At 37.4% G+C, this 44,463-nt stretch carries 38 protein-coding genes and 1 pseudogene (1 of these 39 running past the window's edge); 23 read left to right on the plus strand and 16 right to left on the minus strand.

The features are described 5' to 3' along the window. The 8 genes from IPL24_13420 to IPL24_13455 form a co-directional block, all read left to right on the plus strand. Window positions 1-2,225, plus strand: the 3' portion of a protein-coding gene (locus tag IPL24_13420) for a hypothetical protein (GenBank protein ID MBK8364611.1). 1,096 nt of this gene lie to the left of the window's left edge; only the last 2,225 of its 3,321 coding nucleotides appear in the window; the start codon falls outside the window, past its left edge; the stop codon is at window positions 2,223-2,225. A gap of 28 nt (window positions 2,226-2,253) precedes the next feature. After that, entirely contained in the window at window positions 2,254-2,631 is a 378-nt protein-coding gene (locus IPL24_13425) for a response regulator (protein ID MBK8364612.1), read from the plus strand. An 11-nt stretch (window positions 2,632-2,642) separates the two neighbouring features. Continuing rightward, window positions 2,643-4,250 (plus strand): response regulator, encoded by a 1,608-nt coding sequence (locus IPL24_13430; GenBank protein MBK8364613.1) that lies wholly within the window; start codon window positions 2,643-2,645, stop codon window positions 4,248-4,250. 24 nt (window positions 4,251-4,274) lie between these two features. Further along, window positions 4,275-4,616, plus strand: a complete 342-nt coding sequence (locus IPL24_13435; GenBank protein ID MBK8364614.1) for an Hpt domain-containing protein — start codon at window positions 4,275-4,277, stop codon at window positions 4,614-4,616. Between the two features lie 155 nt (window positions 4,617-4,771). Further along, a complete protein-coding gene (locus IPL24_13440) occupies window positions 4,772-4,987 on the plus strand; it encodes a response regulator (protein ID MBK8364615.1) in 216 nt (71 codons plus the stop codon). Beyond that, window positions 4,966-5,289, plus strand: coding sequence for a response regulator (locus tag IPL24_13445; protein ID MBK8364616.1), 324 nt, complete (start codon window positions 4,966-4,968; stop codon window positions 5,287-5,289). Before IPL24_13440 ends, IPL24_13445 begins: the two co-directional genes overlap by 22 nt. Before the next feature lie 160 nt (window positions 5,290-5,449). Next, a complete protein-coding gene (locus IPL24_13450) occupies window positions 5,450-6,637 on the plus strand; it encodes a methionine aminotransferase (protein ID MBK8364617.1) in 1,188 nt (395 codons plus the stop codon). Window positions 6,638-6,653: 16 nt separating this feature from the next. Then, window positions 6,654-7,427, plus strand: a complete 774-nt coding sequence (locus IPL24_13455) for an amidohydrolase (GenBank protein MBK8364618.1) — start codon at window positions 6,654-6,656, stop codon at window positions 7,425-7,427. 122 nt (window positions 7,428-7,549) lie between these two features. Here the strand turns inward: IPL24_13455 and IPL24_13460 are convergent, their stop codons facing one another. The 11 genes from IPL24_13460 to IPL24_13510 form a co-directional block, all read right to left on the minus strand. Then, the gene (locus IPL24_13460) at window positions 7,550-8,665 is read right to left on the minus strand and encodes a serine hydrolase (protein MBK8364619.1); all 1,116 of its coding nucleotides are present in this window, start codon (window positions 8,663-8,665) and stop codon (window positions 7,550-7,552) included. 11 nt (window positions 8,666-8,676) lie between these two features. Next, window positions 8,677-10,290 (minus strand): Ig-like domain-containing protein, encoded by a 1,614-nt coding sequence (locus IPL24_13465; protein MBK8364620.1) that lies wholly within the window; start codon window positions 10,288-10,290, stop codon window positions 8,677-8,679. After that, entirely contained in the window at window positions 10,287-10,781 is a 495-nt protein-coding gene (locus IPL24_13470) for a GAF domain-containing protein (protein MBK8364621.1), read from the minus strand. The genes IPL24_13465 and IPL24_13470 overlap by 4 nt, the downstream gene beginning before the upstream one ends. A 643-nt stretch (window positions 10,782-11,424) precedes the next feature. After that, complete coding sequence (locus tag IPL24_13475) at window positions 11,425-12,120, minus strand: ComF family protein (GenBank protein ID MBK8364622.1); 696 nt, start codon at window positions 12,118-12,120, stop codon at window positions 11,425-11,427. 64 nt (window positions 12,121-12,184) lie between these two features. Further along, complete coding sequence (locus IPL24_13480; protein ID MBK8364623.1) at window positions 12,185-12,856, minus strand: methyltransferase domain-containing protein; 672 nt, start codon at window positions 12,854-12,856, stop codon at window positions 12,185-12,187. Window positions 12,857-12,862: 6 nt separating this feature from the next. Next, window positions 12,863-14,323 (minus strand): T9SS type A sorting domain-containing protein, encoded by a 1,461-nt coding sequence (locus IPL24_13485; GenBank protein MBK8364624.1) that lies wholly within the window; start codon window positions 14,321-14,323, stop codon window positions 12,863-12,865. Window positions 14,324-14,379: 56 nt separating this feature from the next. Further along, window positions 14,380-15,075, minus strand: coding sequence for a VCBS repeat-containing protein (locus IPL24_13490; protein MBK8364625.1), 696 nt, complete (start codon window positions 15,073-15,075; stop codon window positions 14,380-14,382). A 116-nt stretch (window positions 15,076-15,191) separates the two neighbouring features. Continuing rightward, window positions 15,192-15,551, minus strand: coding sequence for a hypothetical protein (locus tag IPL24_13495; protein ID MBK8364626.1), 360 nt, complete (start codon window positions 15,549-15,551; stop codon window positions 15,192-15,194). Between the two features lie 123 nt (window positions 15,552-15,674). Next, the gene (locus IPL24_13500; GenBank protein MBK8364627.1) at window positions 15,675-17,690 is read right to left on the minus strand and encodes a T9SS type A sorting domain-containing protein; all 2,016 of its coding nucleotides are present in this window, start codon (window positions 17,688-17,690) and stop codon (window positions 15,675-15,677) included. Between the two features lie 286 nt (window positions 17,691-17,976). Beyond that, complete coding sequence (locus IPL24_13505; GenBank protein ID MBK8364628.1) at window positions 17,977-20,214, minus strand: T9SS type A sorting domain-containing protein; 2,238 nt, start codon at window positions 20,212-20,214, stop codon at window positions 17,977-17,979. Continuing rightward, window positions 20,159-20,929, minus strand: a complete 771-nt coding sequence (locus tag IPL24_13510) for a hypothetical protein (GenBank protein ID MBK8364629.1) — start codon at window positions 20,927-20,929, stop codon at window positions 20,159-20,161. Before IPL24_13510 ends, IPL24_13505 begins: the two co-directional genes overlap by 56 nt. Before the next feature lie 241 nt (window positions 20,930-21,170). Between IPL24_13510 and xseA the strand changes: the two genes are divergently transcribed. Genes xseA through IPL24_13530 form a run of 4 tightly spaced genes read left to right on the plus strand, consistent with a single transcriptional unit; the run spans window position 21,171 to window position 25,546 of the window. Beyond that, the gene (gene xseA, locus IPL24_13515; GenBank protein MBK8364630.1) at window positions 21,171-22,643 is read left to right on the plus strand and encodes an exodeoxyribonuclease VII large subunit; all 1,473 of its coding nucleotides are present in this window, start codon (window positions 21,171-21,173) and stop codon (window positions 22,641-22,643) included. Further along, the gene (xseB, locus tag IPL24_13520; GenBank protein ID MBK8364631.1) at window positions 22,643-22,837 is read left to right on the plus strand and encodes an exodeoxyribonuclease VII small subunit; all 195 of its coding nucleotides are present in this window, start codon (window positions 22,643-22,645) and stop codon (window positions 22,835-22,837) included. Before xseA ends, xseB begins: the two co-directional genes overlap by 1 nt. A gap of 29 nt (window positions 22,838-22,866) precedes the next feature. Then, entirely contained in the window at window positions 22,867-23,355 is a 489-nt protein-coding gene (locus tag IPL24_13525) for a hypothetical protein (GenBank protein ID MBK8364632.1), read from the plus strand. Next, window positions 23,348-25,546 carry a SpoIIE family protein phosphatase gene (locus IPL24_13530; GenBank protein ID MBK8364633.1) on the plus strand — a complete coding sequence of 733 codons (2,199 nt, stop codon included), beginning with the start codon at window positions 23,348-23,350 and terminating at the stop codon, window positions 25,544-25,546. Before IPL24_13525 ends, IPL24_13530 begins: the two co-directional genes overlap by 8 nt. A 1,007-nt stretch (window positions 25,547-26,553) precedes the next feature. On the opposite strand, the gene IPL24_13535 is transcribed toward IPL24_13530, so the two are convergent. Further along, on the minus strand, window positions 26,554-27,489 hold the full coding sequence (locus IPL24_13535; GenBank protein MBK8364634.1) for an SPFH domain-containing protein: 936 nt from the start codon (window positions 27,487-27,489) through the stop codon (window positions 26,554-26,556). A 215-nt stretch (window positions 27,490-27,704) separates the two neighbouring features. Here IPL24_13535 and IPL24_13540 point away from each other — a divergent pair, with 215 nt between their 5' ends. Further along, the gene (locus tag IPL24_13540) at window positions 27,705-28,766 is read left to right on the plus strand and encodes a hypothetical protein (GenBank protein ID MBK8364635.1); all 1,062 of its coding nucleotides are present in this window, start codon (window positions 27,705-27,707) and stop codon (window positions 28,764-28,766) included. A gap of 260 nt (window positions 28,767-29,026) precedes the next feature. Here the strand turns inward: IPL24_13540 and IPL24_13545 are convergent, their stop codons facing one another. After that, window positions 29,027-32,020 carry a right-handed parallel beta-helix repeat-containing protein gene (locus tag IPL24_13545; GenBank protein MBK8364636.1) on the minus strand — a complete coding sequence of 998 codons (2,994 nt, stop codon included), beginning with the start codon at window positions 32,018-32,020 and terminating at the stop codon, window positions 29,027-29,029. Window positions 32,021-32,182: 162 nt separating this feature from the next. On the opposite strand from IPL24_13545, the gene IPL24_13550 reads away from it, so the two are divergent. Continuing rightward, window positions 32,183-34,717, plus strand: coding sequence for a CotH kinase family protein (locus IPL24_13550; GenBank protein MBK8364637.1), 2,535 nt, complete (start codon window positions 32,183-32,185; stop codon window positions 34,715-34,717). A 95-nt stretch (window positions 34,718-34,812) separates the two neighbouring features. Here IPL24_13550 and IPL24_13555 read toward each other — a convergent pair whose 3' ends face one another. The 3 genes and pseudogenes from IPL24_13555 to IPL24_13565 all read right to left on the minus strand — a co-directional run bounded on the left by IPL24_13555 (window position 34,813) and on the right by IPL24_13565 (window position 37,868). Beyond that, on the minus strand, window positions 34,813-35,064 hold the full coding sequence (locus IPL24_13555; protein MBK8364638.1) for a hypothetical protein: 252 nt from the start codon (window positions 35,062-35,064) through the stop codon (window positions 34,813-34,815). Window positions 35,065-35,308: 244 nt separating this feature from the next. Next, a complete protein-coding gene (locus IPL24_13560; protein ID MBK8364639.1) occupies window positions 35,309-36,370 on the minus strand; it encodes a DUF4421 family protein in 1,062 nt (353 codons plus the stop codon). Window positions 36,371-36,453: 83 nt separating this feature from the next. Beyond that, a pseudogene (locus IPL24_13565) lies at window positions 36,454-37,868 on the minus strand (MBL fold metallo-hydrolase). 368 nt (window positions 37,869-38,236) lie between these two features. Between IPL24_13565 and IPL24_13570 the strand changes: the two are divergent. From IPL24_13570 to IPL24_13610, 9 genes are all read left to right on the plus strand, one after another. Further along, window positions 38,237-40,525, plus strand: coding sequence for a hypothetical protein (locus tag IPL24_13570; protein ID MBK8364640.1), 2,289 nt, complete (start codon window positions 38,237-38,239; stop codon window positions 40,523-40,525). 22 nt (window positions 40,526-40,547) lie between these two features. Next, complete coding sequence (locus IPL24_13575; protein ID MBK8364641.1) at window positions 40,548-41,114, plus strand: hypothetical protein; 567 nt, start codon at window positions 40,548-40,550, stop codon at window positions 41,112-41,114. Between the two features lie 401 nt (window positions 41,115-41,515). Then, window positions 41,516-41,683, plus strand: coding sequence for a hypothetical protein (locus tag IPL24_13580; GenBank protein ID MBK8364642.1), 168 nt, complete (start codon window positions 41,516-41,518; stop codon window positions 41,681-41,683). A 153-nt stretch (window positions 41,684-41,836) separates the two neighbouring features. Further along, complete coding sequence (locus tag IPL24_13585) at window positions 41,837-42,010, plus strand: hypothetical protein (GenBank protein MBK8364643.1); 174 nt, start codon at window positions 41,837-41,839, stop codon at window positions 42,008-42,010. After that, window positions 42,003-42,281, plus strand: coding sequence for a hypothetical protein (locus IPL24_13590; GenBank protein ID MBK8364644.1), 279 nt, complete (start codon window positions 42,003-42,005; stop codon window positions 42,279-42,281). The genes IPL24_13585 and IPL24_13590 overlap by 8 nt, the downstream gene beginning before the upstream one ends. Further along, entirely contained in the window at window positions 42,281-42,493 is a 213-nt protein-coding gene (locus IPL24_13595; protein MBK8364645.1) for a hypothetical protein, read from the plus strand. The genes IPL24_13590 and IPL24_13595 overlap by 1 nt, the downstream gene beginning before the upstream one ends. Before the next feature lie 56 nt (window positions 42,494-42,549). Then, on the plus strand, window positions 42,550-43,341 hold the full coding sequence (locus IPL24_13600; GenBank protein MBK8364646.1) for a hypothetical protein: 792 nt from the start codon (window positions 42,550-42,552) through the stop codon (window positions 43,339-43,341). 135 nt (window positions 43,342-43,476) lie between these two features. Beyond that, window positions 43,477-43,665 carry a hypothetical protein gene (locus IPL24_13605; protein MBK8364647.1) on the plus strand — a complete coding sequence of 63 codons (189 nt, stop codon included), beginning with the start codon at window positions 43,477-43,479 and terminating at the stop codon, window positions 43,663-43,665. 82 nt (window positions 43,666-43,747) lie between these two features. Next, window positions 43,748-43,912: a hypothetical protein gene (locus IPL24_13610; protein ID MBK8364648.1), complete on the plus strand. Its 165-nt coding sequence runs from the start codon at window positions 43,748-43,750 to the stop codon at window positions 43,910-43,912. The last annotated feature ends 551 nt before the right edge of the window (window positions 43,913-44,463 follow it).

The following is a 44,463-nucleotide window of genomic DNA, read 5'->3' on the forward strand; positions in this document are numbered from 1 at the left end:
CTATTTGTGAAGATCGTTCAGGAAATATCTGGACAGGAACTCTTGGTAGCGGTCTCAATGTTTTCAGCAGAACAGAAAACCGTTTTGTGAATGAACGATTTCCGGGATTAAGTAATCCGGCATTGCGTTTCTGTAACGTCTTCGCTCTGACAGAAGATAAAGCCGGTGTGCTTTGGGTTGGAACTTCTGACGGACTTATTTCTTTCTCAAAATCTACCGGCCAGGTCAGGGAATACAAAGCATCGTCAGGGGCGATCAGCAATAATTACATCCGTTGTATTTTTGAAGACAAGGCAGGAGTTTTGTGGATTGGAACACATGGCGGTGGACTAAATGCTTTCGATCGCATTTCAGGAAAATCAAAAGTTTATCGTTCGAAAAGTGGCGACGCAACATCGTTAAGCAGCGATGTTGTGATGAATATATTCGAAGACTCTAAAGGCAAATTGTGGATCGCTACTTATGGTGGTGGATTATGTAATTTCGACAGGTCTGCGGAAAAATTCACAGCTTTCAAAAATGATCCTTTAGACAGTAAAACTATTTCCAGCAATTTTATTCATTCTGTTTTTGAAGACAACACAGGAAAACTCTGGATCGGAACTTATGGTGGCGGACTGAATATTTATGACGGGAATGATTCATTCAAGCATTATACTGAACGTGATGGACTGCCCAACAATATTATCAACGGGGTTTTATCAGATGCAAAAAATAATATCTGGCTAAGTACTAACAATGGTGTCTGTAAACTTAACATTGTAAACGGCCAGACTTCGCTGACAGCTAACAGCAGAACTTATAATATTCAGGACGGCTTACAAAACAAGTTTAACGAGAATGCATGTTACAGAGGGCAAAGTGGCTGGCTGTATTTTGGCGGTAATAATGGGTTGAATGCTTTTCACCCAGACAGTATCAACGACAATACGGTTGTTCCTCCGGTTGTCATCACACGATTCTATTTATTTGAGAAACCTGCGCGGATGGATACTTTGATTACGGACGAACATACACTGAATTTAAATTACCGTCAGAATTTCTTTTCATTTGAATTCTCTGCATTGAATTATCTTTTCCCTGATAAAAACAGATATGCATATATGATGGAAAACCTGAATGAAGACTGGACATATTCAGGAAACCGACGTTATGCTACTTATACTAATATTGATCCGGGTGAATATACTTTCAGAGTAAAAGCATGCAATAACGATGGAGTCTGGAATGATACCGGTATTGCTATCAAAATCACCATCACTCCTCCGATCTGGAAGACAAAATGGTTTACTGCACTTTTTGCTTTAACTGTTGCAGGACTTATTTTTGTCTATATCCGATTCAGAACAAATTCACTTGTCAAACAAAATGTTTTGCTTGAAGATAAAGTCAATTTACGTACATCTGAATTGAAAGAAAAAAACAATGAGCTGACTCAAACGATGGAGAATCTGAAGTCTACTCAGACACAACTTATACAATCTGAGAAGATGGCTTCACTCGGACAGTTGACTGCGGGAATTGCCCATGAGATCCAGAATCCATTGAACTTCGTGAATAATTTTTCTGAATTATCAGTTGAACTGATCACAGAACTCGAGGAAGGTGTTAGTCCGGAAGAACAGAAAGATATTACCGACGACCTTAAGCAGAATCTTGAAAAAATAAACTTCCACGGTAAGCGTGCTGATAGTATTGTAAAAGGAATGTTACAGCACAGCAGATCGTCAGTTGCTGAAAAACAACCGACAGATATAAATAAAATGGTGGAGGAATTCTTTAATCTTGCCTATCATGGTATGCGCGCAAAAGATCCGGGATTCAATTGTACGATGGAGAAGAATCTGGCGAAAGATATTCCGCAGATCAAAATAATTTCTCAGGACATCAGTCGTGTGATCCTGAATATTTTCAATAATGCATTCTATGCAGTTGACGAAAGAAGTAAGTCTAATGGTAAAGATTATCAACCGAAAGTCTCCATAACAACTTCTTTTGACAATGGAAAAGTCTTCATCAGCATTCGCGATAATGGCAAAGGAATTCCTGATGATATAAAAGACAAGATCTTCAATCCATTCTTTACTACAAAACCAACCGGACAAGGTACAGGACTTGGACTTTCGATAAGCTATGATATTATTGTGAAAGGCCATAACGGCGGATTAGTAGTAAATTCAAAAGCCGGAGAGTACACAGAATTCCTGATTACATTGCCAGTCTGAATAAAATAATTTTAGAATAATAATTATGATCAAAATATTAATTGTCGACGACGAGCAAGATGTTGAAATGTTGTTCACTCAGCGGTTTCGTAAAGAGGTTAAGAACAATGAAGTTATTATCAACTTTGCTTTCAGCGGAGAAGATGCCCTTAGCTTTCTGAAAAAATTAGACCCATTCGATGTCGTTTTAGTATTGAGTGATATCAACATGCCGGGAATGACAGGACTTGAATTATTAAAATCGATCAAGAAAGATTTTCCTACCTTAAAAGTTATGATGGTCACTGCCTATGGCGACGACAACAATTATAAGAATGCAATGGATTTTGGTGCCGATGATTTCGTGACGAAACCTGTCGACTTTAATATCCTCAAAGAAAAAATCCTAACTTTAGCTAAAAGATAACTCTGTTTAAAATGGAAAGACCTGCCAAAATACTTGTGGTAGACGATGAGCCGGATCTGGAGTTGTTGATCAAACAGCGATTCCGTCATCGGATCAAAAATAATGAAGTGACTTTTGAATTCGCTGCGAATGGAAGAATTGCGCTCGAAAAACTTGGCGAAACCGGCAATGGATTCGACATGATCCTTACAGACATCAACATGCCTGAAATGGATGGGTTAACTCTTCTTAATAATATCAAAGAACGTTTCCGTCATTATAAAGCTGTTGTTGTGAGTGCATATGGCGATATGGAAAATATCCGTACCGCAATGAACCGGGGCGCGTTTGACTTTATTACCAAGCCGATAGATTTTACCGACCTGGATACTACGATCAATAAGACTGTAGAAGAAATGCGATATATCCGTGCCGGACAGGAAGCACAGGAAAAACTGGTTGATACAATTCGTGATAAAGAAAAAGCTGTTCAGAGTGAAAAGTTCAAGCAGCAGTTTCTTGCGAATATGAGTCATGAGATCCGCACGCCGATGAATTCAATTATCGGTCTGACGAATCTTCTGATCAAAACAAATCTTGATGAACATCAGCATAAATATCTGAACGTAATTAAAAGGTCTTCGGAAAATTTACTTGTTATCATCAACGACATTCTTGATCTTTCCAAGATAGAGGTCGGAAAAATGGATTTTGAAAAGATTCCATTTGCTCTCGAAGAAGCTGTTGAAACCGTTTATCATGCAATGCTTTTTAAGGCTGATGAAAAAGGTCTTTCTTTCAAAATAAATATAGAACCGAATGTTCCTGCTGTAATTGTAGGGGATCCGACGCGATTGAATCAGATCCTGATCAATCTTGCCGGAAATGCAATCAAGTTCACTGAAAAAGGTAGCGTAACTGTCGACATCAGAGAAATCAATAAACAAGGCAATGGAAGTATCATTCAGTTTTCGGTAATTGATACAGGAATTGGTATTTCAGAAGAAAGTATCAATAAGATCTTCGACAGTTTTTCGCAGGCAAGCAGCGACACGACGCGAAAATTCGGAGGAACCGGACTTGGACTGACCATATCGAAGCAGTTGGTAGAGTTGCAAGGCGGAACGATCGGTGTGAAATCCGAACCCGGAAAAGGAACATCTTTTATATTCACAATTCCTTATACGATCGGCGATAAAGCTATCGGCCGTCAGCGTAGCACTGAAGAAGATATCAATGGCGCAGACTTAAAAGGTATCCGGATTTTACTTGTTGAAGACAATCCATTCAATCAAATGGTTGCTATCGATACATTAAACGATCTTATTCCTGAACTGGTGATAGATGTTGCAGAAAACGGATTGATCGCTATTGAAAAGATCACTGCTGCAAATTACGATGTTCTGTTAATGGATATTCAAATGCCGGAAATGGACGGCTTTGAAGCAACAAAACGGATCCGCGAAATGAATACCGAAAAACGCGCAACACCAATCATGGCGATGACTGCAAATGTAACGCCGGAGGAAGTCAGCAAATGTTTTGAATCCGGTATGGATGCGTATATTTCTAAACCATTCGAAACACAAGACCTTTTGAATAAACTTGGCAAGCTTACAATACTTAAATCAAAAATCTGAACTCAAACACACTAAATAATTATTATGGAACGCACAACTGACATGACCTTTCTGAAATCATTCACCGGAGGAAATCCTGACAAGATGAAAAAATACATCTCTATGTTCTTGTCGTATTGCCCAAGTCAATTGCAAACTATGAAAGATCAACTTGAATCACAAAATTACGATGGACTTCGGGGAACAGCCCATGCTTTAAAGCCACAGATCACCTATATGGGAATCAAAGGTGGTGAAGACCTTATCAAAGGAATCGAAAATCTGGCTGGAACAAAATCGAATGTCGAGAAACTTCCTGAAATGCTGGGAAACTTTCAAACGATCTGCACTTCGGCGATGGAAGAACTTAAGCAGGAAATTGCTTAATTCCTGTTTTCTAAGAAAAAGGCCTTAAAACTTCGAAATATCAATCTTTTTAAAGGTATTACTCACATCCCAATTGTTAGAAATCCTTATTTTGTTTTGAAATCTCCACTTCAATCCAATTTAATTTTTCTATTTTTGGGCACCCAAGAAATATTATGAAACAAGTTAAGAATATATTTATTGTCGATGATGATCCCATGCAAGCAATGATGCTTCAGGATTATCTGAGTAAATATTCCACTTTCATTATCTCCGTTTTTAACAGCGGCGAGGAATGTCTGAAAAACCTGAATAAGGAACCACATATCGTTTTCCTGGATTACAATTTCGACAAGGCAGGAAAAATGCTATGGATGGAATTGAAATTCTGAAAGAAATTAAAGCTGCCAGACCTGAAACGGAAGTGGTAATGATCAGTGGTCAGGATAAAATCGAAGTCGCTGTCAATACGATTAAGTATGGCGCTTTCGATTACATCGTAAAAAGCGAAAGTGCTTTTCACCGTTCTGAAAATGTAATCTTTAATATTATCAAACGACTTAAACTTCAGGGTGAAGCTCGTTTATACAAAAAACTGACATTGCTATTTGCAGTCTGTCTCGCAACCTTCATCATCGTTGTCATTGTACTCTATAAAATGGGATATATTGCCAAAAGTCCGGGATGGATGTAAGATCTCTGTTCAACAAATAAACACCAGCCTCATAATTTTTATGAGGCTTTTTTTTGTTACAAACTTTTTTGAATTTTTAAGTTAAAGAAATTCACAAGAGAAAGAGATGTAAAAGTTTTTCATACCTTCACATTAACCCATAAGAAGCAGCTTTTAAATTATGCCTCACTATCCCAATCACATCAAATCAAAATTACCCAAAGCAGGGACAACCATTTTTTCAGTTATGTCTGCTCTGGCAAATGAACATAAAGCCATAAACCTTTCGCAAGGGTTTCCAAACTTTGATGTATCCGAAGAATTAATTTCTCTGGTGAATCATTACATGAAAAAAGGGATGAACCAGTATGCGCCCAGTCAGGGAATCATTTCACTGAGAGAACGGATTGCAGAAAAAGTTCAGGACCTTTATGGTGCAACCTATAATCCTGAATCGGAGATAAACATTACAAGCGGCGGAACGCAGGCGATATACACGGCCATAACAGCAATGATCCGGGAAGGTGACGAAGTTCTCATCTTCGAACCGGCTTATGATTCTTACGCGCCTGCTATACTTCTTGCAGGAGGAATTCCCGTTTATATGCAACTCATCGCTCCGGATTATTCAATCGACTGGACAAAGGTTAAAAAACTCATTACGCAGAAGACGAAAATGATCATCATCAACACTCCGCATAATCCTGCGGGGACAATTCTTACGTCGAAAGACATGAAAGAGTTGGAGAAGATCACATCAAATTCTGATATCACAATTATCAGTGATGAAGTGTATGAACATATTTTATTCGACGGCCTGAAACATGAAAGTGTTATGCGCTATCCGAAATTAGCTGAACGAAGTTTTGTGGTTTTTTCTTTTGGAAAAACATATCATAACACCGGATGGAAGATGGGATATTGCCTGGCTCCGGAGAATTTAATGGTTGAATTCAGACGAGTTCATCAATTCGTTGTATTCTCCAGCAATACACCTGTACAATATGCCTTCGCGGATTTTATGAAAAATAAAAATTATCTCGAACTGGCTTCTTTCTATCAGCAAAAGCGCGACTACTTTTTGAAACTTATAGCCGGATCCAAGTTTAAATTTATTCCTGCAAAAGGTTCCTACTTTCAGTGTCTGGACTATAGTGAACTTACAAATGAAAAAGATCTGGATTTCGCTATTCGCCTTACAAAAGAAAATGGAATCGCTTCTGTTCCTGTATCTGCATTTTATAATAAAAAGAATGATTACAAAATGCTCAGGTTCTGTTTTGCAAAAACAAATGAAACACTTGAACAAGCTGCAGAAAAGATCTGCTCAATTAAATCCGTAAAATCTCCCGGCAAAATTACTGTTTAACAATCTGCATCAAATTATGAAAGTTACTATCATACAAACAAATTTGATCTGGGAAAAGAAGAATGAGAATCTCGCCAAATTAAAAGAAACAATTTCCGGAATTGCTGAAGATACTGATGTAATTATTCTTCCTGAAATGTTCACTACAGGTTTTACGATGAATGCCAAACCGATGGCAGAACCAATGACAGGGAACTCCATTCAGTGGCTTAAAAAAATTGCAGCAGAAAAAAATTGTGCAATTACAGGAAGTGTGATCATAGAAGAGGACGGAAACTATTTCAACCGACTGATCTGGGTAACACCTGATGAAATCAAATCATACGACAAACGACATCTTTTCTCTTACGCTAAAGAAGATGAAACGTATACAGCAGGAAATTCTAAACTGATCGTTAATTTCAAAGACTGGAAAATTTGTCTCATGGTATGTTATGATCTGCGCTTTCCCGTGTGGAGCCGACGTACAAAGTCTGAAGATTATGATCTGCTCGTTTATGTAGCCAACTGGCCGGAGCGCCGGATCTTTGCATGGAAAAATTTACTTCCGGCAAGAGCAATCGAAAATCAATCTTACGTTGTTGGTGTGAATAGAATCGGAAACGATGGAAACGATGTGTACCATTCAGGCGATAGTGCTGTATATGGTTTTACAGGAGAAATCATTTCAAAAACTCAGGCGCATGTAGAATCTGTTGAAACCATTGAACTCAATCCGGAAGAATTGAAAGAATATCGAAAGCATTTTGCTTTTTTTCAGGATGGGGATGGGTTTGAAATAAAATTTTAAGTTTAAATTTCAACACTAAGTTCACTAAAATTTATCACAAGAGCACTTATAAAGGCATCACTTGTGTTCTTGTGCTAAGAACTTAGTGATCTTAGTGTTGAAATTTTTCTTACAATACAAGATTACATCTGCCTGGCAACCTGTCTCAAAATATCGATCCACTCCTCCTTCGCTCTGCTTGTTCCTAAGCGAACTATTATCAGATTTTTTTCGGGGAGAACATAAATGTATTGACCAAGGTGTCCGATAGCTGCGAAATCATTTTCCTTAGGCCCTACCCACCACTGACGATTGTAATATTCTGCTCCACCCTTTTCTGTATTTGGAGCAATACATTTTTTCACCCATTCATTAGGAACGATCGTCTGACCATTCCAGTTGCCGCCATTCAGATATAACCTTCCAAACTTTGCAAAATCTCTTGCCCTTGCATTGATGCAACAAAATGCTTTCTCCAAACCATTGTTCTTTTTATCGATGCTCCAGCTGGCATCGTATTCCATTTGCAAAGGGCGCCAGATCTTTTCATCTAAATATTCTGTGATCGGTTTTCCGGTCGCTCTTTCAAGAATTAACCCAAGAATTTCTGTATTCACACTCTTGTAATCGAATCCTTCCATCGGTCCTTTTTCAGTCTTCAGTTTTGTAAGACTTTTTCTCAAAGTCTTACCGTAGTAAAACGAAGCTGCCCCGCTGAATGGCGAATTATATCCTTCCGAAAATTTAACCCCTGATGCCATATGCAATACATGATGGATCGTTACATTATTCCAGTTGTACTTATCTTTTAATTCAGGAATATAATTTACAATCGGATCATCTTCACTTTTGATCTTTCCTTCTCCAATTGCAATTCCTATCAATGCAGAAACATATGACTTTGCAACAGAAAACGAAGCCACGACGGAAGCAGTGTCATAATCATCCTGATACTTTTCATATATCAAACTATCATTTCTAATGATAAGAAATGCGACTGTAGGCGATTTTTCAATGAACGTCTTGAAATCTGTTGTAACGCCTGCGTGATCTTTAATTTTTAAGTTGTTATCGACAGCCATATTATTTTGTGCATCGATAAACTTAAATGGTTGCGCCGACCCATGTAGCGGCCGTGAAGGGAAAATTTTATGATCCGTAATGTTTGAAAAATTATACCAGAAATACCGGCCAACTTTACAGCCACCAAATAAAAAAACTATTACAGATAATGTTAGCAGGAATATTCCTTTTCTCATAGCACTAAATTTTATTTTTCTGTTTCAGGTTTAATTGTAAAATCCCACTTAACATCAACATCCCAGTTACTTCTTACCGTAATTTTTTCCGGATAGTATTTTGTTGATTCAGGCTGAATTTTTTTCATCAAATTTCCTGAATCCCACATGTTATTTCCGTTTGCATCATCAATGAGCTTCACCCTGTATAGTTTCGGATCGAGGTATGAATATTGAATTGCAGTATCTCCTTTTACATACGATTGCCGGACTACAAAATCATTGTCATCCAAAAGCTGAACTATTACATTCGCCTTGATTGCTGACAATTTTAACATCATAGTACCGTAATAAGTTTCAGGGCGGACTGTCCATTCCAAAATGGTGGTATCATTCTTCAATCCATAAATATCAGTTGCTGTCCCGGGAGGAATGAATAATTCATATTCAGATTTTTCTACCCATTTAGCATCGATTAGAAAAGACGATTTTATACTATCGGTAAAAAAGGTTTTGTAATCAGAAACTACAACAGTATCCCTCTTCAAAACAAATGCACTTTCATTTAAGCTCACCAATGGATGATTGCTCATCACTTTATAAGGTAAGTAAAAATGATGTTCTGATGTTTTATCAGCAGGCTCGAACAAAAGAGCAAATTTACCTCTTCCTGTTACCTGAGAATTTTGCTTGAATAACCGGACATCGACAGTATCCATCTTCTTTCCGCCAAAATAATAAAAACTCAAAGAATCTACTTCTGTGTTTTTATAGAGTATCGTTAAAGAATCTTTCTGATCAGAAAATTCTTTTGAAAATATCTCCAACTTAGTAGTATCACTCAAAAAGTTAAGTTTAACTGTATCTGCTGCTGCTGAGAATACAAGTAAAACTTTTCCGGGGGATAAAGAAACGGACTTATTTAAACGCAGAGGCGGAGGTTCTTTGAATAATCTCATCTGAACTTTTTCATCACCGGCCTCAATCCTTGAATCAGCAAAGCCTATATGTTCTTCTCCATTTGTATAAAGGTAATTTCCGTCTTTGTCTTCCAGTGCGATGAGCTTGTAATTACCGGGTGCAATATTGTTTATTGTAAACTCACCATTATCATTCGTTTTTGCAAAATAATTCGGACGTTGTTTGAATGGTAACGAATCATCGTTTCCTTTATAGATCATTGCAAGAAGATTCTTTTCTTTTTTATGATCAAAAGCGTATTCAATCTTTCCACTTATTTTCAGTGAATCAACAACTGCTCCTGTTGAAAAAACAAACTGATAATTTTCCAGTGGATTACCTTCATTGTTATCGGTTATTGAATTTCCAAAATTCAGAGTGTAAGTTGTATTCTCTTCCAATGTATCCTGAAAATGAATATAAACAGATTTCTTTTTGATCTTTGACTCAGGAGGATATTTCAGTAAAGGAGAAACAACAAGCTGGGTAGAGATGTCTTTCAGCTGTACAAATTCATCAAATGTCAAAACAATATCTGTAGGCTTTGTATTGATCGAATAATTTTCAGGAACAGTCTTCAGAACTTTTGGAGGAAGAATATCTTTCTCCCCACCTGATGGATCAACGCGGATCGCACATGATGTGAGAAGTACAAGCAGAAAATATATGGAAGCCTTTTTTATCATACAAAGGCAGCGATCATTTTACATACTTCTTCAAGATACTTTCCATCAGTCTCATCAAAGTGCGAAACAAACTCACTGTCGACATCCAAAACTGCAACAACCATGTTGCCTTTAATAATTGGTACGACAATTTCCGATCTTGATAACGAACTGCAGGCAATATGTCCGGGAAAAAGATCAACATCAGGAACTATGATCGTTTCTGAATTCTCCCATGAAGTACCACAAACACCTTTCCCTTTCTGAATTCTCGTGCAAGCAACAGGTCCCTGAAACGGCCCTAAAACAAGTTCTTCACCTTTGGGAGATGGTTTAACAAAATATAACCCAATCCAGAAAAAAGAGAATGTATCTTTTAGTCCGGCGATGATGTTTCCAATATTTGCTAAACTATCCGGCTCTCCTTCTGTAAGTGCTTTCAATTGAGGTAAAAGTGCACTGTACTTTTCCGCCTTGCTCAGATGAGTTTCGATGTGAATATTCTCAGACATAATGTGCTGCAAAGATGGGAAATTTTACGGTTATTTTATCGGGAAATTAAAGGTCACAAAAAATTGCCTTTATCCTCGCTTTTCCCTGTCTTAAAATTCAATTCCGCGACTTGATGTACCGTTATTAAAATCGCTACGAATTCATGTTCGACTCCTCCGGAGTCGGAGGCCGCTGCCCTATTCCATAGCTACCAATGTGTGACCACTACGTGGTCCTGCAATTAATAATGGCTTATAAAACATTTGAGACATTTTTTTCGTGATCAGATTTGAATACATTTTTGAAATCCAAATTGTACAATTCACACAATTCAGATTCGACTACTCTAGAGTCAGGGCCGCTTCATTAATTCATTTTCTACACATGCGACCTTTTCGAGTCATGGCAATCAATAGAAGTTCAAGAAACATTAGACAGAGAAAAGGTCGCCATCAAGAACTAAAGCCCAACGTAGAATGATTAATTTGTCTTGACCACGTTAGTGGTCACACATTTGTAGAAAAAAAACAAACCATGAACCGAAACGACTCCGGAGGAGTCGCACGTGGTCAATCGATATCTTTGAATTGAAAAAAATAATTAAGCGGCATGATTAATTAAATTCTAAATTAAAAAGATTGATTTAAAACGTCCAACCATATATCATGCACAAGCAATCGAGGCAATCGACAATTTAGTCCCGGGAATTTCAAGTAAGGCTTCCGCACATGAAATCAAAGTGGACCCTGTGGTGATCACATCATCTATCAACAAAATATTCTTATCTGCCGGAGCTAATTCTTTATTGACGCTAAATACATTGTCCATATTTAAATAGCGCTCAAACCGGTGTTTTCTTGTCTGCGTCTCTGTTTCTTTATTCCGATAGATCATTTGTGGTTCAAAGACGGCATTCATACTTTTTGCAAAACCTTCTGCAATGAAATCACTTTGATTATAACCCCGGATCTTCAGTTTTTTCTCATGCAAAGGAACAGGAACAACGATATCAGGCACAGGAAATGGCGACCCTTTGATATCAGAACCCATCAGCTGTCCGATATACATTCCAACATCTTTGCGGTCTTTGTATTTCAATTTATGAATTAACCTTTGCACCTTCTCCCCTTTGCTGAAATAATAGTACCCGGTTGCTGCTTGTATAGGAACTTTTCCCCAGAAATGCTTGGCAACAGGATTAATAGTTTGCAAGTGAAAGTTAGTACGCGGTAAATAAAATTTACAGAATGTACATAAACATTCTTCGCCCATTAGCAATGGCCGATCACATGCGGCACAAAGCGTCGGATAAAAAATCCATAGCAGATCGTCTGACATTTTTTTGATTCGGTTTTTCATTTTTGATTTCAAAAATCGTCAACAAAAACCGGAATCGTAACCGCATAAAATAAGAGAAGTGGTATTACTTTCTTTTGGTTCCTCTGTAAACTGAAATAATATAATCTATGCTATCCAAAGTTACATTGATGTCTGTCTTTTTCAGATCAAAATCTTTTTTTAAAAGCATTATAAATGGCGAGGCAAATTTTCTGTTAGGTTCGCTTAAGAGCAAGACACCATCAGGTTTCAAAATATTTTCTATGGCATTTTTCAAAGGCTCAAACGACCGGCTTTCATAGGCAACATCAGAAGCAATTATGACATCTGTTTTCGCTATTGGACTCACATGACGCCAATCCAATAATTGTCCGGCAAACTTTGCCGACAAATTTTTCTTCCAGTTACTCTCTGCGAAATCAAGTGCCTCCTGAAGGTAATCTGTCATGGTGACCATTCCACCACACAAAGCTGCAACAATACCGGGCAATCCTAATCCGCAGCCTATTTCAAGAACATGTTTATCCTTTACAATTTCAGTATGCGATTCGATATATTCTGAAATTCCGATCGCTGATGGCCAGAGATCGGCCCAGTATGGCATTCTTTCATCGACAATATTCAGATCCGATGGAGCTTTCGAAAGTAATTGATTGAAAAGTTTATCAATGTCTCTGATCCGTGATACTTTTACCAAATGATCTTTAAGCTGCAGATCAAAGTCGATCGCAAATTCAGAATAGTTCAAATCAGACATTCAATTCTAATTTGATTGAGTGATAACAACTTTTCTCACTACATCAGATTCTCCTGTACGGATATGAATGAAATAAATTCCGGATGCCAGTTTTGAAGTATTGAAAACGGTGTAACCATCAATCAGCAATTTCTCGTCGACTTTTCTGCCATGTAAATCATACATCAGACATTTTGTATTCAAGGATCCTGATCTCAATTTCACGATCAGATTTTCAGTTGCCGGATTTGGATAAACACTTATCTCTTTGTCAGAAGAAGATTCAAATGTGGAATTGACAATATCCTGATAAAATACCTGCACTCCGCCTCCGTATAATCCAACAATTATATCATCCTTCTGATCATTGTTCAGATCACCTCCGCAAATTGAAGTATGAGGACCATAACGGTTTCCAAGATATTTTGAAACTACAGTATCAAGGACAGTAAACGTACCGGACAGATTTCCATCAATATTACCAAGCAAATAAATGTCACCACTCATAGTAGTCACCAGCATTTTTGTATCATTATTTTGCCGGAATATATATGTTGTAGAATAAGAATCAGTTGATGGAGCAACATTAAAACTAAATCCACTAAACAAACTAATAGTCGGCGTAACAGTAAAGAATGGAATCGTTGCCGAGCCTACATTCTCGAAATAACTTAAAGACCCATTTTTTTCACCTGTTAAAAGATCCAGTTTCCCGTCCTGATTCACATCAAATATCTGCACAGAAGCACCATTACCTACATCAATTGACATATACATAGCAGTAATAAAAACAAAACTTCCACCATCATTCCGGTAGTAGATCAATTCTCCTGAATCAATTCCTATCAGAAGATCTTTGTCTCCATCAGCATCCAAATCACCAAAAGCAGGAGAAAGTTTACCCATATAATTTTGTGAAATCAGATTCAAATAGTCATCCGTTACAAATTCAAATGACGGTATCGTTGCTGTACCGGTATTCCTGTACAATGCCAATCCGGTGGAATAAGTGGATGGAGTAATCGTCTTTTTCTTATTTGCAATTACCAGATCAAGCAATCCGTCATTATCATAATCAAAGAGTGCAGGAGCAGCAGCTTCACCAACATCAATCATCTGATCTGCAAGAAAATTTCTTTTTATATAATCAAATATCGGTTGACTATCCGTTCCTGTATTATGGTAATAGATCGTTCCATTATTATTTTCATATTCATAATTTGAAACTACAAGATCGCGGATCTGATCATTGTCGACATCAACATATGAATGCATGGCGAATGATTGAATATTAACCGGCACATTATAAGAAGGAAATGCTGTGTCCTGTGATACCATAAAATCTGTTCCACTTGCAGGAGCATTTACAACAAGTAAACTGTTTTTTGTTTGCGAATCACCTATCAATGCATCCATATCTCCATCGCCATCGATATCGATCGTAGCGATGTTAGCATAAGTATCGTCCATAGGTGCAGCAACAGACATATCATAATTATCATTGGGATTTGAAAAACAGTTGATGTTAAAAACCTACAGTTACATCAGCATACGCACCTGAACGCAGAGCAAATTTTCCCCATGCATATGTTTCTGATTACATAATCATTCAGTGTATCACACACTCCATGATGCTCCATTGACATATTCTTATAATAAGCAAAAGCTCCAACACATTGAAACTGTTGTCCGATGATATCCATATCGCCATCACCATCGATGTCATTAAAGTTCGGCATTAACAATGCACTGGCAAAAATATTGGCAGGACCACCGGCACCGCCATCTACAAGCATTGTTGAATCAATAAGTGTAAAATGTAATCCACCCGGAGGAGAATCATTGATGTATTGAGAGATACTGTTGTTTCTGAATCCTACGGTAAATAGATCCGGCTTTTCATCACAATTGTAATCGTATAAAAATGCCCATCCGGTCATTTTCGGAAAAATATTTTCATACTCCGGTGCATAACGCCAGCAATTTGATCCGGAAGTTCCAGTGTTAATATATGTTGTAACGCGATTATCACTTCTGTCAAAAGCGAAAAGATCGATCAGTCCGTCATCATTCAAATCGATATTGGAGAAAAGAGGATAATTTAATCCGCCTGCCCAGGGCATTTGAAGTTGTGATCCATTTACAACAGGGATATTCATCGTCCTGTTAAAATACATTTGGGCATGGGAAATACCTGCCAATAACAGTAAACTGAAGAGTACTACTAATTTCTTATTCATATGTAAATATACCCGATTTTCAGTCATGAAAAGTCACAACAAATAAAAAATAACCAATAGGTGAAAGTGGATAACGTCCTTCGAAAAACGAATCCCGAATTATATACTACAAAAAATCAATTTTTGTGCTGCGAAATAAACATAGCATAATCCAGCTTACTTAGAAGCGAAGGAATATGAGTAGAATGTTCGGATAATGACTCTGTATTGAAATCAAGCGCATCTCTGAAATTTACCAGAAGATCTGCATGAATATGAAAAAGGGAGTCGGGTTTATGATTGATGTCCATATACTGACGGACAACCTGCGTGATCATTTCTTTTAACTCAGGTTCTGAAACCTGATGTTCTTTTAATTTATCATCAATATCAAATTCTCTTTGTCCACTTAAGATTCTTTCAAATGAATCCAGTTGCAGCTCGCAAACACGCTTCATCAGCTGCTCTTCATGATGAGTAAGATTTAGTTTTACCATATTTATCTTTCCGTCTTGAGGCAAAGATAAAAGCACATTTCAATTCCACAAGTGATTTTTTTCATGTCGAAAAAATAATTGTGAACTGATTGCCGGAAAAACTTTCTGAAAATTGCGGTGAATTTATTGCTTCACAATAATCGAAGAACCTTCGCCGAGTGAAGTTTTCACTCTCAAAAGATATGATCCTGAAGGAAATTCATCTCCAAGAACAACCTGATCAATGATCTTCTCTCTGTTAAAAATTAACTTTCCTGTAAGATCATAAACCTGAACATCAAAAAGAGAATTCATTCTGACTACAAAATTCCCTGCGAATGGATTGGGATATGTTTCAAAACTGATTTTAGAATTCTCATCAATTCCATTACACGCATCAATAGTCACAAAAATCGTATCCCTGTTAGCACAGGCAAACGTGTTTGTCGCAATTAAAATAAAACGGAATGAGCCTAATCCTCTGCCTGAACTATCTACAGTAATTGAAGGAGTGTTTGCACCTGTCGACCAGGCATAAGTACTAAAACTTCCACCATTGAGAACGATAGAAGAATTTGAACAAATTGTAGTATCTGCTCCAAGATTAACAGTCGGAATCGGATTTACAACTATGCTTTGTCCGGCAGAATTTGAGCAACTGTTTGCATCGGTATAAGTGTATGTCAGATTATGCGTTCCAGCACCTGCAATACCTGTAAAGAAAGTTGATCCGCCAACACCGGGACCGCTATATGTTCCGCCTGCGGGACTTCCCTGAGATAAGGCAACAGGTCCAGTATTCTGACATACATTTGGTAATGCAGAAAACGAAACTGCAGGAATACCATTCACAAGAATTGACTCTGAAGATTCGTCAGAACAGCCATTGATGTCAGTATAGGTGTAGGTAATATTAAAAGTTCCTTCACCTGCTGTTGAAGGACTGAATTGATTACTCGTTACAGCAGTTCCGGTATATGTACCACCGACAGGACTACCGCCAGTCAAAGTAAATGCAGCTGTGTTGACGCATGTCGATTGCAAATTAGAAAATGAAACAGTTGGCAATGGATTTACTGATAGTGTATTTGTTGCTGTATCAGAACAACCCTGTGCAGTTGCAATGTATGTTATAGTATGCGCTCCGTCTCCGGCAGTTGCCGGATTGAAAATATCATTTCCATTTACTCCTGTTCCTGAGTAGTCTCCTCCTGCAGGCGAACCACCACTCATTGCAAATGGAGATGCATCAATACAAACATCTGCCAGTGTACTTAAAGTTACAACCGGTGCACTTTTAATATTTATATTTCTGGTGGCTGTATCAATACATCCGTGAATATCAGTATAGGTATATCCGATCTGATTGTTTCCGGGACCTGGTATTGTCGGATCTAATTCACTTGCAGTAACTCCTGTTCCAAAATAAGTTCCTCCGGCCGGATTTCCACCTGAGAGCTCAACAATACCTTCATTTATACAAATGGATTGAAATGAACTTAAGGTTACCAATGGTAATTGATTCACAATTACTGTCAAAGTTTTTGAATCCTGACAACCACCAACATCAGTCCCAGTAACTGTATATGTTGTTGTAGAAACAGGAATTGCAGTAACGATTGGATCAGAATTACTGGACAAAGTTCCTGAAGGTGTCCATGAATAAGTCAATGCACCACTTGCTTGCAGTTGAACACTGTCACCTATACAAATATCTCCTGAAGAAGAAAGTACAGTAAGCGAAATTCCCGGCGCGATCTCATTTGACTCCGGATAACCTGTAAGCAGATAATTCGTTCCGCCACCGTTTCCATTGAATTCAAAACTTGCGAAAAAGTATTCTGTTCCGCCATCTAATCCACTGATAGTTGTACTTGATCCACTACCGTTGTAAACAACAAAGTTTCCATTCCCCAGATTTGATCCGGTTCCATAAATCGATCCGCCATTATAGCCTGTTCCATCTACCGGAAATTCCGATACCGGAGAACCTGCATTTGCTATGATCAATCTGCGGTTTCCATCTCCTGGAAAAAAATTCAGATTGATCTCGTTACAAGAACCTGCAGTAGCCGATAATGTCAAGGTTGGAATAATGGGTTGCTGGGCAAACGCACTTCCATAAGAAGATGTAAATAAAAGAAAAAAGCAAAAGATCATTTTTAGCGGTGTGTGGAAGTTCAGTTTCATTTTTTTTACTCTTTATTATTTGCTCTGATGATTCAATTCAGCAGATTTACATTTAAACAACGGTTTCAAAACAATGTTACCGAACCATGAATTTATGTTCGGCTTTTCATTTGCATTGCTTTAAGTGTTCAAGTTAATAAAAAGCAGGCGTTCGGCAAAAAAATCATTCGAAAATGCTATAAAAAATTTATGCCAACAGGGTTAAAATAATGCCTATTTCAGATTGATAGTCAACTATTTTTGAAAATAACAGGGCTTAGTTACCGCGGATTATCAGTTTCTTATTGAAAATCTCTTCATTTATCAAAAGACTTATCGTGTAAACTCCGTCTCTTAAATCAGGTGATAATTTTAACTGTTCGGTTGTAATATTGTCTTTTGTAAAAACAACTTGTCCTACAGAATTTGAAATTGAGATACTATACCCTTCGGAACTAAATTCCTTTACAGAAACAATAAAACTACCTGACGCCGGATTCGGATAAATTAAGAAAAGTTCATCTTTCTTATTTGATCGCAAAGCTATGATGTGGGAATTGGTTGAATTGTTATCAAAATCAGTTTGCTTCAAACGATAATAATTAATTCCTTCAGGAGCCCATACATCAAGAAAGCTATAACTGTTTTCCTGAGTACTATTACCTGCACCTTTGACCTGGCCTATTGCTTTAAAATTTTTGCCGTCTGCACTTCTTTCAACTGAAAAATAATTGTTGTTCGTTTCAGAAGCTGTATTCCACTGCAGCAGATTTCCTTTCGATGTAACTTCGCCTGTAAAAGATAATAATTCTATTGGCAATGGTGTTACGATCTTTGTATACCAGATCGGCGACGTCCAGGCTTTTTGTCCGTCTGCTTGTGTTATTTCCGCATAATAATAATACGTTCCGGAAGCGAATGTATGCGTATAGACAAGCGAAGAACCGGCTACGGTTGTTAATACAGTCGGAGCCGCATTACTTCCGGGTACACCATAAAAAATTCTGATCTGAGTTATCGTTTCACCATTTCCATCGGAGGTCGTAACATTAATTGTTGGATCAACTGTTTGAGTAACGATACTTCCTAATGGAAAAATTCCATTTATATTATATGTCAATCCTAAATTATAATCTTCTGTTGCATAGAAACGCATATTCAGCATGGCTTCCATTACATTATTCACACTCATGGAAGGTGCAAGAATAGCAGTACGGGCTTGACTTGATTTTCCCATAGTAACTGAATTGTGATTGTCCAGATCCATAGTTGGACCGAGGTGATATCCTTTTCCTAAAAGAGAATTCCAGTAAGTAATATTTGTACTCGTTGCCGGATCAGAATAAGTCACATTCGATGAATTGTATGGTCCGTTCTTAATTGCTACTCCAACGATAGCATTATCATAAGCAGCGTTATAGGCCGATCCAAGTAAATTACCATAGTCCGTATTATTCGGATGACAAAGCGTTGCAAATGCTCCCGATGTATTGTTGATCACATTGAATAAACCATTGTAGTCACCCTTTGCTACGAAAATATTATAGTTTCCGGAATTCCATCCAATCAATTGATTCACTCCATAAATTGCAACGTGACCACCGGTAGAGATCGTTCCCCACTCCATTCCATACAATGCAGCAAAGCCGGGATTCACTGATGAATACGTTGAAGCTTCAGAAACACCACTTGAATATAAAGCCGGTGTCATGATCGGACCTTCATTATGATTGTGATCACTGATGCCCATGAAATCAAAATAACTGGCAGTGTTTCCAATTGTATAACAACAGTCAGGACTTCCCGCACCGTTGCATACATTGTCCATGTCGCCATCAGAATAATCTGAATGCGAATGCAGATTTCCAAAGTAAGTTGTGTACGCTACAACAGGATTTGTTGTACTTGTTGTAGTATTAAGCGTGATCAGATAATTTGTATTGCAACCTGTTCCGTTCATTTCGTAAACAGAAAAGAAATATGCAGTACCCGGCATCAGACCAAGAACATTTACATTCGTTCCTGTTCCTGAATAGACAATATAATCGCCGGGAGAAGTTGTACTTCCAAGTCCGTAAGTAGCATTTGAAGTATATGCTGTCCCATCGACAGGCGCTGAAGTCACTGCACTTCCGCCTCTGCAAACTACAATACAATAAGCACCGTTCCCGCGTGTCCATGTTACATTCATGCTATTCGACATAGTAGAAGAAACTGAAAGTCCGCTTGGGGCAACGGTTGGCTGACTTGCAAGTACACAACCAATCGTAGTTGCATTACCTGTTGCCGGGCCGGTGAGAAAATTGGATGTACATCCGTTTCCATTGAATTCAAAAATGGAAAAATAATAAGTTGTAGTAGCATTCAAACCGGAAATTGAAATTGTGTTTGCACTTCCGCTATACACTACATATTCACCTGCTGAAATTTGAGTACCACTTCCAAACGTAGTATTCGCGCTATGTTGGAATTCTGATATTATCAAAAACTCCTGACTCTGTAGCACCGGTTGCATGATTCCATAAACAACCGAGATACATCAGATCAAGTGATGTATAGGTTGAACTACTTGCTGATCCAATTGTGTTAAAGGTTGCAAGTGCAGGATCGACAAAATTTGCAGTGACTGTTCCGAGATAAAGTGTCCAGACATTTCCGACCGGATTGTATGTAACTTTTACGGTCAGATAATCTGATCCAAAATCATTCGCCGGATTTATGACGGCAGAAAGACCAAGGTTAGTTGCTACTCCACTTGCAAAACTTACTAAACGAAGATTATCACCTGAACCGGAATTTCCGAGAACAACTGCATAACCACTTGCTGTCAGAAAATTATTTGTTGTTGCACCTAAAACAAAAGCAATTCCATAATTCCCGGCATCGAATCCGGAAGGATCTGCGCGCGATTGTCGCATGTTAAATGCCCATTCAAGCAAACCTGTATTTGATGAAAGAACTGTATTGTACATTGCTGAAACATCGTAAGTCACATAATCGCGACCTGCTGTTCCACTACTCATTCTTAAAACGTTTGTGTTGACAGTTGCTGAAGTTGGAGAAACAGTTTGCGTTTCAACCCAACTTAATCCGACAGTATTGTTATCAGGGCGATTGAAATCATCCAATAAAACTGACTGACTCCAACTATTGAAAGAAAATAAAAGAAATAGTATCGATGAAAAAAAAACGACAGAACTCTTTACTTTTTGACCGCTTGAAAACCGCATTAATTTGACTTGATTATTAAGAACTTACAAATATACGGCGATGCTGTTTAAAAGATGCTGTTTAATATATGAAAATTGCTCAAAATATTGTAAAAAGCATGTTTTTGGAGGTAAAAAAAACGAAACTACAGATTTATGGTCCTTTCGTTCAATCAATTGAACTTCCTTTGAATCAGACTAGAATAATAAATGCCTCTTTTTTTGCATCTTGTGACTGCCTAAACTCCCATTTTACTTTTCTATGAACGAACAAAATTCCGATCTCGTCCAAAAATCATATTCTTTGCTGGAAGTGATGAATTCGGTTCAATCGGTCGTGAAAAAAAATTACGAGTCGAGAAAATTCTGGGTGAAATGCGAATTGGTAAAATTGAACTTTCATCAGGCGAGCGGACATTGTTATCTTGAACTGGTCGACAGAAATGAATCGACAATGGTAGCTCAATGCAAAGGAATTATCTGGTCAGATTTCTATCAGATCATTCAGAAAAAATTCAGGTCAACTATCAATGCAGAACTTGGCTCTGGAATGAAAGTTCTTTTTCAGTGTAATGTTACTTTCCATCCTATCCATGGATTTTCATTGTACGTGACAGATGCAGAACCTGCTTTTACGTTGGGTGAAATGGCCAAAATGAAAAATGAAGCTATTCTTAAACTCAAACAGGAAAATGTTTTTGATCTGAATAAGAAAAAAGTACTTCCGATTTTACCAAAAAGAATTGCTGTAATATCTGTTGAAACCAGCAGAGGATATCAGGATTTCATCAGTACGATCAATAATTATCACAAAAAGTTTGTGCTCGAGCTTTCACTTTTTGAAGCTACTCTTCAAGGTGATAATGCAGTAACAACTATCATCAGAGCATTACAAAAAATTGCTTCACGTATCAGTGATTTTGACGTTGTCACTATCATCAGAGGTGGTGCAGGCGATACCGGACTTGCCTGTTATGATGAATATGTTCTTGCAAAAGAAGTAGCAAGTTTCCCGCTGCCGATAGTTACGGGAATCGGTCATGCAACAAATGAAACGGTAACTGAAATGGTTGCTTTTAAGAACTGCATCACTCCTACTGCTGCTGCAGATTTCTTTCTGGAAAAATTCTCTGCTCAGGATGTCCTTATCAGACAGCTGACAGAAAACCTGATCGGATTTACATCAGAATTTTTATCTGAGTCCAAAGAAACGCTTCATGATACAATAAAAGATTTTCAGGTCTTGTGTAATACATCAATGGAAAAAAATCATGCACTGATCAATAAAACAACAGAATTACTCGTTAAATTCAGCCTTCGATATACACTGGATGAACGGACATATTTACAGAATAACATCAATGTGATTAAAAATATTCCCGGACGTCAACTTATTCCACAACAGAAAAACCTGATCAGCATACTATCACGGCAGTTATATAGCAATGCAAACGGCAGAATACAGATTGACAAAAGTCTGATCAATGAAAATGCCAAGTCGCTTAAGCAAGTTTCACATCAGTTCAAAGATCTGAAGCAAAATCTGAATCTGATAGAGTCAAAAGTGAAATTGCTTGACCCGATCAATACTCTGGCCCGCGGGTATTCGATCACACGAAAGAAAGGGAAAGCCATCACTTCTACAGATGAAATTGTTTCCGGAGAAGTAATTGAAACAATACTGGCATCAGGAAGTTTTACAGGAACAGTAATAGAAATCAAAAAAACAAAATAATGAAATACGAAGAAGCATATAATGAATTGCAGGAGATTGTGAATGAAATTGAGAATGGAAGTATCAGCGTCGACGAACTGAGCGAAAAAGTAAAACGGGCATCGGTTTTAATTCAACTCTGCAGAAAAAAACTTGACGGAACAGAAAAGGAAGTAAATGAACTATTGAAAGGAATAGAAAAATCAGCATCTTGAAAATCGTACGACTCATATTAATTTTTACAATGCTTGTTCTTTTAAATAAAGAATCAAAGGCCCAATGGTCTTATATAAACTCTATTGAGACATCTTTAGATAAAAATTTCTCCAATTATGAAAGCTGGCTGAAAAATAACGATTATCATGAAACGTCCAAATATGATAACATAGCCGGACGAAAAGCAGCTACAATGGCAAGCATCTATAGTGTTCCGCTTGTAGCTAAAGTATATGATTCAAAATCGCAGCCTACGAAGATCCATTGTTACATTGATTCAAAGCAGAATCTGAGAAGTATAGATGTCTTTCTGGTCAATCCGAAACCCGGAGAATTTGAGAATATCCAACTTGTGCTTTTGAAATCAGGCTTTCTTCTGATCAGCGAAAGCAAGAATGATAATGACAAAACTACCAGAACTTACTTTCAAAAGAAAAATATTCGATTAAATTTGTCAGTTCCCGACGACAAGAGTTATTTGACGATCTCAGCCGGAACATTGAATAATTATGAATAGCAAACTATCTTTTCTATTATCATTTTTACTTTTGTTTGTTCTTTCCGGAACGAATAACAATCATTTGTTTGCAGCAGCTGAATATGGAAATCTGGTCACTCCGCAAAATTTAAAGAAAGAAATTGATCTCGATACCATTTATCGTTACAAGATCGGCGACAATCCTGAATGGTCGAAATTTGATTTCGATGACACTGACTGGAGGCCTACCATTGCTGACTCTACCGACAACGACACTTTACTGGAAAAACATGATGGTATCGTCTGGTTCAGGGGAAAATTCAAAGTCGATTCCACTTTAACAAGCAGAGCATTTGCTATTGAAATACTTTGCCATGGTGCATGTGAAGTTTATTTTGACGGAATGCTTGTGAAGAAAATTGGCGTCGTCGCTTCTACCTTTGAAAATTACACCTCCGGATACACATTCCGTACTTCCATGATCCCGGTTTCGTTGAATCAGAAAACTGAACATGTTATTGCCGTAAGAGTTGCAAAATTCAGAGAAGAGAAAAAATCAGAAATTGTTTTTAATAGTGGCAATAAAGAAAAAGCTTTTGGCTCCAGTTTCTATGATGCAGAAATAGCGATTGAAGAAGAATCTGATTTCCACCAGCAAGCGATCATGTTGATCTTTGCAACGATCTTCGGCGTTTTGGGAATATTCCATCTGATCCTCTTCATCTACTATCATAAAAACAGAGCGAACTTATATTACAGTCTGTTTACATTTATGCTCTTCTGTATTTTCTTTGGCATGTATACCTTGTTTGCCGGACAAGATATGCGTACAACACAAAGAATTCTTCAGCTTGAATCAATTGCTTCCTATACCGTACCATTATTCTTCATAAGCATTCTTTATCAGATATTTTATAAAAGGTTGCTGAAGTTCTTTTGGGTATTAGCCGGACTGATAATAATTTCCTCTTTGTGTCTTTTTGTCTTCAATCAGAGAGAAATCGGAATGATCACAATGGTTATTTTCTTCCTGGCAGGACTAGTTGAAACGATAAGAGTCTTCATAAAAGGTATTGTAAACAAACGGGATGGGGCGCGGATATTTTTGTTCGGATTATTCTTTCCGATAATAGGAGTTATTGTTTTATCACTCTTATCATCCTTTCTTGAAAGCACAGGCTTTACAAAATGGAGTGAACAAATTGATGACCATACCGGAGAATTTTTCGGATATTCATTTTTGTTAAGCGTCTCACTCTCCATGACCATCTACCTTGCTCGTGATTTTGCACGAATGAATAATAAATTGCAGGCACAGATCAATGAGATTAAACAGTTATTTGATAAAACTGTAGAACAAGACAATGAAAGAAAACGCATTCTTGAAAATCAGAATGAGAAACTGGAACAAATGGTTACTGTGCGAACTAATGAGGTGAACAGGCAGAAAACAGAAATCGAGCTGAAGAATCGCGACATTCTTGATAATCTTCAATATGCAAAACGAATTCAGGAAGCGATCTTACCGGAGATAAAACTTATTTATCAGACATTGAATGATTCATTCATCATATATCTGCCGAAAGATATTGTAAGCGGCGACTTTTATTCCTTTTCACAAAAGAATGATAAAGTTATTATTGCAGCAGCAGATTGTACAGGCCATGGAGTTACAGGGGCCTTCATGAGTATGATAGGAACTTCTGTACTGAATCAGATCATCAATGAAAATGGAGTTACAGAACCTGCTCAGATCCTGAAAAATCTGAATGCAGGAATTATTGATGCTTTGAAACAAAGTGAAGGTGAAAAAGAAATTCACGACGGAATGGATATAGCCCTTTGTTCGTTAGATCTGAAAAATTCTACCCTCAAATATGCAGGGGCCAATCGCCCGCTTTGGATCTTTAAAAATGGTGAAATGACAATGATCAAACCGGCCAAATCTGCAATTGGCGGCTATCAGTCTGCTAGAAAAGAAGAATTCTCTCAACACGAAATACCTGTGTCAAAAGGAGACACTATCTACCTATTCACTGATGGCTATGCCGATCAATTCGGCGGTCCGGAAGGAAAGAAATTTTTAAGTAAACGTTTCCGGGAAATTTTAAAAGAGATTCAACCTCTTTCCATGATTGAGCAACAGAAATATTTGCTAAAAGCCTTTCACGACTGGAAAGGAAATGTTGGGCAGGTTGATGATGTGTTGGTGATTGGGGTGAGGTTTTGATTTTTTAATTAAATCTTAAACATAAACAGAGTTAGTTTTGGTTCAAGAAATAAGTAATCAATAACCGATAAAACATTTTCAATGTAAGGACAATGAGTCCTGATTCATTTTTTTTTGTTGCATATAGCCGTCAACTTAATAATATTTATTTGTATCGAAATTAAGTGTACCGTCACCTACTTTATTGTCTTAGCTTTATATGAATGTCATTAATTTAAACTCAAGAATTCATAATAAGTATATGTTTTTAGAGCAGCCTTAGGCCAAACTTTTGTAACACTAAATAACACGAGAAAGTCAACCCTTTAGCGAGGATTTATTCCTAGTGAGAACACAACACATTTTGGAAAGGAAGCTTTAATGTCCCAATGGGAACGGACACAAAACATTTCCAAAATTAAGAACCAAATTGCTATAAAATGGCTGACGCGCAAGGAACCCACTGACTCCTGATTTGATGCAAGAAATAAAAGCTGACGAGTAAGTGAAATAAATGAGAAATAGGGTGGATAGGAGCCTTTCCGATTTGAGAAGTGATTAAATTAAACCAGAACATCAAAGATCTCTTTCACTGAAGAGTACCGAAAATTGCTTCAACACTTTGAAATTGATTTTGATGAACGATATATTTTTAAACAACCGATTTCAATTTTAGGTGACAAATTTTCGGAGTTTTTTTTTGAAAAGCTTGTTTAGGCCAAGGCCTAAATTATAAATAAAGAAAACTCGCCCAACCAAATGATTGTGTTTGACGGCAATAAAGGCTATTTGCTAAAAATATTTTTAAAATAATTGTGTCACAACGAATAACTACATTATTTTTTTAAGTTGAGCCTATGCGCTAGCTGTGGTGTGGGGAGACGAAAAAGGCCCGCACAAGAATTAATAAATAAATTTTAGCTGTATCAATTCCCTCAAAAAGTAAATTAAAGTAAGATTCTAAATAATTTTTTGAGAAATATTTTTTAACTTGACTGTTGCGAGTAATAATAAAATAAGTAAAGAGATTACCTTCCACTTTCAGGATTATCGCTCATCAACTTATTCATCCCCATCATCTGCTTCATTGTCTTTTGCATTCCATCAACGGAACCATCCAGGAAGATCATATTTCCTTGTCCGTGTTCTGCAAAATTCTTTACCGACTCCATCCACATACTGAATAGAATCACTGAAGTGTCAAGGTTAGCTTGTTGCATTTCACGCGCAGCTTCAGTCATACCTTTTGCAACTTCCTGACGGAAGAGGGCAACGCCTTGTCCACGTAACTGTGCTGCTTCTTTTTCTGCTCCGGCTGAGATCTTGATCGCATTTCCATCCGCTTCGGCAGCTTTAGTTTTTGTGATCAACAATGCCTGGCCTTCATTCTCAGCTGCAGCTTTTAAATTGTTCGACGCAACAACCTGACTCATTGACTTCATGATCACATCGTCGAAAGTAATATCATTCAACTGAAGATCCTGCAAATGATATCCCCATTCTTCCAGTCCGATATCGATCTGTTCTTTTACGTGTTCTGTAATGTCTTTTCTTAATCCGAGTACATCTGCTTGTTTTTTTGTCGCAACAAAACCACGTATTGAACCTTCTATCGTTCGGATCAATGCCTGCATGAAATTCCTGTCATCGACAAATTTGAAAGCAACACTCATGATATTCTTTTCTTCAGTGTTGATTACAGAGTAAAGTAACATGGCTTTGAAATAGACATTGGCCTGGTCAATAGTTATGGCCTGAAATTCCAATTCGACTGAGCGATTTTGCACGGAAATCTTTTTAAAGATCTGCTCAATTAAAGGAATCCGGAAATTTAATCCGGGATGCATTAACCGGCGATACTTTCCGAAAATAGTAATGACTGCAACAGTTCCCTGCTGTACCGTTACAAAACAGAAAAACAACAATGCTACTATTACAATTGTTGCAATTAAGGAAGAACTCATGTGGATGTGGTTTTGAGAAATTTAAAGCAATGTAGGAATTTTTGAAGATGAGATTTAGGGAAAGTTAAAAATAAGATTAACACTAAGGTCACTAAGTTTTCAGCACAAGAACACAAGTGAAGCATTTTTAATTAGTGCCCTTGTGACAAATTTTAGTGACCTTAGTGTTCTATTCTTTCACAAAACAAGAAATATTATTATTTAATTTGCAGCAAATGTTTTTTAAACGACTCTTACTTTTTCTTACATGCCTGGTTTCTGCAAAAGGAGTATCTCTTCTTGTTGACAAAGGCAAGATCATGACTCCGGAAATTACAGTTCCTTATTTTTCGGGAGCTGCACTTTCTGGCAATGATAACTGGGTTTTCAATCTGAATGAGGTTGATACGCTGAAAAAGCTGAACTTAATTGAAAACATTCATGAAAAAAGAAAAGCGATCGACAATTACCGGTTCTCTTCAGAAGAAGATTCAACTCATCAGTATCAACTTAATCAGCCCGGATTAATTTATGCGATCAGACTGGCAAAAATCATGTTTTTCTTTCAAGGCGATATCGGTGCACTGAAATCATTTCAACTTTTGATTCACTGTTTCTTTTGCTTTCTGATCATGTTGAGTTTTAAAACAACATTAAAACGACTTCTGTTTTTTCTTCTTTACTTTATAAATCCTGCAATTCTTTATCTGACCATTTTTCCATTCTATTATTTCTGGCAGGTAATAGGATCATACATCATCGTACTCATTCTGTTGAATCCAAAAAAGCAAACATTTTTGCTTCTACTCCTTTCTTCAATAACTCTTGCATGCATCTATCATATCCGTATCTCGACGCTGCCTCTTAGTATATTTATAATCATTTTCGGATTTTATCACATCGCGCCTTTAAGAAGGGTAATCGCCTTAGGTGTTTTCATTGTTTCAGTTTTTATAATGCAACCCGGATATCTCGCAAAGCACCCGGGACATGTAATGTACAGTTCACTGGGAGCCTATCCCGGATCACCTGTAAAAGGATTTTCCGACAACATCTCTTTTGCAGACTATTCAAAGGCAACCGGAAAAAATTATTCTTATGAATCTACTCCTTCAATGTATGATGCCGAAGTGATCATGGGTGAATCGAAATGGGGAATGGAAAAGTTTACTGAATTTGCAAAAGAAAATCCTTTTATCATCTTAAGAAATGCAACTCTGAATGTCTTTGAATCTTTTCATTTGGATATCAGACTTCGTCATTGTGGCTTACATACTTTTCAGCTTTTAGCGGACTGATCTTTTTAATTATTCTGTTTTTCAGAAAAAAATATTCATTAATCATACTCATATTGGCTTCTACCTGTTCTTATATTCTCTATCTCGCTCCAGTTCCGATTTATTTGTATGGGACGTTTGTGATTTCTGTATATGCGTTACTTGAAATAATTCCCGAAAAAAAAGTTAAATAAACACTGAGGGCACAAAGAATAATGTTGGGGTGTAGTCTGCAGACTACACCCCAACATTATTCTTTGTGCCCTCAGTGTTAAAATAATTTACTTCACTACACTCAGCCTCTCCACCCGCATTCCTTTATCCGTAATTACCTGTACGAAATAAATTCCTGCTTCGAAAAATTTCAAGTCAATGATGTATGTGCGGTTGCTTTCAGGAGTCATAATAAGATCTGAAACCATTCCTCCGCGTGAATCAAACATTCTGATCTGCGCCTTATCAAGGTCAAGCATTCCGCTCTTAATTCTTAGTTTTTCATTTGCAGGATTTGGATAGAACGACAATACATCCTTTGACAATTGTCCGTTCACACCTACTGCAATTCCCACAACAATTGTATCAGTGATCGTACAGCCATTCGCACCAGATACTGTTACCCAATATGTATCTGCTGAAGTTACAACGATCGTATCTGTCGTTGCACCAGTCGACCAAAGATAACTAGTGTAGCCTTGTCCGGGACTAAGCGGAATATTGAAAGGAAGTTCTGCTGCTGTATCGGCACCAAGACTTGCAGTTACTCCGGGAATCAGATGCACATCAATTGCAAATCTTGGACTTGCACACGCACCAACGCCACAAGAAATAAAGCTTGTTGACAATAATGGATTCTGTGTTCCTTTTGAAGATACATCACATGACCAGTCTGCTGCTGAATTGTTATCCTCGTTACCAATTCTGTTTGGAGTTTGTCCCGGTGTTGCACAGGTTGATAGCGTACCATCGCCAGTCCATTCAGAACCTAAAGTAACTGTATTTCCATCTACATCAATTGACAAGGTTTGTAATGTTACGCTATCCCATTCTAAAGCAGCAAAATCAACAACATTTCCTAATGGATCAACTATCATTACCCAACCAGGGAAACCTGGCTCTAACAATAAATTCGATCCGAAATAATTATCACTTGCATCATCAGTTCTGAATTGAATTTCTCCCGGAGCAAATAAACCAAGGTCCCACGTTACTGCATTTACCAGATTGATATCCGAGTAATCATCACTGCCCACAACTTTATAGCCCGTAGCATCAAATGCTACACCGGAAACATTTTGCAATTCAATATAGTCACCTAAACCATTTGGTTCAAGTTCAGAAATACGTAAACATCCTGAACTGCCGCTACCGTGTCTGGTCTCAACCCAGAATGTTGTATCAGAACTTACTGAAGGTGAAAATACATCGCCTGAATAAAGTAACTCATCGCTGGTCTCATCTGCATACCACATCAACACATCACCTGAATCTGCAGTTGCTGTCAATGCTAAATTATTATCACATTGATCTTGCGGAGTTACAACTATTGGGGCATTTGGATGACCCAGAAAAGTATATGAATTTCTTACTGTATCATTTAGATGATACTGATCAGCAGCAAGATCAAGATATACTGTCAGATCAAGTACGCCACCGTTGTAAGTATTGATAGTTTGTGCGAAATAAAAAGTATCTGCAGCATTTGATGGAAGATTGTTCACCGTAGTTTCAGTGATCGTTTGATTTCCTCCTGGGAATACAACATCTGCAACTATATCAAATGGAGTCTGATTGTTCAACCCTAAATTTTTTATTACGATTCCTATCGTTGTTGCAGAATCACCACAACCTCCGGAAGGAGAAAACAAACTTAAAACTGAAACGTTATCAGATAGAGGTGTAAACTCATCTGCTCCAAGATCAGGTGATGTTCCGTTTCTTGCTTCTCCGTCTATATCTACCGTTACAGAAACTAAAGGAATTCCCAGATCATTCACACTTGCACTTCCTGCATGAAGGTCTGTTTGAGAAATGTATTGTGGATTTCCTGAAACACTATTTAAACCTACGGAATGAACAGTTTGCAAATCTGCGAGATCAACGATCGTATCATTATCATAAATACCAATTGCAGATCCATTAATTGAATACAAGTTATTATAATCAAACAATGTTACGGAGCCGATAGGATTTGGAGAAATCTGAAATACATAATGTAAACCGGTATTTGTAAAATTATTATTCAGGATCTCAACATTTCCTGATCCTGTTCCAAGCACTTCCAGACAATATGATCCTTGAGTCTGCGAATAAATATTTACTGAATTATGATATACATTTACATAAGTCGATTTATTTATTTCAATCCCGGCAATAAAAAATTGTCCCGCACAAGCAACAAAATTATTTGAAACAAGTGTCGGACTACTCAATGTGCCCGGACAAGTTTCTACAAAGATTCCATATTCTCCTCCGGACTCTGCAACAATTTTATTACCTGAGATATCAATCCCAATAGATGTAAGGGTATGAATTCCTTCATACTGTGTATTTGTAGTAGTTGTTGTAATGTCATTATTTCTGATAACGGCATTCAAAGCATTTGTAAGAGAAATAGACTGGCCGCCTTGATCAACGAATTGATTATTTTCAATGAACACATTCTTCACTCTTACTGATGCAGAAATTCCCGTCAGATTAATTCCATAAGAACCTCCGGAAAACAAATTATTCCTGAAAGTTGTTAAGGAATCCTGAGCTTGAGCAACAGGTTGACGAACCAGACTACTGTTCAAACTTGTGAATGTATATGGATTAGATCTCACAATACAATTTGTAACAGTGAAAGCCCTCGAGTTTGAACCCATATAAATTACAGTTGCATAAGACAAAGTACCTGATCTTTCAATGGTAAGTTGATTAAATCTGATAAAATCAGCTCCATTAACAAAGATTGTAAAATCACTGCTTGATGTTGACGATGAAGAATCAGTAATGATCACACTTGTACTATCACCTGATTCAGATTGAAAAGTAATTGTGTTCGTAAAAGAAGCTCCTTGAATTTCATTCAAAAAGATTTTTCCGGAATATGTTCCTGGTCTGATATTAAAAATTACAGGACCGCTCACTCCGGCTTGAGCAGCTGTCAGGGCATCTGCAATAGTAACATAATCGGGGCTCGTTCCGCCAATTGTGTATGCACCACTAAGTTGCGCTTTTACAAAGCCGCTTAATGAAAGGTACACGAGTAATAGGAAAGTAAATTTTCTCTTCATGATTGTTTTGGTTTGGGTGGTTATAGTCAGATGAAAGTAAAGTTTTTTTTAAATTTTTACAATATTTGTCGAAATTAACAATTTTCGCAATTAATAGCACTATTAAAAGTTTGTATTGTGGCGCTTTTTTCTCAAATTGTTGTGCCCTAATCTAACCCGGTCATGTATAAAATAAATTACTCAATTCTGCTTTTTAGTTTACTACTTATTAGTCTGAATCTGCACGGACAAATTGTGATCAATGAATACTCCTGTGGAAATGTTTCAAATTATCCGGATAACTTTTCTAAGTACGAAGATTGGATCGAAATCTATAATTCAAGTGGCAGTCCGGTAAATATTGGCGGCTATTATTTAAGCGATAGACTCAATCAGCCTACAAAATGGATGATTCCAATTGGTACAAGTATTGGCGGAAATGCACGAATGATATTTTTTGCTTCAGGAAAAAATACTTCAAGTGGAGCAATGCATACTAACTTTCGAATCACTCAAACAAAATTCCCTTCTGAGAATATAGTTCTTTCTGATAATACCGGAACGATCATCGACTACATCACTGTCTCCAGAACTAAAGAAGATCATTCAAATGCACGCATTCCTGATGGATCAACTACATGGAAGGTATGCACATCGCCAACACCAAATCTTTCCAATACAGGAGCAAATACTTTTTTAAGATATTCTGCCAGTCCTGTTTTTAATTTATTACCCGGATTTTATAGCGGCACCCAGCAAATTCAAATCACAACTTCAGAACCTAATTCTACAATCCGGTTTACAACGGACGGTACGGAACCAACGGCTTCATCAACACCTTACATCGGACCCATTTCAATTTCTGCAACAAGTGTATTGAAAGCTGCTTCATTTTCTTCTGATCCAAACATCACAACCGGTTTTGTAAACTTCAGCACATATTTTATTAATGTCTCACATTCTATTCCGGTCGTTTCAATTGCTGCAAATCAATTGACAACTCTGGCAAATGGTAACGGCAATCTTGTTCCTTTCGGTTCATTTGAATATTTCAACATGAATAAACAAAGAACTACAACAGGCTATGGAGAATTTAACCGACATGGGCAGGATTCCTGGGCAAATGATCAAAGAAGTATTGATTATGTAATGTATGATGAACTTGGCTACAACTATGCTTTACAGGAACAATTCTTTAATCTGACTCCACGCGATGAATTTCAGCGCATCATATTACGTGCTGCAGGTGACGATAATTATCCTGCTGCTCATCATACATCAAATACAGGAAGCGCACATTTGCGGGATGCATACGTTCATAATCTTGCTAAGGCCGGAAATTTAAATCTTGATGTGCGTGTAGGAACTAAAGCCATTGTTTACATGAATGGCGAATATTGGGGAGTTTATGATCTGAGAGAAATTCCGGATGATCATGATTTTACAAATTATTATTATGGACAAGACAAATTCAATTTACAATATATCGAAACATGGGGAGGAACCTGGGCTGAGTATGGCGGACAAACAGCGCTTGATGACTGGAGTGATTTTCATACGTACATTATGGGAAATAATGTGAACGATCCAGCGGTCTGGGATAACATCACTTCTAAACTTGATGTTAAAAGTCTGGTGGATTATGTTTTAGTAAACTCAATTACCGTTTGCTCTGACTGGTTGAATTATAATACCGGATGGTGGCGTGGACTCGATTCTTCAGGAACACATAAAAAGTGGGGATACATTCTCTGGGATAATGATGCAACTTTTGGATTTTATATTAATTACACAAATGTTCCTGATACAGGTGCGACTGCTCCTGTATGTAATGTGGAACCCGGTCACGGAAATTTGAGCGACCCTGAGCAACATCTTGATCTGTTAATGAAACTCAGACAAAATCCATCCTTTGATCACTTCTACAAATCACGTTATATAGATTTAATGAATACAGTATTCTCCTGTGATTATATGCTTCGTACGCTCGATAGCACTGTTGCAGTTATTGATCCTGAAATGGCGCAACATGCTACAAGATGGTTCGGTACATATGCAGGATGGCAGGCAAATGTTGCACGCTTGAGAAGTTTTATTGAAAGAAGATGTCAGGCAATGCCGGCCGGACTTAATAGTTGTTACTCCTTGAATGGGCCTTATCCGTTAACGATAAATGCAACTCCAATTGGTACAGGAACTGTAGATGTAAACTCATTAACTATTACTGATTTTCCATGGACAGGAAATTATTATGGCGGCATTGAAGTAAATCTTCAGGCAAACCCTGATGGTTTCAATGACTTCTACTTTGACCGATGGGAGACTACACAAGGTTCTGCAATATTACCGGGCTTGACTTCGCCGCTCGTTCAATTAAGCTTGACAGGCAGTGACACAGTAACTGCCTATTTTGTTCAACATACAGTTGACATACCTACACTCGATAAAAATACTTTCAGTGCGAATGTCTATCCGACAATTTCCAGTGGAGTTGCAAATATTGATTTTAATTTAACTCAATCAGAAGACATAAATATAAAAGTGACTTCGATTTCAGGAAGAACGATCTGGTCGGCAGTAAAAGACAATATGAGTGCAGGACAATATTCAGTGCAAATCAACCTTACTGAGAAAAATATTTCTCCGGGTGTTTATGTTGTTTCAATCAACTCGAAAAAACAAGCTATTAACTTTAAATTAATCTATTCAAACGAATAATTAATAACTAATAACTAAAAATGGCGGTCTCGAAACAATAGGTTTCCGGACTGCCATTTTTCACTTTTCACTTTTCACTTTTCACTTTTCATTATTCATTTTCTCGGTCTTCCTGGACCGCGACCATTTTTGGACGACTTCGCAGGTCGTCCGGGTTTTCTTCCCGCAATTTTTGATTTAACAGTAGTAAGTTTTACAGATCCTACCGGACGACCCCTACCTCTCTTTGGCCCGAAAAGCGCTTTACTCTTCATCAACATATTAAGTTTGGACTCGATACTACGCAGTGAGTCAACTAATTCTGTCATGCCATCTACTAATGAACTTTTTGTTTTTGGTCTTGCCATTAATTTATTAATTTAAATATTTAACAAAGGTAATTACAATTTCCTTTAAATTAAGTGTAAATCTTTTCTCAATAGTTAAAGTAATAGTATTCTTTGTAAAATATTGATTTAGAATTTCAATGAATTAAAAGCAAAAAGTATACCCCGAAATTTTAATGAATAATTAATATTGAATAATATAGGGCACCGGAGAAAATGTTGACTTCACAGGAACTGCCAATTATTAATCATTTATTATTTATTATTAAATGGCTTTATAAACTTTCGTGTCCTGAATTCTTTTATAAAACGCCGGAGTTTTTACAGGAAAGCGATATCCTATATTAAGAAAAGTAGAAACGTATACATTTGTAACATCGAACATTGACAATCGATAATTATTGCCATCTACAATATTTTGAATACTTATAAAAAATTCTTTAGAATTGAATCCAAACGATGACCGGAAATCAAATGCGCTAACCTGAGACCGCCAGATATTTAAACTTTTATTGGTTTCTGATGATTTTGTAATAATGTGCTGTTCTTCTAAACCCAATGTAAACAAGACATTTATAAATGCTCTTTTAAAAATGGTCAGAGTATGAGTATATCCGACTCCGGCAGTAACTGCTGTCACATTGAACATATTCAGTTTTTTCCAATCTCCATAATAATCCTGAATGTAAGTCGGCACAATTGACGGCGAATTGAGACTGTAATGATATAAATTGGTAGCAACTATAAACGAACCGGCAGATTTTAATTGTCTGACATTGTTTACATATGCTGCTCCATATGAAAATCTTTTTTTTCTGTTTAGAAAATAAAATGCTTTTGCTCTCAAGGAGCGGTTGACCAAATAAGAATTCTGAAAATATGCAGAGCTGTCTGTAAAATCAGGAATATAATTAACTGAATTGATATCGTAAAATCCTTTATAGGAACGCAAAGATCCTTCAATCCTTAACTTTACTCCCGTGATCGCAAAACCTAATTGTGAATAATTTGTTCTTCCTTTTCTAATTCTTTCATCCTGATTTATTGGAGATCTAAAACCAACAAACAATGAAATTTTATCATAGAAAAAACCAATACCGGTTACGTTCTTCGCAAGTGTTGAATAACGGATTGGCGAAAGACCTGAAGTGTCGATTGACATTTTTTGGGTAATGTCAATCTGATATGATGGCTTACTCTGAAAAATGGAGAGCCCTAGCTTTGATGGATATTTGATTGCATATAAAGTATCAAACTGAGCAAACGAATTTAAACTGCTTGTTGTCAGAATGAAAATTAGAATTAAACTTTTTGCAATAAATTTCAATTTGCTCATAGGGACCCAAGATAATTATTTCTATCCCGGGTACCTATTGAACAACAATTAATTTATCAATAATATTTTTGACTTTACAACATCGTTGTAGGGCAAACATATTCAGAAAGAATTAGTCTGTCGTTTTGTTTAATTGAATTAATTCCTCCATCGACATTGATCAGGTTTTTAAACCCACGGGAATTAAGAATGGAAATAAAAATTACAGAACGATACCCTCCGGCACAATGAACATAATATGTCTTGTGTTTTTCTACGAGTGCCATACTATCATTCACATAATCCAATGGAGCATTGATAGCACCAAGAACATGCTGGCTGTCGAATTCACTTTTCTTGCGAACATCCAGAATATTAATATTGGCATTTGAATTTAATCTGGAAAGCATTTCAACATTTATTGTTTCCATTGATTCCAAGTTCTTTCCTGCTTTTTCCACGCCTGAATTCCTCCATCCAAAAATCCAATACATTTATCGTATCCAACACGTGCCAATCGCGTAATGACTTCTTCCTCCCGTCCCGGTTGAGCTATGATAAGAATTTTCTGATCTATTCGTGGGATCAAAGCTCCTACCCATGGTGCAAAATCCCCATCAATTCCGATAAATACTGAACCAGGAATATGTTCTTTTATAAAATCGTTCTGATGACGGGTATCCAGAATTAATGCTTCTTCCAATTCAGCAACCAATTCAAATTTTTCAGGATCGTAACCTGTCATTCCTCTTGCTAATACTGTTTCAAAACTTTCATAACCTGATTTATTCAGACCAACATTGAAAGGGAAATACCCTGGCGGTGGCATAAGACCTGTTGTTACCTTCTCAATAAATTCTTCCTTTGTCAGCTTAGGGTCTAATGCATAATTGGTTTTCTTCTGGTGCCCAAGAGTGTCGAAAGTTTCTTTACTCAAAGATTTTCCACAAGCACTACCTGCGCCGTGGGCAGGATAAACTATAACATCATCATTTAATGGCAGTATTTTATTCTTCAGCGATTCAAACAACAAACCTGCTAACTCTTCACGAGTCATGTTAGCAGCCTTTTGCGCAAGATCGGGCCGGCCTACATCTCCAATGAATAAAGTGTCTCCACTGAATAAAATTTTCTCCGCACCATTTTCATCTGTCAACAAATAGCATGAGCTTTCCATTGTATGTCCGGGAGTATGTAATAGCTTCAATTTAATTTTTCCGATTCTGAACTCTTCATTGTCCTTTGCAACATGTGCCTTGAATGAAGGTACTGCCGTTGGTCCAAAAACAATTTCAGCTCCACTCTTTGCAGAAAGATCCACATGACCGCTTACAAAGTCAGCATGAAAATGTGTTTCGAAAACATACTTGATCTTCGCTTTCCCCTTTTCAGCACGATCAAGATAGGGCTCAATTTCACGCAACGGATCAATAATTGCCGCTTCGTTTTCAGATTGAATATAATATGCACCTTGTGCAAGGCATCCTGTATAGATTTGTTCGACTATCATTTTAGTTTCTTTTTATAGTACAAAATTACAACGACATATCTTCTTGTGGTGACCTTTGTTACATTTTTTATGATTTACATCAATTTCTCAGGAAATTTGAGTTGTTTTTTACACAACTAAATTTGTAATATTTAAATGTAACCGTTTTTATTTATGCATGATTTTTACTGATTTTAAGTATAACTGTTGGATTTCATGAAAAAAATCGAGTCCGCACCCTTTATGACTGCTGTAAGCAAAGTGACTTTTTACTATAACTCCTGAGCATTCTAATGGTTAAATGGGTAAAAGTGTAAAATCGGGAAAATCGTTAAAGTAATTTCCGATTACGATTTCAGAAATATCTGAAATCAAAAAGAACATAAGGAATGAAACAGAAAATTGAAATCAGACTAAAAGTCTCTTTAAGAAGAGTTGCATGGATAGCATCAACCCTAATTGTATTACTGGCAATTGGTCTAACATTATTTTTTAATTTTTCTTCAAAAGACAAAGCGTATGCAGCAGTCTCCGGAGAATATCGTTCAAAAGCATCAGGAAACTGGAATGCAACGAGTACATGGCAGCGATTTAATGGGTCATCATGGGTGAATGCTTCAGCTTCACCAACTTCATCAGATAATATCATAACAATACTTTCCGGACATACAGTTACAATTACCGGGAATGTCACAGCGGATCAAATCGTAGTTAATAGCGGCGGAACTCTCGTTCAGAATTCAGTTACATTAACATTGAACAATGGGACAGGAACAGATCTGAATGTTTCAGGAACCTACAGAAATGGCGGTACAGTTACTATAAACTCAGGAGCAACAATTTCATATCAAAGCGGAGGAAAGTATCAGCATAATTTTTCTACAAGTCCTGGAACAATTCCAACTGCAACCTGGAACAACAATTCGACTTGTGAAATTATGACGTATACTACTAATAATAATACTCCATCTGGATTCGGTCAGGCGTTTGGAAATTTCATATGGAACTGCCCACTACAAATAAATCTGGATCGATCTTGGATCAGCACTTACAACTATCAATGGCGATTTTACAATTACATCAACCGGTCTTACAGGAACATAAAAATTTCTAAGAATAATGCTTCAACATTAAATGTTGGGGGTGACTTTACACTCACTGCAGGAAGATTTGCATTGTCTGAAGGTAGCAGTATTACATCAGTAATGAATGTAGGTGGAAACTTCACCTTTACTCTCGGAACATTCACTGTTGTTGAAGGTAGCGGAAGTACAGGAAATGTGAATATTTCCGGTGACTATACGCACACTGGAGGAACATTAACTGTTGGAGGAAACTCATCGACAAGCGCAGTTGTGTCATTTGCAAAAGCAGGCTCACAAACATTTACGGCAACAGCGCCAATAGTTTTAGGTAATGTAGATTTCAAGGTAAACAGTGGGTCTACTCTTGTGATGGGAACAAATGTATTGACAGGAAGAAATTTTACTCTTTCATCAGGAGGAGGAATTTCTATGGGTTCATTACTAGGCATTACGCTTGGTGGATTACTTGGCAACATTCAAGTTTCAGGCACACGATCGTTCAGCACAGGTGCTGATTCTACATATGCAGGATCTGCATCACAAGCAATAGGTGCAGCATTGCCAACAACAGTCAGAAACCTGACCATTAATACCGGCGGGACTGTGACATTGTCTTCTGACTATACCGTCACTGGGATATTGAATCTTGCCAATGGAAAGATCAATACAGGAAGCAATACACTTTATGTAACTAACACTTCTACTACAAGTGTTACCGGATATTCATCAGCAGATTACATTATAGGAAATTTAAATCGTTCAGTGGGAAGTTCAGGAACTTATGATTATCCACTTGGAACATCTTCAAAATATGAATTGCTCACATTGACTTTGTCAAGTACTGCTGGATTTTCAAATGTATTGGGTTCATTTAATGCAGGAGATCCAAATGATGCTGCACATGATCTTGATTCAATAATTGCGTCAGGAGTGCAGATGACAGAACTTCTTGACTATGGTTCTTGGTCATTGACACCAAATTCTACACTGACTTCAGGAACATTCGCAGTTACTGTTAAAGAGCAAGGTTATAGTAATGCAATATTAGACGGAACAGTTCTTACATTAGCCAATAGAGCAAATTCAAGTGCTGACTGGCTGCCGGCAGGTACTCATGATGATGCTACGCAATCTGTCTCTGCAGGAGTAGCAACTGCTCAACGAACGACATTAACAAAATTCGGAATCTTTGCAATTGCAATCGGAGATTTTGCTGCTTTTAGTAGCCCATCATTGAGAAGTGGAACTGCCGGAGCTGTAAATGCAATCTATCTTTTCCCAAATGTAATGCGAGGGGTAGATGCATGGGTACAAATTATAAGCCTTAATAATGGAGCAACATTGAATGATATTGATAATTCAGCGACAGGGTACAACGCATCCTTCCAGCCATTCATCAACTATCCGGCGAATAAAACTGCTTATATAGAATGGAAAATAACATTCAAAAAAGCTACCACGAGTACAGATACAACAATAAAGAAGATGACCGCTACCGGAGTTGATATTGATGGTAGTTCAGGTATAAGAGAATTCATTGATGCAACCATGCCTTTGAGTTATAATTTAGATCCATTTACGACATTAACGTAAAAACATTGCTCTTCCTATCAAGTTGATCTCTTTCAATGCAAGTCTGAACAACAATAATGTTAGTCTGAATTGGGCTACAGCCTCAGAGGTAAACAACGATTATTTTACAATTGAGCGTTCAAAAGATGGTCAAAATTTTGAAGCGCTTTTAACCAAACGTGGTGCAGGTAATTCGACGGTCAGACGCGACTATGAAGCCAATGACCCCAATCCATTTCAGGGTTATTCATACTACAGATTAAAACAAACAGATTATGACGGGCGTTTCACATACAGTAAAGTTGAAACGATCAAGAACAAAGGAGGGAATGATATTGATGAAGCTGCAGTTGAGATCACTGCAATTTCTCCAAATCCATTCGGTGATGAATTTAAAATTGATTTTATTCTGAAACAAAAACCGAGGTTGAGATCAGTATGGTTAACACAAAAGGGGAGATCATATTTAGAGAAACTGTTATTGCAGAAGATGGCTATAATTCATAAGTTTAACGACAACAAAGGTCTTACAAGTGGATATTACTTTTGTTTCCGTCAGCTACAAAGGGCAAAAGGTTACAAAGAAGATCCTGAAGTATTAGAATCCTAAGCAAATCAACAATTATTTATATAGCCACTTGGATTGAATATCCGGGTGGCTTTTTATTTTCAGATTGCTAATATTTGATATCTGCGGGTTTCTGCGAGTTCTGCGAGATCTGCGGGAGAAAAAATTATACTAAAATATTTCCGCAGATCTCGCAGAACTCGGAGATAAACTGCAGAATTTATAATGAATTCTGTAAGATTCAACGTCACTTAATTACAACAGATGTTGCAACTCTAAGTAGAATGTATCTAAGAGCATAATTGCGATAAATGAAGAAAATTCGTTTATCGGATTATGATTTCTGTTTAAAATTCAAAACAGAATGAGATCATCTAGACCAAATAGAAGATGAGACAACGACGTGAAATGAAATTAAAACGTCGTTCAGGCGTGTTGCATGGGTGTCATCTGCCTTAGTAGGAGTACTTGCTATTGGGCTGACATTGTTCTTTAATTTTTCATCGAATGAAGATGCGTATGCAGCGGTAACAAATGAATATCGGACAAAAGCATCAGAAACTGGAGTTCGACTGGTACATGGCAGAGATATAACGGAAGTTCATGGGTAAATGCAACATCAACACCAACTTCATCTGCAGCAACAATCACCATTTTATCCGGTCACACGGTAACAATAACCTCAAGCGTAGCTGCTGATCAGATTGTTGTAAATAGCGGTGGTACATTAGTCCAGAATTCCGGAATTACGTTGACAGTTAATAATGGTTCAGGTACAGATCTGGCCGTTTTCAGGAACATTTAAAAATGCAGGAACAGTAACCATAAGCGCAAGTGCAATAGTTGTTTTCAAAGTTCAGGAAAGTATCAGCATAATTTTACAACCTCGGGTGGAACAATTCCTACAGCAACTTGGAATTCAGGATCAACATGTGTGAGATCATAGGATTCACGACATATAACAATTCTTTGAACGGTTGTGGACAAGCGTTTTCGAACTTTGTTTGGAATTGTCCTTTACAATTAAGCTGGGTAGATTTGAATTCAGCATTAACAAATGTTACAGGAGATTTTACTATAACATCAACCGGACTGACAGGTGGATTGCGATTATCTAAAAATCCGGCTTCAACCTTATCAGTTGGTGGAGATTTTACATTTACAGCAGGAAATTTTCTTTATCTGATGGAAGTAATATTACATCAGTAATGAATGTAGCAGGAGATTACACACACACATTGGGAAGTTTTAGTATAGTTGATGGAAGTGGTAGTACAGGCTATGTAAACGTTTCCGGGAATTATACTCATACAGCAGGAACTTTGACAGTAGGGAGGAAACTCAAGTACAAGTGCGGTAATTTTCTTTTGCCGATCAGGTTCGCAAACATTCACTACAACTCTTCCTGTTGTAACAGGTAATGTTGATTGGAAAATTAACAGTGGTTCTACACTTGTGATGGGATCAAGTATAATGTATGGAAGAAATTTTACACTTTCTGCAGGTGGCGGTCTTTTCAATGGGTTCTTTGTTGGGTATCTCAGCAACAGGATTACTTGGCAATATTCAAGTTTCAGGTACACGATCATATAGTACCGGTGCGGATTATGTTTATTCAGGAGGGGCTACTCAGAATACAGGAGGAGGAATCCCGGCAACAGTTAGAAATTTAACTGTCAATAATGGCGGGACCTTGACAATGTCAACGGACTTCACTGTGACCGGCGTTCTGAATCTAGCTAATGGAAAAATTAATACAGGAAGTAATACATTGTATATAACGAATACGTCAACAAGTAGTATTACAGGATATTCTTCATCCAATTACATTGTTGGAAATTTGAATCGTTCTGTCGGCAGTTCGGGAGCATATGTTTATCCTTTAGGCTCGACTTCAAAATATGAATTACTTACTTTGACATTATCCGGTACAGCAGGATTTTCTAATGTACTTGGGAAATTTACTGCAGGAGATCCAAATGATGCATCTTTCGTTCTTGATACCATTACAGCTGATGGAGTTGAAATGTCAGAGCTACTTGATTATGGTACATGGATGTTGACACCGAATTCACCGCTGACATCTGGAACATTTACAGTCAGATTAAAGGAAGACGGATTTAGTAATATGATTCTTGATGGAACGGTAATTACATTGGCTAACAGAGCAAATGCAAGTTCTCAATGGTTACCGGCAGGTACTCATGATAATTCAACCTCGGTCTATCGTTTCTGGAGTTGCAACTGCAGAACGATCAAGATTAAATAAGTTCCGGAATCTTTGCAATAGCACTTGGAGATTATGCAGCATCCAGTTCTCCGATTTAGAAGCGGAACATCAGGCAGTAAAATGCATCTATGTTTTTCCAATGGTTGTTCGTGGAGTAGATGCATGGGTCAAATTATGGACTATCAAATTGGGGCAACATTAAATGATATTGATAATTCATCTGTAGGTTATGATGCGTCCTTTCAACCTTTCAGACATTACCTGTCAAATAGAACAGCTTATGTAGAATGGAAATTAACATTCAAGAAAACTGGAACGAGTACTGATACAACATTTAAAAAATTACAGCAACAGGAGAGTTGATGTGGGATGGAAATAGCAGTATCAGAGAGTTTTGTTGAAGGACAATGCCAAGAAGTTATAACCTTGATGCATTTTCTCAACTTTGACAGTTTCAAACCTTTTTGGAAATTATCGCGCCGTTGGATCTGCAAGTGACCTTTCAGGGATTGATAGCACGCAACAGCAGGCAATGTATGAATTGAATTATGTGAATGTTAATACACTCATGTATCGTACCGAGCTATTAACTCATCCGGTGGATCTATAACCAGACAAACTTCATTATTCTTTAAGTCGTTTAATTTGACGAATAAAAATATTGCACTACCAATTAAATTGATTTCTTTCGATGCCAAAATTGAAGGACAAACAATGTTAGTCTGACTTGGGCAACAGCAGCAGAAATTAATAATGACTTTACAATCGAACGTTCCCACAGATGGACAGACCTTCCGAGCCAATTCTCACTAAGCGAGAGCAGGGAATTCAACTGTTACCTTGAGTATGAAGCCAATGACCCAAACCCACTGGATGGATATTCGTATTACAGATTAAAGCAAACTAATACGACGGACACTTTTCTTATAGCGATGTAGAAACCGTAAAGAATAAAGGCGGACAAAATGTTATAGATGAAGCAGAAGTTGAAATTACCGCTATCCCACAAATCCTTTCTCCGACGAATTCAAAATTGATTTCATCTTAAACAAAATGTCAGGTGTAAGTCAGCACGATCAGCCTGCGGGGTGAAATGATCTTCACTGAAGCTGTTATGGCTGAAGACGGATATAATTCTTATTCTTACACCGACAACAAAGG

The organism is Bacteroidota bacterium (genome assembly GCA_016711505.1).
Taxonomy (GTDB): Bacteria; Bacteroidota; Bacteroidia; order AKYH767-A; family 2013-40CM-41-45; genus JADKIH01.

Bases quoted from the DNA above. Each gene is read 5' to 3' on its own strand.
- IPL24_13550 (MBK8364637.1), top strand. From the start codon at position 32,183: ATGTATAAAATAAATTACTCAATTCTGCTTTTTAGTTTACTACTTATT.
- IPL24_13555 (MBK8364638.1), bottom strand. From the start codon at position 35,064: ATGGCAAGACCAAAAACAAAAAGTTCATTAGTAGATGGCATGACAGAA.
- IPL24_13440 (MBK8364615.1), top strand. From the start codon at position 4,772: ATGAAACAAGTTAAGAATATATTTATTGTCGATGATGATCCCATGCAA.
- IPL24_13530 (MBK8364633.1), top strand. From the start codon at position 23,348: ATGAATAGCAAACTATCTTTTCTATTATCATTTTTACTTTTGTTTGTT.
- IPL24_13445 (MBK8364616.1), top strand. From the start codon at position 4,966: ATGGATGGAATTGAAATTCTGAAAGAAATTAAAGCTGCCAGACCTGAA.
- IPL24_13430 (MBK8364613.1), top strand. From the start codon at position 2,643: ATGGAAAGACCTGCCAAAATACTTGTGGTAGACGATGAGCCGGATCTG.
- IPL24_13495 (MBK8364626.1), bottom strand. From the start codon at position 15,551: ATGGTAAAACTAAATCTTACTCATCATGAAGAGCAGCTGATGAAGCGT.
- IPL24_13600 (MBK8364646.1), top strand. From the start codon at position 42,550: ATGGAAGAAATTTTACACTTTCTGCAGGTGGCGGTCTTTTCAATGGGT.
- IPL24_13525 (MBK8364632.1), top strand. From the start codon at position 22,867: ATGCTTGTTCTTTTAAATAAAGAATCAAAGGCCCAATGGTCTTATATA.
- IPL24_13570 (MBK8364640.1), top strand. From the start codon at position 38,237: ATGAAACAGAAAATTGAAATCAGACTAAAAGTCTCTTTAAGAAGAGTT.
- xseA (MBK8364630.1), top strand. From the start codon at position 21,171: ATGAACGAACAAAATTCCGATCTCGTCCAAAAATCATATTCTTTGCTG.
- IPL24_13595 (MBK8364645.1), top strand. From the start codon at position 42,281: ATGAATGTAGCAGGAGATTACACACACACATTGGGAAGTTTTAGTATA.
- IPL24_13545 (MBK8364636.1), bottom strand. From the start codon at position 32,020: ATGAAGAGAAAATTTACTTTCCTATTACTCGTGTACCTTTCATTAAGC.
- IPL24_13470 (MBK8364621.1), bottom strand. From the start codon at position 10,781: ATGTCTGAGAATATTCACATCGAAACTCATCTGAGCAAGGCGGAAAAG.
- IPL24_13485 (MBK8364624.1), bottom strand. From the start codon at position 14,323: ATGTCTGTTGCTGCACCTATGGACGATACTTATGCTAACATCGCTACG.
- IPL24_13480 (MBK8364623.1), bottom strand. From the start codon at position 12,856: ATGTCTGATTTGAACTATTCTGAATTTGCGATCGACTTTGATCTGCAG.
- IPL24_13510 (MBK8364629.1), bottom strand. From the start codon at position 20,929: ATGCGGTTTTCAAGCGGTCAAAAAGTAAAGAGTTCTGTCGTTTTTTTT.
- IPL24_13590 (MBK8364644.1), top strand. From the start codon at position 42,003: ATGTGTGAGATCATAGGATTCACGACATATAACAATTCTTTGAACGGT.
- IPL24_13475 (MBK8364622.1), bottom strand. From the start codon at position 12,120: ATGAAAAACCGAATCAAAAAAATGTCAGACGATCTGCTATGGATTTTT.
- IPL24_13490 (MBK8364625.1), bottom strand. From the start codon at position 15,075: ATGAATAAGAAATTAGTAGTACTCTTCAGTTTACTGTTATTGGCAGGT.
- IPL24_13450 (MBK8364617.1), top strand. From the start codon at position 5,450: ATGCCTCACTATCCCAATCACATCAAATCAAAATTACCCAAAGCAGGG.
- IPL24_13465 (MBK8364620.1), bottom strand. From the start codon at position 10,290: ATGATAAAAAAGGCTTCCATATATTTTCTGCTTGTACTTCTCACATCA.
- xseB (MBK8364631.1), top strand. From the start codon at position 22,643: ATGAAATACGAAGAAGCATATAATGAATTGCAGGAGATTGTGAATGAA.
- IPL24_13585 (MBK8364643.1), top strand. From the start codon at position 41,837: ATGGTTCAGGTACAGATCTGGCCGTTTTCAGGAACATTTAAAAATGCA.
- IPL24_13505 (MBK8364628.1), bottom strand. From the start codon at position 20,214: ATGCAACCGGTGCTACAGAGTCAGGAGTTTTTGATAATATCAGAATTC.
- IPL24_13605 (MBK8364647.1), top strand. From the start codon at position 43,477: ATGGACTATCAAATTGGGGCAACATTAAATGATATTGATAATTCATCT.
- IPL24_13460 (MBK8364619.1), bottom strand. From the start codon at position 8,665: ATGAGAAAAGGAATATTCCTGCTAACATTATCTGTAATAGTTTTTTTA.
- IPL24_13455 (MBK8364618.1), top strand. From the start codon at position 6,654: ATGAAAGTTACTATCATACAAACAAATTTGATCTGGGAAAAGAAGAAT.
- IPL24_13500 (MBK8364627.1), bottom strand. From the start codon at position 17,690: ATGATCTTTTGCTTTTTTCTTTTATTTACATCTTCTTATGGAAGTGCG.
- IPL24_13535 (MBK8364634.1), bottom strand. From the start codon at position 27,489: ATGAGTTCTTCCTTAATTGCAACAATTGTAATAGTAGCATTGTTGTTT.
- IPL24_13435 (MBK8364614.1), top strand. From the start codon at position 4,275: ATGGAACGCACAACTGACATGACCTTTCTGAAATCATTCACCGGAGGA.
- IPL24_13540 (MBK8364635.1), top strand. From the start codon at position 27,705: ATGTTTTTTAAACGACTCTTACTTTTTCTTACATGCCTGGTTTCTGCA.